Origin of the sequence: Pseudomonas syringae CC1557 (assembly GCF_000452705.1) — a bacterium.
Taxonomy (GTDB): domain Bacteria; phylum Pseudomonadota; class Gammaproteobacteria; order Pseudomonadales; family Pseudomonadaceae; genus Aquipseudomonas; species Aquipseudomonas syringae_F.
Genome location: NZ_CP007014.1, coordinates 227,652 through 285,322 on the forward strand (window position 1 = coordinate 227,652; position 57,671 = coordinate 285,322).

The following is a 57,671-nucleotide window of genomic DNA, read 5'->3' on the forward strand; positions in this document are numbered from 1 at the left end:
CGGCGCTTTTTGCCGGACACCTCGGCACCTGTGAACGTTGAGTGGGGCGAAGAAAATCGTACCGTTGGCCTGCGCGTGCCGGATGCCGGGCCGCAGAACCGGCGTGTGGAGAACCGCCTGCCGGGTGCCGATGCCAACCCGTATCTGGCCATTGCCGCCAGCCTGCTGTGTGGCTTCATCGGCATGGTCGAAGGCATCAACCCGAGTGCACCGGTGGTGGGGCGCGGTTATGAGCGTCGTAACCTGCGCCTGCCGCTGACCATCGAAGATGCGCTGGAACGCATGGAAAACAGCAAGACCATCGAGAAGTACCTGGGCAAGAAATTCATCATCGGTTACGTCGCGGTCAAGCGCGCCGAGCATGAGAACTTCAAGCGCGTGATCAGCTCGTGGGAGCGGGAATTCCTGCTCTTTGCTGTCTGATCCCGCAGAGCGCCGCGCCGGTTGATGCGCGGCGCTCTGATAACTGACCTGATCATAGGAGGTGCTGCATGAGTGCCAATAACAACCCGCAAACCCTCGAATGGCAGGCCCTGAGCAGCGAGCATCACCTGGCACCGTTCAGCGACTACAAACAATTGAAAGAAAAAGGCCCGCGCATCATCACTCGCGCCGAGGGCGTTTATCTGTGGGACAGCGAGGGCCACAAAATCCTCGATGGCATGTCCGGTCTGTGGTGTGTGGCGATTGGTTATGGCCGCGAAGAACTGGCCGATGCGGCCAGCAAACAGATGCGCGAACTGCCGTATTACAACCTGTTCTTCCAGACCGCCCACCCGCCGGTGCTGGAGCTGGCCAAAGCCATTTCCGAGATATCTCCCGAGGGCATGAACCACGTGTTCTTTACCGGTTCGGGCTCGGAAGGCAATGACACCATGCTGCGCATGGTGCGTCATTATTGGGCCCTGAAAGGCCAGCCGAACAAGAAAACCATCATCAGCCGCGTCAACGGCTATCACGGCTCCACTGTCGCCGGTGCCAGCCTGGGCGGCATGACGTATATGCACGAACAGGGCGACCTGCCGATTCCGGGCATTGTGCATATTGCGCAGCCCTACTGGTTCGGTGAAGGCGGCGACATGACGCCGGACGAATTCGGTGTTTGGGCTGCCGGGCAACTGGAAAAGAAAATTCTCGAACTGGGCGTCGAGAACGTCGGCGCATTTATCGCCGAGCCGATCCAGGGCGCAGGTGGCGTAATCATCCCACCGGATTCCTACTGGCCGAAGATCAAGGAGATCCTGTCGCGCTACGACATCCTGTTCGTTGCCGATGAGGTGATCTGTGGTTTCGGGCGCACCAGTGAGTGGTTCGGTAGCGATTTCTACGGCCTAAAACCGCACATGATGACCATCGCCAAGGGGCTCACTTCCGGTTATGTACCGATGGGCGGCCTGCTGGTGCGTGATGAAATCGTCGCGGTGCTTAATGAGGGTGGCGATTTCAACCATGGATTCACCTATTCGGGGCATCCGGTGGCAGCAGCGGTTGCGCTTGAGAATATTCGTATCCTGCGCGAAGAAAAGATCGTCGAACGGGTCAAGTCGGAAACGGCACCGTATTTGCAGAAGCGTTTGCGTGAACTGAACGATCATCCGCTGGTGGGTGAAATACGTGGCGTCGGGTTGCTGGGGGCCATCGAGCTGGTGAAAGACAAAGTCTCCCGCGAGCGCTACACCGACAAGGGCGCGGGCATGATCTGTCGAACCTTCTGCTTCGACAATGGCCTGATCATGCGGGCCGTTGGCGATACGATGATCATTGCGCCGCCACTGGTGATCAGTTTTGCGGAAATCGATGAGTTGGTGGAGAAGGCGCGCAAGTGCCTGGACCTGACTCTGGCTGCATTGCAGGGCTGAACCTGCTCGAAAGTGCGGGGATGTGCGTTGTTTAACAAGGGGCAGCTTGAAAGCCTGCCCTGGAACTTGCCAGACTAATGGCTACAAGCCGCTAACCGACGGTCAGTGATAAAAATACAGTGGAGCTACGCATGAAAAAATTTGGCAAGACCCTTCTCGCGCTGTCCCTGATGGGCGTTGTGGCTACCGCTGCGCAGGCCGATGACAAAGTGCTGCACGTCTACAACTGGTCCGATTACATCGCACCGGACACCGTTGCCAAATTCGAGAAGGAATCGGGCATCAAGGTGGTCTACGACGTTTTTGACAGCAACGAGACACTGGAAGCCAAATTGCTGGCCGGCAAGTCCGGCTATGACATCGTCGTGCCGTCCAACAACTTTCTCGCCAAGCAGATCAAGGCCGGTGTCTACCAGGAGTTGGACAAGTCCAAACTGCCGAACTGGAAGAATCTGAATGAATCGCTGCTCAAGGCCGTGTCGGTCAGCGACCCGGAGAACAAGCACGCCTTCCCGTACATGTGGGGCTCCATCGGTATCGGCATCAATCCGGACAAGGTCAAGGCCGCGCTGGGTGCTGATGCGCCGGTCAACTCGTGGGATTTGCTGTTCAAGCCCGAGAACGCGGCCAAGCTGAAGTCGTGCGGCATCAGCTTCCTCGATTCGCCGACTGAAATGCTGCCGATTGCGCTGCATTACCTCGGCTATCCGACCGACTCGCAGGACAAGAAGCAGCTCGCCGAAGCTGAAGCGCTGTTCATGAAGATTCGTCCGTCAATTGGCTACTTCCACTCGTCCAAGTACATCTCGGACCTGGCCAACGGCAACATCTGTGTAGCGGTTGGCTACTCGGGTGACATCTACCAGGCCAAGTCGCGCGCCGCAGAAGCCGGTGGCAAGGTCAAGGTGGCTTACAACATTCCGAAAGAAGGTGCCGGCAGCTTCTATGACATGGTCGCCATTCCCAAGGATGCCGAAAACGTCGAGGGTGCCTACAAGTTCATGACCTTCCTGATGAAGCCGGAAATCATGGCTGAAATCACCAACGCCGTGCGTTTCCCGAACGGTAACGCGGCGGCTACGGCGCTGGTCGACAAGGAAATCACCGGTGACCCTGGCGTTTATCCGCCTGCCGACGTCCAGGCCAAACTGTATGCCATCGCGGACTTGCCAGCGGCTACCCAGCGAATCATGACCCGCAGCTGGACCAAGATAAAGTCAGGTAAATAAGCCTGTCATGAAACCTGTGGATGCTGCGTAACCTTCGGGCGCGCAGCATCCAGCAGACAGGAATATTGCCTAAAACTTTGCTGGTTGGGCTCATAGGCGGTAAGTTGCGCGCCGGTCTGGTTTTCCGGACGCCCTCTGGCGCTCAGGCCCCTCTGTTAAAAGGACTCATTCTTTGTCTATTTCTATTTTTTCCAAAGCCTTGCTGGCGGCCGCCGGACTGACACTGACTCTCAGTGCTCAGGCTGAATCCACCGTGCATATTTATAACTGGTCCGATTACATCGGCAAGACCACCCTGGCAGACTTCGAAGCCAGTACCGGCATCAAGCCGATGTACGACGTGTTCGATTCCAATGAAACCCTGGAAGCCAAGTTGCTGGCCGGGCGTACTGGCTACGACGTTGTGGTGCCGTCCAACCACTTCCTCGGCAAGCAGATCAAGGCTGGCGCCTTCCAGAAGCTCGACAAGTCGTTGCTGCCCAACTACAAGAACCTCGACCCGGCGCTGCTCAAGCGTCTGGAGAAGAACGACCCTGGCAACCAGTACGCCGTGCCGTATCTGTGGGGCACCAACGGCATCGGTTATAACGTCGACAAGGTCAAAGCTGTGCTGGGCGTCGACAAGATCGACTCCTGGGCCGTCCTGTTCGAGCCTGAGAACATCAAGAAGCTGTCCAGTTGCGGCGTAGCGTTTCTGGATTCCGCTGATGAAATGCTGCCGGCGATGCTCAATTACCTCGGGCTGGACCCAAACAGCACCAAGGAAGCCGATTACAAAAAGGCCGAAGCCAAGCTGATGGCGATTCGTCCTTACGTGACCTATTTCCACTCATCCAAATACATCACCGACCTGGCCAATGGCGACATCTGCGTTGCCGCCGGTTTCTCGGGTGATGTGTTCCAGGCCCGCTCCCGTGCCGAAGAAGCAGGCAAGGGCGTGAAGCTTGCTTACAGCATCCCGAAAGAGGGCGGCAACCTGTGGTTCGACATGCTGGCAATTCCGGCGGATTCGAAAAATGTGAAGGCCGCCAGCGCCTTCATCAACTACATGCTTGACCCCAAGGTCATTGCCCAGGTCAGCGATGAAGTCGGCTATGCCAACCCCAATCCCGCCTCCGGCGAGTTCATGGACCAGAAAATCCGCACTGACGCAGCGGTCTACCCGCCTCAGGAAGTGCTGGATCGCCTGTTCGTGAACAGCGAGTTGCCACCCAAGGTGCAACGCCTCATGACCCGCAGCTGGACCAAGGTCAAGTCGGGCAAATAACTATTCAGCACCCGGTCGTTTTGGCCGGGTAGCCTACCTGTTGGGAGTTTCACCCATGGCAGTTGCCTCCGGCGCCTACAAAAAAGCCATCGAAGGCGGTCAGCAACCCAAAGAGGTGCTGGTCCGGATCGATCGGGTCACCAAGAAGTTCGACGAGACGATTGCGGTGGACGACGTGTCCCTGCAGATCAACAAGGGTGAAATCTTCGCGCTGCTCGGCGGCTCGGGCTCCGGCAAATCGACGCTGTTACGCATGCTTGCGGGTTTTGAGCGTCCGACTGAGGGACGTATCTTCCTCGACGGCGTCGACATCACCGACATGCCGCCCTACGAACGTCCGATCAACATGATGTTCCAGTCCTATGCGCTGTTCCCGCACATGACCGTAGCCGATAACATCGCTTTCGGCCTCAAGCAGGACAAACTGGGCAAGTCGGAAATCGATGCGCGCGTGGCCGAGATGCTCAAGCTGGTGCAGATGACCCAGTACGCCAAGCGCAAGCCGCATCAGCTTTCTGGTGGACAGCGTCAGCGCGTGGCCCTGGCCCGTTCGCTGGCCAAAAAGCCCAAGCTGTTGCTGCTCGACGAGCCGATGGGCGCGCTGGACAAGAAACTGCGTTCGCAGATGCAGCTGGAACTGGTGGAAATCATCGAACGTGTTGGTGTGACCTGCGTGATGGTGACCCACGATCAGGAAGAGGCCATGACCATGGCCGAGCGTATCGCGATCATGCACCTGGGCTGGATCGCGCAGATCGGCAGCCCGATCGACATCTATGAAACCCCGACCAGTCGTCTGGTCTGCGAATTCATCGGCAGCGTCAATCTGTTCGAAGGTGAAGTGATCGAGGACATGGAAGGCCATGCACTGATCAGCAGTCCTGAGCTGGAGCGCAATATTTATGTCGGCCACGGCGTCAGTACTTCGGTGGAAGACAAGCACATCACTTACGCACTGCGCCCGGAAAAGCTGCTGATCACGACAGAACAGCCGGGTTTCGAATACAACTGGTCACGCGGCAAGGTCCACGATATCGCCTATCTGGGCGGCCACTCGGTGTTCTACGTCGAGCTGCCGGGCGGCAAGCTGGTACAGTCGTTCGTTGCCAACGCCGAGCGTCAGGGTGCGCGGCCTACCTGGGGCGATGAAGTCTACGTCTGGTGGGAAGACGACAGCGGCGTGGTACTGCGCTCATGAAAATACGCAAGATCAAGCGCGCTTTCGAGCGCATAACGCCCAACGGGCGGCAGATGGTCATCGGCGTGCCGTTCCTCTGGCTGTTCCTGTTCTTCGCCTTGCCGTTTTTGATTGTGCTCAAGATCAGCTTTGCCGAAGCCGACGTCGCGATCCCGCCGTATACCGAGATTTTCAGCTACGCCGATGAAAAGCTGCAGATGGCCCTCAATTTCGCCAACTACACCTTGCTCAGTGGCGATGACCTGTACGTTTCGGCGTACCTGGGCTCGCTGAAAATGGCCTTCATCAGCACCTTGCTGTGCCTGCTGATTGGCTATCCGATGGCCTACGCCATCGCCAGCGCCCGCAAGGACCTGCAAACCGTCCTGTTGCTGCTGATCATGATGCCGACCTGGACAGCGATCCTGATCCGCGTTTACGCGTGGATGGGCATTCTCAGCAACAACGGACTGCTCAATGCCTTCCTCATGTGGCTGGGCCTGATCGACTCGCCGTTGCAGATCCTCAACACCAACCTGGCGGTGTACATCGGCGTGGTCTATTCCTACCTGCCGTTCATGATCCTGCCCCTGTACGCCAACCTTGTGAAGCATGACACCAGCCTGCTGGAGGCCGCGTCCGATCTGGGTTCAAGTACCTTCAACAGTTTCTGGAAAATCACCGTACCGCTGTCCAAGAACGGTGTGATAGCCGGCTGCATGCTGGTGTTCATTCCGGTGGTCGGCGAGTTCGTCATTCCAGAACTGCTCGGTGGCCCGGAAACCCTGATGATCGGCCGCGTGCTGTGGCAGGAATTCTTCAATAACCGTGACTGGCCCGTGGCTTCCGCGCTGGCGGTCATCATGCTGCTGGTGCTGATCGTGCCTATCATCCTGTTCAACCGCAGTCAGGCCAAAGAACTGGAGGGCAAGGCATGAACCGCTTTCGATTCTCGAACCTGATGCTGGTTTTCGGCCTGCTGTTCATCTACGCGCCGATGGTGATTCTGGTCATCTACTCGTTCAACGCCTCGCAACTCGTTACCGTCTGGGGCGGCTGGTCGGTGAAATGGTACGTCGGCCTGCTGGACAACTCGCAACTGATGGGCTCGGTGATGCGCTCGCTGGAAATCGCCTGCTATACGGCGATTGCGGCGGTGGCATTAGGCACCATGGCTGCGTTCGTCCTGACCCGCATCAGCCGCTTCAAGGGCCGTACGTTCTTTGGCGGGCTGGTCACGGCTCCGTTGGTAATGCCGGAAGTAATCACCGGCCTGTCGCTATTGCTGCTGTTCGTGGCCATGGCGCAATTGATCGGCTGGCCGCAGGAACGCGGCATCATGACCATCTGGATCGCGCACACGACGTTCTGCGCGGCCTACGTGGCGGTGGTGGTATCGGCGCGCTTGCGGGAGCTGGACTTGTCGATCGAAGAAGCCGCGATGGACTTGGGCGCACGTCCGTGGAAGGTGTTCTTGCTGATCACCATCCCGATGATCGCGCCGTCGCTGGCTGCCGGGGGCATGATGTCGTTTGCGCTGTCGCTCGACGACCTGGTACTCGCCAGCTTCGTCTCCGGGCCGGGCTCGACGACCCTGCCGATGGAAGTGTTCTCCGCCGTGCGACTGGGCGTGAAGCCTGAAATCAACGCCGTTGCGAGCCTGATCCTGCTGGCGGTTTCACTGGCGACCTTCCTGGTCTGGTTCTTCACCCGCCGCGCGGAAAACAACCGCAAACGCGCGATTCAGCAAGCCATCGAGGAAAGCGCCGCAGACGCCTGGAAGCAGCCCGATCCGAGGCGTGCGCCGACGGCCTGACAGCCACGGCAGGACGCAAGGCGTCCAGAACTGCATGCCTAAGCAGGGCGCAGGCACGATGGCCGGGCAACTGGTCATCACTCCCACGCTCTGGCGTGGGCGCGCAGCTCTGGGCGCTCTGCGTCCGATCTTGAGTGGGCGGTGCTACGCAGGCGGGTGACGCGGAGCGTCACGAAAGGCATACCAACTTCAGAGCATTGGCACGATAGCCAGTGCGCGGTTCGGCTCAGATCGCTACGCCCCCGGCACCAACCGCAATACCCCTTCCGTATGCTCCGCCACGTCCTTCTCGCTAAAGCGCTGCGGCATGTATTCGCCACTCACAAACGCCTTGGTCTGATCCGAGTAATGCTTGTCGAACGGTATGCCGCTCTGGCCGACCGGGTTGATCCCCAGGCTGTGTGCCGGGTCGGCGAAGTCGATCAGGCGGCGGGTCGAGGGGCCGTAGCCGACGGGCCATGGGGCAGGGCGGATGCTGGATGACAGGTTGTTCGGCACTTCATGGGTGCCCGGCGCTGCATACGGGCCGACGTTGAAGATCATGTCCAGCGGCTTTTGCGAGCCCAGCGGATGGCCTTGAGTCAGGGTGTGCGCCTTGCCCCAGACCCATTCGTCCGGGTTGGTGCCATATAACGATCTCAAGTGCGAAACACTGGCCCGCCAGGCGACCTTGACGGTGTTGGCGCGGCTTTCTTCGTGAGGTGAATTACGATTGTTCCACCACGGCGAATCGGCATCAGCGGCCAGGCGTGGCAGTGCGGAGTCCAGAACGCGCGATGACAGCAAGATTTCGAAGAAAGCATCGCCCAGCTCGTCGTGAAAGGTCTCTTCAGTCAAGTCGAACAGGAACTGGTTAAACAGCGTGGCGCCGACAGAATCGACCGGGTAGTCGCCTTTCCAGTTAGCCAGCCGCTCTACAAGGGCGAGTTCGTCCGGGTCGCTGACGACACTGCGCAATACGGGTATCAACGGTTTGAGAATGCTCGGCGCGTAATCGGTTTGGGTACCCAGCTGCAAGGCCTTGTTGGCGTTGAGGTCCCACTTCACCGTCGAGTCGTTCAACTGCCGGTTCAACTGCTGGCCTCGCTCGGCAGGGTTGTAATAACCCGGAATCGGCATACCGGTCGGCGATAGCGGCTGGAAGTTGGCGGACACGATATAACCCCGCGCCGGGTTTTCTTCGTGCGGGTTGGCGCTGAACGGATAGAAGCCAAGCTTATCGGCTTGCGCTGTGCTGCCATCCAGAATGAACGCAGGGTTGACGCCTTGCGGGCGGACCGGCAGTTGCGCCGCTGCCCACCAGCCGATATCGCCCTTGGCATTGGCCCAGACAATATTGAGGCCCGGCGACTGAATCTTCTCGGCAGCGCTGCGCATCTTGTCCAGTGTGTCGGCGCGGTTGGCCTCGTAGAAGCCGTCAAGCACCGGGTTGGCGGACACCAGGAATGACCACCACATCGCGATAGGTGCCTGACCGGCGTTCTTGCCCATCACATTGTTGACGATCGGACCGTGCGGCGACTCCAGCAGCGTCAGGTTGACGGGCTGCTGGCCTTTGACCGCGATCTGTTGCTCGGTACGGCTCATGTCCACCCATTGGCCGTGGTACCAGACCTGATTCGGGTTCTCGGGGTTGGTCTTTTCGGCGATCAGGTCCACGTCGTCGTTCTGGAACATGGTCAGGCTCCAGCCGAAGTCCATGTTATGACCCAGAAGCGCGAACGGGTTGAGCGCCGGAAAGTGCCCGTACAGCTCGAAACCCGGTGCCGACAACTGCGCTTCGTACCACACCGAAGGCACCGAGAAGCGAATGTGTGGATCACCCGCGAGGATCGGCTTGCCGCTTTGCGTGCGGCTGCCGGAAATCACCCAGGCATTGCTGCCTTCGAACTGCGGCAGGCCTGCGTCTTCGAGCGCCTTGTGGCTTAACTGCGCCAGCTGATTCAGGCCTTTCCAGTCGGCGCTGACCAGTGCCGGTTTCGAGGCGAGCATGCCGTCCGGGTGCCAGTCCAGATCGAACACGTTCAGGTACTGCGGCCCCAGTTGATCACGCACGTAGGTAAGCAGCGGCTCGGTCCTGAACGCTGCAGCAAAGCTGTACGCCAGATAGCCACCGACGCTGACTGTGTCTTCCGTGGTGAAGCGTCGCTTGGGGATGCCCAGCACGTCGAACTCCATCGGCTTTGCGTGAGTGTCCTGATATTGGTTGATACCGTCGATATAGGCTTCCAGCGCCTTCCAGGTCGGTGTGTTCTTGTCCTGATGGGCGACATAGGCGTCGGCGTGCTCACGAATGCGCAAGCTGCGAAACAGTTTGTCGGTCTCGACCAGGTTCGGCCCCAGGATTTCGGCCAGCTCGCCACGTGCCAGGCGACGCAGCATTTCCATCTGGAACAGCCGATCCTGCGCGTGGGCGTAACCCAGTGCACGGTACAGATCCGCTTCGTTTTCAGCCCGTATGTGCGGAACGCCGCGCTCGTCATAACGCAGGGTGACAGGCGCCTGAAGACGGCTCATTGCGATCTCGCCATCACGGACCGGCTGCTTACTGTTTATGTACCAGCCAGCGCCGCCAGCGAGAATGGCAATGATGACGGCAAGAATGACGAGGCTGCGTTTCATGCGGTTTCTCTGTAATGGCATAGTGAATGGCGCGAGGCATGGGTGCAGGCTATGGTTGTGCAATACGGCAACAGACTGAAACGCAGTTCGGGCGAACGCTGCTCAAAAGCCTACCGTGATCGCGTACAAAGCAAACATGAATAACCGTGTCAGTTGTCCTGCTGGCGCGTGGCGACAGACTGATTCCTGACTGACGCTTACGATTACAGCGCCGCAGCTTGCCATGCCTGTCCATACAGAAGAATATCGTTACACAATTTTACCCACCGTTTGCCGGAATCTGGAAGTCACATGTCCGCCACGTTTGCCCCCGATAAACTGCGCGCCAGTCTGCTGCCGCTGAATATCATCGATCCGCTGTCCATGGACGGGCTGGCCTATCAGCGCTTCTACGGTCTTGCCGGGCTGGGTGGCGAAAACGTCATACGCAGTTGGCTGGGGCGTCTCGACGTGGCGGGATACGAAATTGTCGGGCAGGTATGGTTGCCCGACAGCCCGGTTGCCACGCTGTTTCTGTTTCACGGCTTCTACGATCACATGGGGCTGTACCGGCATGTCATCGAGTGGGCGCTGGATCAACGAATTGCAGTGATTGCCTGCGACTTGCCGGGGCATGGGCTGTCCAGTGGCCGTCGCGCCAGCATCAACGACTTCGCCGAGTACCAGCTTGTGTTGCAACGTCTGCTGCTCGAAGCCGAAGGCCTTGGGTTGCCGCACCCCTGGCACCTGTGCGGACAGAGCATGGGCGGTGCTGTTGTGATGGATCACCTGCTTCATCAAGGTACGGACACGCCTGCGCAAGGCGAAGTGATTCTGCTGGCGCCATTGGTAAGGCCAAGAGCCTGGGGCTGGTCGCGTTTCAGTTATCACCTGCTCAAACCGTTCGTGACCGGTATCGCCCGGCGTTTCACGGAAAACTCGAATGCTCCGGCGTTCCTGCCTTTTCTATTGGCCGACCCGTTGCAACCGAATCGCCTGCCGACCGCCTGGGTCGGTGCGCTGGAAAAGTGGGTAAAGCGTATTGAAAGTGCGCCACGCAGCCAGCGCAGCCCTATCATCATTCAGGGCGAGGCAGACATGACGGTCGACTGGCTGCATAACCTGGCAGTCTTGAAAGACAAGTTCAGCCAGCCGCAAATCCTTATGCTGAGCCACGCCCGCCATCACTTGGCCAATGAGGCGCCGGAGATGCGCGAGCGGTATTTCGACTACCTTTCCACGCGAATGCTTTAAACCCTGTCGGCCTTGCCAGCCTGCAACGCCTTCACCTGGCGGCGCAGGCGAACGTTGTCGACGAACAGTACGATGACCATCAGCGCGCCGAGAACAGCAAACGCATCCTGCCCCAGAGAACTCCAGAACAGCCAGGCTAAAAACGCCATGACAACAGCGGTGGCGAGCAGGGCGATAGAGTCTTTCATACGGTTGCGTCCATTCCTTTGACATCAGGCGCTTGATGGCCTGAAAGATTTTACTGCCCAGGATTCAGACTCGATGCACTTTGCCCGACCGCCAGCCCCGCCCGAATCGCGGCCAGTGCGGCTTGATAATAGGCTTTACCTTCCGGCGACTCGGCGAAGGTCGAGAACTCTTCAAGCTCCGGGTCGGACAGGTCACGGTAGACGTACAACAGTGTGTTGTTCAGGTCGGCGCTGATCTGCGCCATCAGGCGTTCGCGCTGGCCTTCGAGCATGCCCTGCGCCTGACCGCCGCCCAGCAGGCCGGGGATCATCTGGCTCAGGCTGTCGGCCGCAACGCCAGCAATTGCAAGGCTGACTTCGGCGCCGGCTTCTTTGGCTGGGAGCGCCTGGGCAAGATGGCCGATCAGCAACTGACGGGTTGCGTCTGCTTCGATGTGCGGCAGCCCTTGCGCATGTTTGGCCAGTTGATCGGAGCGGGTGGCGGTCAGCTCGGCGTTGACGATTCTACGGCCGAGCGGTGACTGGAAGAATTGCAGCGCAGGGGCAGGGTCCTTGAGGCTTTCGCGAAGACGCTTTGCGGCGCGCTGATCCATGGCCTGGGGGGCGAAGCGCTGATTGCTGTTACTGACCAGCGCCTGATAAACCGCAGGCGGCAGGTTGCTGCTGTAGCGTTGCTGGGCAGCCTTGAGGGCATCGTTGAAATGCGCGCGTTGTTCCGGCCAGCCTGCAGCCTTGTATAACTGATCGTAGCCGTCTGCCCAGGCAGGCATGGTGCAGAGCATCAACAACAAAACAAACAAACGACGCATTGGGGACTCCTGTCGGCAGGCGGCTATTCTCCCGGTGTTAACGTGGATTTGTCGAGTTATGACTGCCCTTGGCGAATGAAATCTCGTGCTCATGACGCCTTCCATACACGCTGCTGTCGGATTTCAGGGCTAATGGATACTATGCTCGCCATGCGCATACCCTCTGACCACCCCTTGCTGCTGCGAATCGTCGACGACCTGGCCGCCAATGGCTGGTCACAGCAGAATATTTTCCTGCCCGAAGCTCTGACCCTGGAGCTGGAGCAGGAGTGCCGCAAACGTGCTGCCGAGGGCGAACTTGAGCCTGCCGGTGTAGGCAAAGGGCCGGCACTGGAGGTGCGCGAAGGTATTCGGGGTGATCGCATCCAGTGGCTTGAGGCGGGTCAGGTACAGTGCTGCGACAGCTATCTGGAGTTGATGGAAAGCTTGCGCGAGGCGCTTAATCGCGGCCTGTTTCTGGGGCTCGATGATTACGAAAGCCATTTCGCGCTCTACCCGCCAGGTGCGTTCTATCTAAGGCACGTCGACCGCTTTCGCGATGACGACAAACGCATGGTGTCAGCGGTGCTCTACCTTAATAACGCCTGGTTGCCGGAGCACGGCGGTCAGTTGCGCATGTACCTGAAGGATGATCTGGCGTATGACGTCCAGCCCACAGGCGGATGTCTGGTGGTCTTTCTTTCCGGCGACATCCCTCACGAAGTCATGCCCGCGACCCGTGACCGGCTTTCTTTGACTGGCTGGTTCAGGCGTAGAGGCAACGAGCTGTTTCAGTGATATTCATGTCTGGCTCATGAAAACTGTTTCATGAACGAAGTCAGCCAGCGGGCTATCGTGAGAATCCCTGAACCGGGAGTTCTGGTGCAGGTCGGACTTACGTCAATTGAATCTGGATCGGGAGCAATCATGAAATCCTTATTTTCTGGAACGGCAGTGGCGGGCCTGTTGCTGGGCGCATCCATGCTGGTCAGCGCCGCCGACATGCCGCACACGGCATCACCCGAAGGTGCCGAGGTGTACATCATCTCGCCCAAGGATGGCGAAACCGTGACGTCGCCGTTTACCGTGCAGTTTGGTCTGCGGGGCATGGGCGTCGCGCCTGCGGGTGTGGATGTTCCTGACACCGGTCACCATCACTTGCTGATCGATGTCAAAAACCAGCCAGCCATGGATGCGCCGTTGCCGGTCAGCGACAACATCCGCCACTTCGGCAAGGGGCAGACCGAAACCGAACTCAACCTGCCGCCAGGCCAGCACACTCTGCAATTGCTGATGGGCGACAAAGGCCACATGCCGCTCAACCCTTCGGTCGAATCGAAGAAGATCACGATCAATGTGAAGTAGGGGGATCAGCGCTTGTGTGACGCAGAGCGTCAAGAGCGGCATAGCCACGCTGGAGAGTGAGGAACGATCATTTCAACTATCGTGCGACGCTCTGCGTCGGCATGCCGTTCTGGACGCTCTGCGTCCGGTCTTGAGCGGAAGGCGTGCCCATGCAGAGCATGAGCACGCTGATCAGAGCAAACGGATCAGAACAACACGCGGCTGCGGATGGTGCCTTTGATGTGTTGCAGCTTGGCCTGGGCGAGGTCCGAGTATTCGGCGTCGACGTCGATGACCACGTAGCCAACCTTCTCGTTGGTCTGCAGGAACTGACCGGAGATGTTGATACCGTTCTCGGCGAAGACCTTGTTGATCTCGCTGAGCACGCCCGGAATGTTCTCGTGGATGTGCAGCAGACGGTGCTTGCCGGGGTGAGCAGGCAAGGCCACTTCGGGGAAGTTGACCGAGGACACCGACGTACCGTTATCGCTGTACTTGACCAGCTTTTCCGCGACTTCCAGACCGATGTTGGCCTGCGCCTCGGCGGTAGAACCACCGATGTGCGGGGTCAGGATCACGTTGTCCAGGCCACGCAGCGGGCTTTCGAAGATGTCGTCGTTCGAGCGAGGCTCGACCGGGAACACGTCGATGGCGGCGCCGATCAGGTGCTTGTCCTTGATCGCGTCAGCCAGAGCGTCCAGCTCGACGACCGTGCCGCGCGCGGCGTTGATCAGGATGCTGCCCTTTTTCATCGCGCGGATTTCTTTTTCGCCGATCATCCACTGGGTTTCGGTGGTTTCCGGAACGTGCAGGGTGACGATGTCAGACATGCCCAGCAGCTCGTTCAGGCTGGAAACCTGAGTGGCGTTGCCCAGCGGCAGCTTGGTCAGCGTGTCGTAGAAGTACACCTGCATGCCCAGGCCTTCAGCCAGCACCGACAATTGAGTACCAATCGAGCCATAGCCGACGATGCCCAGCTTCTTGCCACGGATCTCGAAGGAGTTGGCGGCGCTCTTGATCCAGCCGCCACGGTGGCAGGAAGCGTTCTTCTCCGGGATGCCGCGCAGCAGCAGGATCGCTTCGGCCAGCACCAGCTCGGCGACCGAACGAGTGTTGGAATACGGTGCGTTGAACACCGCGATACCGCGCTCGCGCGCCGCGTTCAGATCCACCTGATTGGTGCCGATGCAGAAGCAGCCGACCGCGACCAGCTTTTTGGCGTTATCGAACAGCTCTTCGGTCAACTGGGTGCGGGAACGGATGCCGATGAAATGAGCGTCGGCGATCTTTTCCTTCAGTTCGGCTTCCGGCAGAGACTTGGTGTGGTACTCGATGCTGGTATAGCCGGCTGCCTTGAGGACGTCGACAGCGGATTGATGAACGCCTTCGAGAAGAAGGAACTTGATCTTGCTCTTGTCGAGGGAAGTCTTGCTCATCTGCTTAAACCTGTGTCCCGGAGAAAATGGCAGGGGGTGGCCGGATCGGTGCTGGGCACGATTCACGGGGGGCGTATGCTAGCATATGAGCCCCGCGAAACCCCATTCCAGAACGTGAACCGTTCTCAGGATGCCCATGAATTGTCCGAGAGTTGAGTCGATGACCAATCCCGCTTTGATTGATGAGCTCAAGACCCTGATTGACCCCGGCAAAGTGCTGACTGACAGCGGTTCTCTGGAGACCTACGGCAAGGACTGGACCAAGCAGTTCACGCCTGCGCCGCTGGCCATCGCATTTCCCAAGACCACCGAACAGGTCCAGGCCATCGTGCGTTGGGCCAATGAGCGACGCGTAGCGCTGGTGCCGTCTGGCGGGCGAACCGGGCTTTCAGCCGCAGCGGTGGCCGCCAATGGCGAAGTGGTTGTGTCATTCGATTACATGAACCAGGTGCTGGATCTGAACCTCACCGACCGCACGGCGGTCTGCCAGCCGGGCGTCATCACGCGTCAGTTGCAGACGCTCGCCGAAGACAATGGCCTGTATTACCCGGTCGATTTCGCTTCTTCGGGCTCCAGCCAGATCGGCGGCAACATTGGCACCAACGCAGGCGGGATCAAGGTCATTCGCTATGGCATGACCCGCAATTGGGTGGCGGGCCTCAAGGTCGTCACCGGCAAGGGTGACTTGCTGGAGCTGAACAAGGACTTGATCAAGAACGCTACCGGTTACGACCTGCGACAGTTGTTCATCGGCGCCGAGGGCACGCTGGGTTTCGTGGTCGAGGCCACGATGCGTCTGGACCGTGCGCCGAAAAACCTCACCGCGATGGTGCTCGGCACTATCGACTTCAACTCGATCATGCCGGTGCTGCATGCCTTCCACGGCAAGCTTGATCTGACCGCCTTTGAGTTCTTCTCGGACAAATCCTTCGCCCGGGTCATGGCGCGGGGTGATGTGCCGTCGCCCTTCGATACGCCGTGCCCGTTCTATGTGCTGCTGGAGTTCGAAGCGACCACCCAGGACCTGGCCGATCAGGCACTGGCGACCTTCGAGCATTGCGTCGAACAAGGCTGGGTGCTCGACGGCGTGATGAGTCAGAGCGAGCAGCAGTTGCGCAACCTCTGGAAGCTGCGCGAGTACATCTCCGAAACCATCTCGCACTTCACGCCCTACAAGAACGATATTTCGGTCACTGTCTCTAAAGTGCCACAATTTCTAGCTGAGATAGATGCGATCGTCGCCGAACATTACCCGGACTTCGAAGTGCTCTGGTACGGCCACATCGGCGACGGCAACCTGCACCTGAACATCCTCAAGCCCGAGAGCCTCGACAAGGATGCTTTCTTCGTCAAATGCGCGCGGGTCAACAAGTGGGTGTTCGAGATCGTAGAGAAGTACAACGGCTCGATTTCCGCCGAGCACGGGGTCGGGATGACCAAGCGTGACTATTTGACCTACAGTCGCTCGCCAGTCGAAATCGAATACATGAAGGCGTTGAAAGCGGTGTTCGACCCCAACGGGATCATGAATCCCGGAAAAATCTTCGCCGTTTGATCCGTCGCAACAACAAGCAGGCCACATCTATCAGCCTCAGGAGGCGTCATGAGCTACCAGCACAAATATGTCGATGGCACGAGCATCCACTTTCCGCTGGGCAAAGTGGTGTGTATTGGCCGTAACTATGCCGAACATGCCAAGGAACTGGGCAATCCGGTGCCTGCCGAACCGCTGTTGTTCATGAAGCCTGGCAGCGCAGTGGTTGAACTGGAGGGTGGTTTCACTATTCCGGCAGACCGCGGTTCGGTGCATTACGAAGCCGAAATCGTGGTGCTGATCGGCAAGCCGCTGAGCAAGAATCCTTCTCGTGAAGAAGTGCTCGATGCGATCAGTGGTTTTGCACCCGGTCTGGACCTGACCCTGCGCGATGTCCAGTCCCGGTTACGTAAGGATGGATTGCCATGGGAACTGGCGAAGTGCTTCGACGGCGCAGCGGTGATCCCGCCGTTCGTTCCGGCCAGCACCTTCCCTGACCTGACCGACATCGGCATTCGCCTGACCATCAACGGCAAAGTGGTGCAGGACGGCAACAGCAACCTTATGCTCAACCCGATCGTACCGATGATCCAGCACATGGCCGCCAACTTCTCGTTGCAGGCCGGTGACCTGATCATGACCGGCACGCCTGCCGGGGTAGGTCCGTTCGAAGCGGGCGACGAAATCGTTCTGGAACTGACCGGTCAGGCACCTTTCAGCAGCGTCGTTCGCTGATCGAATAGCCGCTGCACGCAATACCCCAAGCCACGCGGGATTACTCCCGGGTGGCTTTTGTTTGGGGGTTGGTTAATAGTTCTGGCAACTTCGCGTTTTTTTCACACCTGTTCTGGATAATCCTGCCGGCCCCTTAAGGGCACCCAGTCGTCATGAAGTCTCACTTGCTCAGGAACACTTGAATGGCCAGTCCTGCCTCAACGCCACCTCGTGCCAACAAACGCTTCGCCTTCATACGCAATATGCGCTGGTATTCGTGGCTGCTGCTGGTTCTCGTGCTGGGCTACGGCCTGTCTCACATCATGCACTGGGATGATCGTGCGCTGCTCTGGTTCAAGGAAAGATTCGAGAGCAATGAAGAGCGCAGCGCAAGTATCTGGTTGCCGGATTATCACGTGGAGATCGATGCCAAGCCGTTGCCGGGCATGGAAAAAGACGAGGCTTCGGACCTTTCTTACAACCCGATCAGCAAAACGCTGTTTGCGGTCATGGGCAAGAATGCGTTTCTGGTGGAACTGACGCTGAAGGGCGATGTGCTGCGCAAGATTCCACTGGTGGGCTGGAGCAATCCGGAAGGTGTGGCCGTCATGAATGACGGGATGATTGCTATTACCGACGAACGTCAACATCAGTTGACCATCGTCAAAGTGACTGCCGATACGACCACCCTGAACATTGCGGATTTCCCCAAATACGAGTTGGGCACGTCGGCCAATAAGAACAAGGGTTTCGAGGGCGTTGCCTGGGACCCGCGCCGTCAGCAACTGCTGCTGGGCGAAGAGCGTCCTCCAGCGTTGTACACCTGGAAGAGTGACGGCAGCGATGTGTTGAAGGGCGACAAGCAAACGCTCTCGGGTCGCTCTCTGGACATGCGCAACCTGTCGTCATTGAGCATCGATCCGCGCACAGGCCATACGTTGGCGCTGTCGGCCGACTCGCACCTGCTGCTGGAAGTGGACGAACAGGGCGAACAAGTGAGTTTCATGACCCTGCTGGGCGGCATGAATGGCTTGAAGGACACGATTCCGCGTGCAGAAGGGGTTGCTCTGGATGAGGCCGGGACGCTGTACATGGTCAGCGAGCCGAACCTGTTCTATTCGTTTCGCAAGCACTGAGCCAGGACGGCAGCTCTATAACTGTTAATCAAATAGCACTACGCCATTAAGCTTGCTTTCAGAATGACGTGGTATCAATGCCGCTCGCTCAACCTGCCCGAGTCACTCCAATGCGTCGCTCTACCCGCTCTTTACTCCTGCTCATCACCCTTGTTCCATTGGCTGGGCTGTTCATGCTCGCCAATGAGCGTTTCCGCTACGTGGAACGCGTGCTGTTCGACTGGCAAGTGTTCTGGCAGTCCGACTCGCTTCAGGCCATAGGCCTTGATCAGTATCGTGCTGTGACAGAAGGGCAGGTTATCGACGGCCTTGAGGATGATGTGTCAGGCCTGAGTTACGATCCGGACCGCAAAAGCCTGTTCACCGTGACCAATCAGAATCCCGAGCTGGTCGAGCTGAGCCTGGACGGTCGCGTGTTGCGCCGTATTCCGCTGGTGGGATTCGGTGATGCAGAGGCCGTCGAGTACATCGGCCCCGGCGTGTACGTCATCAGTGACGAGCGCCAGTTAAGGCTGATTCAGATCCATGTTGATGACACTACAAAAAGTCTGAACGCCGCCGATGCCGAACAACTGACTCTGGGTCTGACGGCAAGTGGCAACAAGGGCTATGAAGGGCTGGCCTATGACTCACGCGGCAAGCGCCTGTTTGTCGCCAGGGAGCGCGATCCGGTGCAGATCATCGAGGTGCGTGGGTTTCCCAGGCTGAATGCCGATGCACCGGGCAATCTCCAAGTCATCACGGATGGCAAGCGCGATGGCAAGCTCTCGGTGCGTGATCTCTCCAGCTTGCAATTCGATGAGGCGAGCGGCCACCTGCTGGCGCTGTCCGATGAGTCGAAGCGGATTCTGGAACTCGACACTACCGGTCGACCGATTGGCAGTGGCTCGCTGAAAAAAGGTGATATGGGCCTGAGCAAGAGCGTGCCACAGGCCGAGGGCATGGCCATGGACGACGAAGGGACATTGTATCTAGTGAGCGAGCCAAACCTGTTCTACGTGTTCCGCAAGCCGTGATGCGTTGAGGCGCATGCCCACGCCTGGTGGGCATGGCTGGTTTTATCAGCGGGTCAGGGTTTTCACACCTTCATCCGTGCCCAGCAGCAACAGGTCTGCAGGACGTGCGGCGAACAGGCCATTGGTGACCACACCGACGATGGCATTGATGTTTGCTTCCAGCTCCACCGGGTTGGTGATGCTCATGTTGTGCACATCGATGATGATATTGCCGTTGTCGGTCAGCACGCCTTCGCGATAGACCGGGTCGCCGCCCAGCTTGACCAGTTGCCGCGCGACATGGCTGCGCGCCATCGGAATGACCTCGACCGGCAGCGGGAACGCGCCCAGCACCGGTACCAGCTTGCTGCCGTCGGCGATGCAGATAAAGGTCTTGGCCACCGCCGCGACGATTTTTTCGCGCGTCAGCGCCGCGCCGCCACCCTTGATGAGGTTCAGGTGCTCATCGCTTTCGTCTGCTCCATCGACGTAGAACTCCAGATCGCTGACTGTGTTCAGCTCATAGACCGGGATGCCATGGCCCTTGAGGCGTGCAGCGGTGGCTTCCGAGCTGGCGACCGCGCCGTCGAATGCACCTTTGTGTCTGGCCAACGCATCAATGAAGCAATTGGCCGTGGAGCCGGTGCCGATGCCGACAATGCTCTTGTCATCGAGCTTCGGAAGGATGAAATCGACAGCGGCTTGGGCGACTGCCTGTTTGAGTTGATCCTGGGTCATGCGGGCTCCACGGTGCCTGAAGTGTGTAAATGAGGGTGTCTGGAAAGGGGGGAAGCAAAAAGCCCCGCATTATAGCGGTGACTGCGCCGCAAAGCCCTGTCATTCGTGTGGTCGTCCTTGGGTACGCAGGGTAGACTTCCCGACCTTGCCCGCTTCGTCAGTGATGCCGCCCCGATGCTTGAACAGTACGTCAAGAAAATCCTCACCTCCCGCGTCTACGACGTCGCTATCGAAACGCCGCTGCAAGGCGCTCGTCAGCTCTCCGAACGGCTGGGCAATAAGGTGTTGCTCAAGCGCGAAGACTTGCAGCCGGTGTTCTCGTTCAAGATTCGCGGCGCCTACAACAAGCTCGCGCAACTGAGCGCAGAAGAAGCCGCACGCGGTGTTGTGACGGCGTCGGCGGGTAACCATGCTCAAGGGCTGGCGCTGGCAGCGCGTGAGCTGGGCATTCTGGCGACCATCGTCATGCCGCGCACCACGCCGGAGATCAAGGTCGAAGGCGTCCGCTCGCGTGGCGCCACGGTGGTGCTGCATGGCGATTCGTTCCCCGAAGCGCTGGCCTACTCGCTGAAACTGGTCGATGAGCACGGCTTCGTCTATATCCACCCGTACGACGACCCGGACACCATTGCCGGGCAGGGCACCGTGGCGATGGAAATCCTTCGTCAGCAGCCGGGGCAACTGGACGCGATTTTCGTACCGGTCGGTGGCGGCGGGTTGATTGCGGGTATTGCGGCATATGTGAAATACCTGCGCCCGGAGATCAAGGTGATCGGCGTCGAGCCGGATGACTCCAATTGCCTGCAAGCGGCGATGGCGGCGGGTGAGCGCGTGGTGCTGAGCCAGGTCGGGCTGTTCGCGGATGGCGTGGCAGTTGCGCAGATCGGTTATCACACCTTTGAAGTGTGCCGCCATTACGTCGATGAAGTGATCACCGTCAGCACCGATGAGATCTGTGCGGCGATCAAAGACATCTACGACGACACTCGCTCGATCACCGAACCGTCGGGTGCTCTGGGCGTCGCGGGGATCAAGAAGTATGTCGAGCAGCGTGGCGTGAGTGGCCAGACGCTGGTGGCGATTGATTCCGGGGCCAACGTCAACTTTGATCGCTTGCGTCACGTGGCCGAGCGCGCCGAACTGGGTGAAGGGCGCGAGGCGATCATCGCCGTGACCATTCCTGAGCAGCCGGGCAGCTTCAAGGCGTTCTGCGAGGCCATCGGCAAGCGCCAGATCACTGAGTTCAACTACCGCTACCACACCGACCGTGAAGCGCACATCTTCGTCGGCGTGCAGACTCATCCTGAAAACGATCCGCGCAGCGCACTGATTGCCAGCCTGACCGCGCAAGGCTTTCCGGTGCTGGACCTGACCGATAACGAACTGGCCAAACTGCACATCCGCCACATGGTCGGCGGGCACGCCGAGCGGGTCGATGATGAAGTGGTGCTGCGCTTTGAGTTTCCGGAGCGGCCGGGCGCGCTGTTCAACTTCCTTAACCGCCTGGGCGGCCGCTGGACCATCTCGATGTTCCACTACCGCAACCACGGCGCAGCAGATGGTCGGGTGGTTGCCGGGCTGGTGGTACCTGAGGAAGAGCGGCATCTGGTGGGAGCAGCGCTGGACGAAATCGGTTATCGGTATTGGGATGAGAGCGACAACCCGGCGTACCGCTTGTTTCTGGGCTGACACCGTGGATATCTGAAGCTACGCGCGCGAATGCAGTTCACGCGGAGCATGGGCACGATAGATGTCCGCGCTGCTAAACTCACCCAAGCCCGACTCAAGAGGAACAACGCGTCATGGAACCCATCACCGTCCTTGGCACCCTGCACATCGCCGCCATCACATTGCTGCTGATCAGCGTCCTGGTATTGGCCAGCGGGGTCATCAAGGTTCGTCTGGAAGGTGACGCGACCATCCAGAACCGTCTGCTCAAGCGGCCGTTGGTGTTTTTCTGGGTGCTCATGGCAGCGTGCCTGGCGACATTGCCGTTCAGCGGCTGGTGGCTGGTGCATCTAAAAGGGTTATCGCTGGGACAGCCCTGGGTGCTGGGCAGCAGCGTGCTTTACACCCTGGGCCTGTGCAGTTGGGTCTGGCTGGTCGTCAGGCTCAATCGGCTGCGTCTCGGCGTCACCAGGAACAAGCGAGGCTTCACCGTGGCGCTGAGTGTGATCAGTGTCATGTGTTTTGTCGTGATGGCCGGTCTGATGAGCTTCAAACCGGCCTGAGCCTTGCCAATGCTCAGTGGCGCAAGGTGATCACCGGCCAGCCGCGCTGCTCGGCTTCGGCGCGTAATTTGTCGTCCGGGTCTACTGCAACCGGGTTGGCGACTTGTTCCAGCAGTGGCAGGTCGTTCATCGAATCACTGTAGAAATAGCTGTCCTCCAGGCTGAACGCGTTGTCTTCCAGCCATTGCTTGAGGCGCGTCACCTTGCCCTCACGGAAGCACGGCACGCCTGTGGTGCGGCCAGTATAGCGGCCGTCAGCCATCTCGCATTCGGTCGCCAGCAGCGTATCGATCCCCAGACGCGCCACAATCGGAGCGGTAACGAAGCGATTGGTCGCAGTGATCACCACCAGCTTGTCGCCCGCATCGCGATGTTTGCCAATCAGCTCAAGCGCCTTGGGCAGGATCATCGGTTCGATGCAATCGCGCATGAACTCACGGTGCCATTCCTCAAGCTGATCCATGTGGGTATTGCCCAGAATCTCCAGAGTGAAATTCAGGTATTCGGTCATGTTCAGCGTGCCGGCCAGGTAATCCTGATAAAACTCATCGTTGCGGGTCTTGTGAGTGGCGGCATCAAGAATCCCGCGCTGGCACAGGTAATCGCCCCAGGCGTGATCGCTGTCGCCGCCCAGAAGGGTGTTGTCGAGGTCAAATAAAGCCAGGCGCATAGGGTTACCCGCTGAAATAGTTGAAAAAAGAGCCCCAGAATACGAGGTTTTCACAAGTCTTCACATAAGGTGATAAGCCTCGTTGCTGGTTTGATCGCCTTTGTGGAACAATGCGGCGACATGCGTTTGCGAGGTTGTTGCCGTGATCGACCCCGATGGTTTCCGTCCTAATGTCGGGATTATTCTGACAAACGATGCTGGTCAGGTCCTATGGGCTCGGCGTATTAACCAAGATGCCTGGCAGTTTCCTCAGGGTGGTATAAACCCTCAGGAGACGCCGGAAGACGCTCTTTATCGTGAATTGAACGAAGAAGTCGGGCTTGAACGACACGATGTGCAAATACTTGCCTGCACCCGGGGCTGGTTGCGCTATCGTCTGCCGCAAAGATTGGTCCGTACGCACAGCCAGCCGCTGTGTATCGGCCAGAAGCAAAAATGGTTTCTCCTGCGCCTGATCTCCAACGAGCAACGGGTGCGGATGGATTTGACCGGTAAACCGGAGTTCGATGGCTGGCGCTGGGTCAGTTATTGGTACCCGTTGGGTCAGGTGGTGACATTCAAGCGCGAGGTGTATCGACGCGCACTCAAAGAGCTTGCCCCGCGCCTTTTATCGCGCGACTGACACGGAGTTCGACCCCGAGCCATGCTCAATACGCTGCGCAAGATCGTCCAGGAAGTTAACTCCGCCAAGGATCTCAAGGCGGCGTTGGGCATTATTGTGTTGCGCGTAAAGGAGGCCATGGGCAGCCAGGTCTGCTCGGTCTACCTGCTTGATGCCGAAGTGAATCGTTTTGTACTGATGGCCTCCGAAGGCCTCAACAAGCGTTCCATTGGCAAAGTCAGCATGGCTCCGAACGAAGGCCTCGTCGGCCTGGTGGGCACGCGCGAAGAACCGCTGAACCTCGAAAACGCCGCGGATCACCCTCGTTATCGCTACTTCGCCGAGACGGGCGAAGAACGCTACGCGTCGTTTCTGGGCGCGCCGATCATCCACCACCGTCGTGTGGTCGGCGTACTGGTCATCCAGCAAAAGGAACGCCGTCAGTTCGACGAGGGCGAAGAAGCCTTCCTTGTCACCATGAGTGCGCAACTGGCGGGCGTTATTGCTCACGCCGAAGCCACTGGCTCGATCCGTGGTCTGGGTCGTCAGGGCAAGGGCATTCAGGAAGCCAAATTCGTGGGTGTGGCCGGTTCTCCGGGCGCAGCGGTCGGTGTTGCCGTGGTCATGCTGCCGCCTGCTGATCTGGAAGTGGTCCCCGACAAGACCGTCACTGACATCGCTGCCGAGCTGGCGCTGTTCCAGAACGCGCTGGAAGGCGTGCGCGGTGACATGCGCACCTTGTCAGCCAAGCTCGCCACCCAGTTGCGTCCTGAAGAGCGTGCGCTGTTCGATGTCTACCTGATGATGCTCGACGACGCCTCGCTGGGCAGCGAGGTGACCGACGTCATCAAGACCGGTCAGTGGGCGCAAGGCGCTTTGCGCTCGGTGGTCAGCGAACACGTAAAACGCTTCGAGCTGATGGACGACGCCTACCTGCGCGAGCGGGCGTCGGACGTCAAGGACCTGGGTCGCCGTCTACTGGCTTACCTGCAGGAAGCGCGGCAGCAGGCGCTGGTTTACCCTGACAACACGATTCTGGTCAGCGAAGAATTGACCCCGGCCATGTTGGGCGAGGTGCCTGAAGGCAAGCTGGTCGGCCTTGTATCGGTTCAGGGCTCCGGCAACTCCCACGTCGCGATTCTGGCCCGTGCCATGGGCATTCCGACGGTCATGGGGCTGGTGGACTTCCCGTACTCCAAAGTCGATGGCATCAGCCTGGTTGTGGATGGCTATCACGGCGAAGTCTTCACCAACCCCAGCGAAATCATGCGCAAGCAGTTCGGCAAGGTGGTGGAAGAGGAGCGTCAGCTCTCCCAAGGCCTGGACGCACTCCGCGAACTGCCATGCGTTACCCTCGACGGGCATCGCATGCCGTTGTGGGTCAACACCGGCCTGCTGGCCGATGTGGCTCGCGCACAGCAGCGTGGCGCTGAAGGTGTTGGCCTGTACCGCACCGAAGTGCCATTCATGATCAACCAGCGTTTTCCGAGTGAAAAGGAACAACTGGCGATCTACCGTGAGCAGCTGGCTGCCTTCCATCCGCTGCCGGTGACCATGCGCAGCCTGGACATCGGCGGCGACAAGTCGCTGTCCTACTTCCCGATCAAGGAAGACAACCCTTTTCTCGGCTGGCGCGGTATTCGCGTCACCCTCGACCACCCGGAAATCTTCCTGGTCCAGACCCGCGCGATGCTCAAGGCCAGTGAGGGCTTGAACAACCTGCGCATCCTGTTGCCGATGATCTCCAGCACCCACGAAGTGGAAGAGGCGCTGCACCTGATCCACCGTGCGTGGGGCGAAGTGCGCGACGAAGGCACCGACGTGCCGATGCCGCCGGTGGGCGTAATGATCGAAGTGCCGGCTGCGGTCTATCAGACTCGCGACCTGGCTCGTCAGGTAGACTTCCTTTCGGTGGGGTCGAACGACCTGACCCAATACCTGCTGGCGGTCGACCGTAACAACCCGCGTGTGGCCGATCTCTACGATTACCTGCACCCGGCGGTGCTTCAGGCGCTGCAAAGCGTCGTACGCGATGCCCACGCCGAGGGCAAGCCGGTCAGCATCTGCGGCGAAATGGCGGGCGACCCGGCTGCGGCGGTGCTGTTGATGGCGATGGGCTTTGACAGCCTGTCGATGAACGCCACCAACCTGCCGAAAGTGAAGTGGATGTTGCGCCAGATCAACCTCAGCAAGGCCAAGGAACTGCTGGCGCAACTGATGACCAACGACAACCCGCAAGTCATCAGCAGCTCCCTGCAACTGGCACTGAAAAACCTCGGCCTGTCGCGAATGATCAACCCGAGTTCCGTCAAAGGGCACTAGCCTGCGCCTGTAAGGTGGGACGCAGAGCGTCCGGAACGGTGCTACCACGCGTAGCGTGGGAGAAATAACCGTGCTGCTGAAAACCTCTCGTTCCTCACGCTCCAGCGTAGGAATGCCTTGCGTGACGCTACGCGTCACAAAAATCTGCGTCGCACCGCACACTCAAGACCGGACGCAGAGCGTCCAGAACTGCATGCCGACGCGGAGCGTCGCACGATAGTCGAGATTATCAGGTGCGTCTTTTTCACTTCGTTCAGGTAGCTTCCTTCTGTCGCCGCTAGAGCATCTGGCCGGGCTCCGGTAACATGCGCGCCTGATTCAGTCGCTCGCAAGGGCGTTCCAATTGAGGATTCGCAATGCTGCCTTATCCGCAGATTGACCCGGTAGCCGTCGCTATCGGCCCGCTGCAAATTCACTGGTACGGTTTGATGTACCTGGTCGGCATTGGCGGCGCCTGGCTGCTGGCGTCACGTCGTCTAAACTCGTTCGACCCGACCTGGACCAAGGAAAAACTATCGGATCTGATTTTCTGGCTGGCCATGGGCGTAATCGTTGGCGGGCGGCTGGGCTATGTATTGTTCTATGACCTGTCAGCCTACATCGCCAATCCACTGCTGATTTTCGAAGTCTGGAAGGGTGGAATGGCGTTCCACGGCGGCTTTGTAGGCGTCATGATCGCGGCCTGGTGGTTCGGTAAGCGTAATGGCAAAAGCTTTTTCCAGTTGATGGACTTCGTCGCCCCGCTGGTGCCCATCGGCCTGGGTGCCGGACGCATCGGCAACTTTATCAATGCCGAGCTGTGGGGTAAGCCGACCGACGTGCCGTGGGCCATGGTCTTCCCGCCATTCAGCGATCCTGCGCAACTGGCGCGTCACCCGTCGCAGCTGTATCAATTCGCCCTGGAAGGCGTCGCCCTGTTCATCATCCTCAATCTGTACGCTCGCAAGCCGCGCCCGACCATGGCTGTTTCCGGCATGTTCGCGCTGTTCTACGGCATCTTCCGCTTTTTGGTCGAGTTCGTCCGCGTTCCTGATGCCCAGTTGGGTTATCTGGCATGGGGCTGGGTCACCATGGGTCAGGTCCTCAGCCTGCCGATGATCATCGCTGGTCTGTTTCTGATCTGGCTGGCCTACAAGCGCGACCCGGCTGCCAGCAAGGCTGCGCCTTAACACCGAAACGCCGGGCCACCATACCCGGCGCGTTCAACAATGCAGGTGATTTATGAAGCAATATCTGGAACTGGTCGCGCATGTGATTAAGCACGGCACCTTGCAGGCTAATCGTACCGGCGTGAACACCATCAGCTTTCCGGGGGCGATGCTGCGTTACGACCTGCAGGAAGGTTTCCCGGCGATCACCACGCGGCGTATGGCGTTCAAATCTGCTATCGGCGAGATGGTTGGTTTTCTACGTGGCGTAAACAACGCCGCCGAATTCCGCGAACTGGGCTGCAAGGTCTGGGATCAGAATGCCAACGAAAATGCCCAGTGGCTGAACAACCCGTTCCGTAAGGGCGAGGACGATCTGGGCGAGATCTACGGCGTGCAATGGCGCAAATGGCCAGCCTACAAGCGCATCGACGCTGGCAATGTTGCAGCCATCGAACTGGCGCTTGGCCAGGGTTATCGTCAGATCGCCGAATCCGAAGAGGACGGCCAATCATTCGTGGTGCTGTACAAGGCCATCGACCAGATCCGCCAGTGCGTCGATACCATCATCAATGACCCAGGCAGCCGCCGCATCCTGTTCCATGGCTGGAATTGCGCCCAGCTCGATGAAATGGCCCTGCCGCCGTGTCACCTGCTGTATCAGCTGCACCCTAACCCGCAGACCCGCGAGATCTCGCTGACGCTGTACATCCGTTCCAACGATCTGGGCTTGGGCACGCCGTTCAATTTGACCGAAGGCGCCGCGCTGCTGAGCCTGATCGGCCGCCTGACCGGCTACACGCCGCGCTGGTTCACCTATTTCATCGGCGATGCCCATGTGTACGAGAACCATCTGGACATGCTCAACGAGCAGATGACCCGCGAGCCGTACCCGATGCCCAAACTGGTCATCTCCGAGCGCGTGCCGGAGTTCGCCAAGACCGGTGTGTACCAGCCTGAATGGCTGGAGCTCATCGAACCTTCGGACTTCTCACTGGAAGGCTATCAGCACCACCCGGCGATGACGGCGCCGATGGCGGTTTGAGCGCTTGAACAGCTTGGAAGGCCACTCGGGGCGTGCTGTGCCTGCTTGGGCACATTGCGGAGTGCGCCTTCCTTCAAGGTTCACAATCAGATTGCTCACGTCTTGAAACGCTTAACAGCCAAGGTCTGAAAGGCCGTAAGAAAGCGAATTGAACGTGTGTGCTATAGTTTTGACGCATCCCCGCCCCTGATCCTGTTCAATGGAATCGACTATGTTTTTCAATCGGATTGGATATCGTAGTGATACAAAGAAGGCTGAAGACGAAGCCTTCATGCAGGCAATCAAGAGCATCGACTCTCTCGTGGTGAGGGGCGGTCGCATGTCCATGGACGCCAAAGAAATTGAAGGCTTGGTTCGGTCCTCCCGTGATAAGGCTAAAAAACTGGTCACTTCACAAGCAGAATCCTGATAAATGGCTTTTTTACTTCTGCTGCCACTACTCGCCAGTGGCTTTTTGGTGTGCCTGAAGGATCCCACCGTTTACTGCAGGCTGCATCGCTACGAAGCATTATCGAGCTAGCTCGCTATGGCGATTTGCCGGCGGGCTAGTTGAGGCAGAGGGTAAGGATGAAGGACTTATTTTCAAGGCGTCACGGTTTCTCGCAGGTCGATGAAGCCGAAATCACCGTCCGGGAAGACGCACCACAAGCACTGCGGGAGTACCTGATTCAATTGAGCTACGAATGTGGTCTTAAGCCCTCAGACCTTCGCCAAATCATCTGTCAGACCTTGAAAGTTTTGCCCGATAAGTAGAACTGGACTGAGAGACCCAATATCCATGAGGAAAACGTTGAGCGGCTTGAGCAGTGCAAGTGGTTCAAGGTATATGACGTCATTGAGCGGCTCGATGACTACCTCGGCAACCGTAACTATGATTCTGGCGTGTACGAGCACTTCACTACTGATTTGAACGAGTTCTTCATCGAGCACGGTATAGGGTGGAAGCTGCTTGATGGTCGAATCGAAATCCGTGGTTCTGAATCCTTTGAGCAGGCTTTGACCTCGGCAAAAGACACAGAGCATCAACACGGGCACGTCACGGCCAGCAAAGAATTGCACAAGGCGATCGCCGACCGTCTCCAGACCCTACGGGAGCCATTCAGCACGCCATGGCCTCGCTGGAGTGCGTCGCTCGGCAGGTCACCGGGGATCAACAAGCGACACTCGGGAAAATTATGAATGATTGCAGGACGCTGATCCCGGCGCCGTTGGATCAGGCGGTCATCAAAACCTGGGCGTATGCGTCGGAGTTCGGGCGGCACATCCAGGAAGTGCGTGAACCTTCTTTCGAGGATGCTGAGCTCGTTGTTGGCCTGTGCGCCTCGGTCAGTAGCTATCTGATCAAAAAATCGAAGTGATTCCAACCGGTGGCCTTTCCATAGCAGATATCCATAGCAGATCGGGAATGACCTGCTGATGCCTGCATTGGTTTAAGGCGCCTGGTCACGCTCATCCGTTGCGACGTAAGCATAACGGACTCAAACTGCTGGAGAAGCAAGCCCGAGCTCAATCAGCGCTGGGACTCGCCAGGCAATTCGAGCGTCAACTGGGGTGGTTTTTGTCACTGTTTTGGTGGCTTATGCTTCATCTGAAATAACCAATCCTCACTTCCCATCATGGGATTTCACCTTGTGTAACGCAGGTCGTGACGCTATAGTGGGTGTGCGGGAAATAAGAGCAGGGCTCCGAGATCATCAGGCGAAATTGGATCTGGAGTGTGGATTGCACGGAGACGCCATCCGTGTGGTAGCGGCATCAGGCTTCGGTCTGTTGGCATGTGACCCAACCCCTAGGGGTTAGCTAAGCAAGCGCTGCGACTACCATCCCGCATATCTTCTTCAGTCAAGGGCGCCAAATCTGGCGCCTTTGGCGTTTCTGGGATTTGAAAACCCTCAATCATCCCGACAGCTTTCCCGTTCGGCGTACGGTTGCGATAAGCCGTCACCACGCTGTAATAGAGCTGGTCATCGCCGATAGGCCAAGCTGCTAATACTGCACACCCTTTGCGACCCCGGAGCACGATCAGTCGCTCGTTCCCCTTCATCGAGTCAAACTCACAAACGATGTTTGTGCCATGCACGATGATGTCGGACACAAAACGCGGTACGTCGTAGACCGTTGGGTAGCCCCACTTTACCAGGTCATGCCCACGCTCTTGCCAGATGTGGCGTACACCGAAGCCTTTGTGGGGCCCGATGTGCTTGCCCGCCCTGAGGTAGATATCCCCGCCAGGCTGTTGTAGCAACTGGCTAGTAACCTTCACCAATCCCCAGGATTCGAGGCCTGTGGTGGGGTGAGCAATATTGAAATCTTCGTGATGGTCGAACTCGACCGGTATCGCCTGAGGCGGCGGCGCCTTGAAACGTGACATGCCAGCAATCCTTAACTACCTGATGGCTCCATTCTCACGTCACGACTGGCCGTGTCAGAACCGCACTTTCCCATTTTACAGAATTTAGCGATGCCGATGGTCATTGGGTGTCTGCGGCGAGGGCTATGGATGGACAAGCTGAACCGGGGGATCCTTAAAATCGTGCAGTGGCTCGACGACTTAAGACGCTGGGTACCTCAGTCACCGCCGAGCACTGCTAACCCGATAGCCATTAAGACTCAGGTACTTTGCGGGTTGATTCACAGGCCTCCATTGTCGAGTCGAGCATGAATTGGCGTGGAGATTTGTTCAGCATGTTGGCCGCTTTATTGACCTTGTCGGTCTGGTTGACCCCAAAGGTAACCAAAATGGGTTTGCCAGCGACGGCGGGTGGAGGGGATTTGCGGCTCATTCATTTTTCCCCTGTTCCAAAACCTGCTCTGCTTTCTGCAAAGTTGCCTGCTTAATGAGCTTGTTCACAGAAATACGTTTGCCGGTGCATCGCTCTATCAAATCAACTTGGCGGTTTACCGAATCTGCTTCCTCCTGGGTGCAGTCGCTTTGGTGGTATTTTTTTGCGGGCGCTTCAAGCGTGCTCTGCGAGTGCCTTGGTGCTTGCTCAGCGCATTACTCGTAGTGCAGCTCACCAAATAAACCGATCATGAGATCGCCATCCAGGATCTCGAAAGGAAGGGTGACGTATTGGTCAGGGTGGCGTGGCAGCGCTTTTCCGTCGTGTGCTGAGTTCTTTGTATGACCCTGGACTTGCTCGCCGTTTTCCTTGAGGTAGGGAAGCACCACGATGCGACCATGATTCTTTGACAGAATTGTGCCTTCATTCCAAAGGGTGGTGCCTTCGCCGCTGGATTCGCTACCCGTACTCTTCACAACCCATTGAGGCACGCCATCCTCTTCATACCAGAAGACGAAGCCTCCAATCACAAGCACGCTTTGTCCTTGGCTCCTCGTCTCGGCCAGTAGTTGTCTGACGCTGGCCAGTTGAAGCAGCTTGTTTGCCCGAGGAAGCAATTGTTCGCGAATCAGTGCTTTGGTTTTTCCCCAATGATCGAACCCCGAATAACCGTAGCCCCTGGCAATCGACTTGCGAAAACAGGCCTGCGACAGCTTTGTGTTTAGAGCGCCAAGGTATTCCCACTTCATGTCGCCGGTACAGTGCAGGCAGGCTTTGAATTCTGGAAAAGCTGCGAGCTGAACATACGGGGCAACCTCAAGCAGCTCTGATAGAGGCTCACGTAGGCGTTCGATGCCCTTAGCCAATTCAAGACTATGACTGGCCGGACGGGGCAAATTGGCATTTCGCTTGACGGCCTCACGCTCCATCAGCTCTTCTTCGTCTCGAATTCGACGCCCAGATGTCAGGGTTTTTTCGACTTTCAGGATGGTGGGAGTTTGGAGCTGCGGGTCGTCCAGAGCCTGTCTGATCCGGTCATGAATGCCTTGGTTGAAGTCATCTGCAGCAGTCATGGCCTCTGCGTAGGTTGTGAACACTGCTGCTCTGGCATGTCCGTTGCCGTTATCAAAAAAGTATCGCCTCCACGCGAGGTGGGAATCGGGAAATAGTTTCAGAGCGCGCAGGTTCCATGATCAGCTGATATGGAATTGCCGGAACGGTAGTACCGCCAGGGTGGACGCGGAGTGGTAAGGCATCTGATCGAGTCGCATGGTTTCCTCCTTGAATGACATTCCCAAGGCTATCATTTTGCTACTAGAGTCGGGTGTGCAGGCAGCTGAGACAAAGCTCATCTTTGGGTCGATGGAGGGGTACATATAGGGCAACAAATTGATCTCTATCCGCCTGATTTTCTTGCAGTAAAAGCTTGATAGCAGACTGTGCAAAAGCTATGACGCACATATAGCAAATCGCTTGGAAGGCGTCGTAACAGAGCGTAATGTGCATAAAATTGGGGGCAGGAAGTGCCTCGGCACGCCGTTCAACCTGACCGAAGGTGCCGCGCTGCTGAGCCTCATCGGCCGCCTGACCGGCTACACGCCGCGCTGGTTCACCTATTTCATCGGCGATGCCCATGTGTACGAGAACCATCTGGACATGCTCAACGAGCAGATGACCCGCGAGCTGTACCCGATGCCGAAACTGGTGATCTCCGACCGCGTGCCCGAGTTTGCCATGGACATGCTCAACGAGCAGATGACCCGCGAGCTGTACCCGATGCCGAAACTGGTGATCTCCGACCGCGTGCCCGAGTTTGCCAAGACTGGCGTGTACCAGCCTGAATGGCTGGAGCTGATCGAGCCTTCGGACTTCTCACTGGAAGGCTATCAGCATCACCCGGCGATGACGGCGCCGATGGCGGTTTAAAAAGGCTGCCCGCTATGACCTTCTCGTTCCCGCATGAGGAACGAGAGGTGTCAAACCCGTCTCAATGCCCATGACTCCTCCCCACATGTGAAGGCTCGCCCTCTGGCGCCGCCACAGCTCCCGTCACTTCCAGTCTCTCCAGTATTGCGCAATGTTCTGTTGTGCCATCGCTGCAGCGGCGGCGCAGGTCGAGCAGTTGTTCCTGGAGCGCTTGCAGGGTCGCAACGCGGGCGTTGACATGTTCGATGTGTTCGTCGATCAGCGCGTTGACGTTTTCGCATTGGTCCTGCGGGCTGTCGCGCAGGTTCAGCAGGTTGCGGATTTCTTCGAGGGTCATGTCCAGGCTGCGGCAATTGCGGATGAACGACAGGCGTTCCATGTGCGCCCGGGTGTACAGCCGGTAGTTGCCATCAGTACGGGCGGGGGCGGGCAGCAGGCCTTCGCGCTCGTAATAACGGATGGTCTCGACCTGGGTGTCGGTCAGTTTTGCCAGTTCGCCGATCTTCATTTTGACTCATCTCTTTTGAGTGCTTGACCCTATAGTAGCTACAGGGTGTTCACTTGGCAACAAGCAGAATCCTGGAGCGCAACGAATGGGCACGACAATCAAGAATCCCCCCGCACATGACCACGATCATGACCATGCTCACGGGGAGCACGCGCACGAGCACAAGCCCGTAGAGCCTGCGCACTCGTGCTGCTCCAGCAACGCACAGCCTGCGGTGGTTACGTTCGATGAGGCTCCGGCAGCTGGCGGTCGCCTGAGCAGTTTTCGTATCGAAGCCATGGATTGCCCTACCGAGCAGACGTTGATCCAGAACAAACTGGGCAAGCTGGCGGGTGTGCAAAAGCTGGAGTTCAACCTGATCAATCGCATGCTGGGTGTCTGGCATGATCTGCCGTCCACTGACCCGATTCGCGAGGCCATCAGCTCGCTGGGTATGCAGGCTGAGCCGGTCGAAGAAGGCGCGGCGTCTGCTGAACCCGCTCCGGTCGTGAAAAAACACTGGTGGCCATTGGCGTTGTCCGGCGTTGCGGCATTGGCGGCGGAGCTGGTCCATTTTGCTTCGCTTGGTCCGACCTGGGTCGTCGCGCTGCTAGCGCTGGTGTCGATCTTCAGTTGCGGACTGACGACTTACAAGAAGGGCTGGATCGCACTCAAGAACTTCAACCTGAACATCAATGCCCTGATGAGCATTGCGGTGACTGGCGCGATTCTGATCGGTCAGTGGCCGGAAGCGGCGATGGTGATGTTCCTGTTCACCATCGCCGAATTGATCGAAGCCAAGTCGCTGGATCGGGCCCGCCATGCAATCAGCGGATTAATGCAGCTGACGCCGGAGCTCGCCACCGTTAAACAGGCAGACGGCAGCTGGCAGGAAATTGAAGCCAAAAACGTCGAACTGGAAGCTATTGTCCGAATCAAGCCAGGCGAGCGTGTCGGTCTTGATGGCGAGGTGGTGTCTGGTAATTCGACAATCGATCAGGCGTCGATCACCGGTGAAAGCCTGCCGGTCGAGAAGACGGTCGGCGATAAGGTCTTCGCAGGTACCATCAATCAGGCGGGATCGCTTGAGTATCGTGTTACCGCAGCGGCCAACAATTCGACGCTGGCGCGGATTATTCATGCGGTAGAAGCGGCGCAGGGATCGCGAGCGCCGACCCAGCGCTTTGTCGACAGCTTCTCGCGCATTTACACGCCGGTGGTGTTCGTCGTCGCCTTGGCACTGGCTTTGATTGCGCCGTTGTTCTTCGGCGGCGAATGGTTCGACTGGATCTACCGGGCACTGGTATTGCTGGTGGTGGCGTGCCCGTGTGCTCTGGTGATCTCTACGCCGGTGACCATTGTCAGCGGTCTGGCCGCCGCAGCACGCAAGGGTATTCTGATCAAGGGCGGCGTCTATCTGGAGATGGGCGAGAAGCTCGACTACCTGGCCCTCGACAAGACCGGCACGCTCACACACGGCAAGCCGGTGCAGACCGACTATGTACCGCTGAACCCTGCCGTTGCCGACAGCGCGCCTGCCATCGCCGCGAGCCTTGCGGGGCGTTCCGATCACCCGGTTTCCCAAGCGATTGCCAAGGCCGCCGACGGCAGCCTGACGCGCCATGAGGTCACTGCATTCGAAGCCTTGGGCGGGCGCGGGGTGAAGGGCGAAGTCAACGGTCAGATGTACCACTTGGGCAACCATCGTCTGGTCGAAGAGCTGGGGTTGTGCTCGCCAGAACTGGAAGCCAGGCTCGATGCGCTGGAAACACAGGGCAAGACCGTGGTGCTGTTGCTGGATGCGTCAGGGCCGATTGCGCTGTTTGCGGTGGCCGATACCGTTAAGGAAACCAGCCGTGAAGCCATTGCTCAGTTGCACGAGCTGGGCATCAAGACGGTCATGCTGACCGGCGACAACCCACACACGGCCAAGGCGATTGCCGATCAGGTCGGGATTGATGAAGCTCAGGGCAATCTGTTGCCTGCCGACAAGCTGGGTGCCATCGAGGCGCTCTACGCTCGTAACCATCGCGTGGGCATGGTCGGTGATGGCATCAACGATGCACCGGCACTGGCAAGGTCCGAAATTGGTTTTGCGATGGCGGCCGCGGGTACGGATACAGCAATTGAGACGGCAGATGTCGCCCTGATGGACGATGATCTGCGCAAAATACCGACGTTCATTCGCCTGTCGCGTCGGACTTCAGCGGTGCTCAAACAGAATATCGTTCTGGCAATCGTCACCAAGGTGCTGTTCATCGGCATCACCTTTGCCGGCCTGGCGACCATGTGGATGGCCGTGTTCGCCGACATGGGCGTGAGCCTGCTGGTAGTGTTCAACGGCTTGCGATTGCTCAAGAAGTGATCAAACGGCATCGTTGAAGAGCGAACGCGGAGCGTCCAGAGCGGCATACCCACGCGGTTTTGCGCAAACGTGCAGTCAGCCAAACCGCTCTCGCCCCCATGCAATGAAGGTTTCCAGCAGTGGCTTGAGCACGGCGCGTGTCGGTTCGGCGAGGTCCGGGCGGTAGTGAAAGGGCACGAATTCGTCCATGTAAGTGCTTTGCGCCAGTTCCAGTTGCACAGCATGGATGTTGTTGGCCGGGTCGCCATAGTGGCGGGTGATGTGGCCGCCCTTGAAGCGTCCGTTCAGCACATGGCTGTAATCCTTGGCCGCCGCGCAGACCTGCTCCATCCTGCTGGCCAGCTCCGGATCACAGCTCGCACCATTGAAGGTGCCCAGGTTGAAGTCGGGTAGACGGCCATCGAACAGGTGCGGAATATGTCCGCGAATCGAGTGGGCGTCGAACAGCAGCGCATAGCCGAATTCATCGCGCATTCGCTGCAGTTCCTGCTCCAGTGTCTGGTGGTAGGGCGTCCAGATCTGCTCCAGATACCGCGCTCGTTCCTCGGCACTTGGCGTCTGACCGTCCTTGAACAGTGGCACGCCATCGAACAGGATCGACGGGAACAGGCCAGTGGTCGCGCCGACGTACATCGGCTTGTCGTCGGAGGGGCGATTGAGGTCGATGACAAAACGCGAATACTCGGCGGCCAGGGTGCTGGCGCCCAGTTCGGCGGCAAAGTCATACAGGCGCGGGATGTGCCAGTCGGTGTCCGGCAGGCTCAGCGCTTCGTCCACCAAAGCCGCTTCAACCACCGGTGTCAGTTGCAGGCCGGCATGCGGCATGCTGATCAGCAGCGGCACGCGGCCACGCTTGAATGTCAGAACGTTATCCACAGGGCACACTCCTTCAGATCGATGATTCGACGCCATGGCGCACGATGCGTTTGTCCAGATCGCCGCCCAGCCAGTACGCCAGATCAGCCGGTCGTTCGATGTTCCAGGCCACAAAATCCGCCACCTTGCCGACCTCCAGCGAGCCATGGGTCGCGCTCATGCCCAACGCCTTGGCGGCATTGAACGTCACCCCCGCCAGTGCTTCTTCAGGCGTCATGCGAAACAGCGTGCAGGCCATGTTGAGCATCAGGCGCAATGACAGGCCGGGCGAAGTGCCAGGGTTCAGGTCAGTAGCAATGGCAATCGGCACGCCGTGCTTGCGTAGCGCATCCATCGGCGGCAGTTGTGTTTCACGCAGGAAGTAAAACGCTCCCGGCAGCAGTACCGCAACGGTTCCGGCAGCGGCCATGGCGATAGCATCGTCTTCGCTCATGAACTCCAGGTGATCCGCTGACAGCGCCTTGTAACGCGCTGCCAGACTCGATCCGCCCAGTGAAGAAAGCTGCTCGGCGTGCAGTTTCACCGGCAGCGCCAACTGCCCGGCGGTGATGAACACCTGCTCGACCTGTGCAGGTGAGAACGCCAGGTACTCACAGAACGCATCCACCGCATCCACCAGCCCTTCGGCCGACAGCGCCGGAAGCATCTCGTTGCAGATGTGCTGAATGTAGTCGTCGGCGCGGTCGGCGTATTCCGGTGGAAGCGCATGAGCGGCCAGGCAGGTGGCGCGCACGGTGACGGGCTGGGTGTTACCCAGACGCCGGATCACACGCAGGATCTTGCGCTCGTTCTCCAGGTCCAGCCCGTAACCCGACTTCATTTCCACCGTGGTAACGCCGTCTTTCAGCAGATGCCGCAGGCGACGCTCGGCACTGGCGTACAGCTCATCTTCACTGGCAGCGCGGGTCGCTCTTACCGTGCTGGCGATGCCGCCGCCCGCAGCGGCGATATCGGCGTAGCTCACACCTTGCAGGCGCTGCTCGAACTCGCCGCTGCGGTTACCGCCGAAGACGGTATGTGTGTGGCAGTCGATCAGGCCGGGCGTGACCCATGCCCCGCCCAGATCGATGCAGTTGTCATGTTCCGACTCAGTCAGTTCAGCCAGAGGCCCGATCCACTCGATGAGCGCTCCGGAGGTCACGATGGCGGCATCCTCGATGATCGAGTATTTGCCGTGCGCCATGCTTGCGATGTGACAGTTCTTCCAGAGCATTTTCATTCCGGGCCTCGTTGATCAATGAGTGGTGTTGAGCGCCTTGGGCTTGACCCAGCCATAAGCAATGAGCAGCAGACCGATCCAGATTGCGCCGACGATCAAGGCTGCACGGTTGTCCGGGAAGTAACCCAGTATGCCGAAGATGAACAGCATGAAAACGATGGCCGCGGCAGGCCCGTAAGGCCAGAGCGGCACTGCGAATTTCAGCTGTGCGGCTTCTTCGCGGCTCATCGAGCGGCGCATCGCCACCTGGGTCATCAGGATCATCAGCCAGACCCAGACGGTGGCGAACGTTGCCAGCGAAGCGATCAGCAGGAACACGTCTTTCGGGATCAGGTAATTGAGCAGCACGCCGCCCAGCAGCGCGATGCCCATCACCAGCACGGTCATCCACGGCACTCCGTGACGTGACAGGCGCGCGAAACTTGCCGGAGCCTGACCTTCACGCGCCAGGCCGTACATCATCCGGCCTGCGCCGAAGATGTCGCTGTTGATCGCCGACACCGCCGCCGAGATCACCACGATGTTGAGAATGGTCGCCGCCGAGGCGATGCCCAGGTTGTCGAAGATCTGCACGAACGGGCTGCCTTGGGTGCCGATCTGCGGCCACGGGTAGATGCACATCAGTACGAACAGCGTCAGCACGTAGAACAGCAGAATGCGCAATGGCACCGCATTGATCGCCTGCGGCAGGCTGCGCTGCGGGTCCTTTGCCTCACCGGCAGTGATACCGATGATCTCGATGCCGCCAAAAGCAAACATCACCACCGCAAACGAGGCAATCAGACCGGTCACGCCGTTGGGCATGAAGCCGCCGTGTGCCCACAGATTACTGATGCCTATTTCGGTGCCACTGGTCGAGGTGCCGATGCCGAAGATCATGATGCCAAAACCGGCAACGATCATGGCCACGATGGCACTCACCTTGAGGATCGACAGCCAGAACTCGGTTTCACCGAAGACTTTCACGTTGCACAGGTTGAGTGCGCCGATCAGGAACACGATGCCCAGCACCCAGATCCAGCGCGGCACTTCCGGAAACCAGAAGCCCATGTAGATGCCGAATGCGGTCACGTCAGCCAGGCAGACGATGATCATCTCGAACGCGTAGGTCCAGCCCAGTACAAAACCGGCCAGCGGGCCCATGTAGCGCGTCGCGTAATGGCTGAACGAACCGGACACCGGGTCGTGAACGGCCATCTCGCCGAGTGCGCGCATCACCATGTACACCGCCGCGCCGCCGATCAGGTACGCCAGCAGTACGGCGGGACCGGCCTGTTGAATCGCCGAGGCCGAGCCGTAGAACAACCCTGTGCCGATGGCAGAGCCCAGGGCCATGAAGCGGATGTGGCGGGCGGATAACCCGCGTTTCAAACCATCTTGTGACGTCATTTCAGGTCCATTTCATTACTGGTATGGCAAAAGCCGCGAGAACGCCTGCATCCGGCCTCCCGCAGCGATGACCAAAGCGAGCCCTGCCAGGCTCGCGGTGCATCACAGACTCGGTAGCAGACGTGCAGGAACCAGCGGGTTCAGGCAAGTGGAGGACAACAGCTGACTGGCAGCTTCGATGTCCGGTGCAAAAAAACGGTCCTTTTCATAGAACGGGACCTTGCTGCGCAACAGGCTACGGGCTTGCTCCAGCTTCGCAGAGGTTTTCAGCCCCTCACGCAAGTCCAGACCCTGGCAGGCAGCCAACCATTCTACGGCAAGAATCCCGCGAACGTTTTCTGCCATTTCCCATAACCGCTTGCCGGCAGCCGGGGCCATCGACACATGGTCTTCCTGATTGGCGGACGTCGGCAGGCTGTCGACGCTGTGTGGATGGGCCAATGCCTTGTTTTCACTGGCCAGCGCGGCGGCCGTGACCTGGGCGATCATGAAGCCGGAATTGACGCCGCCGTTGGCCACCAGGAACGGCGGCAGCTGCGACATGTGCTTGTCCATCATCAGCGAAATGCGGCGTTCGCTCAGCGAGCCGATCTCGGCGATAGCCAGTGCGAGATTATCTGCCGCCATGGCGACCGGCTCGGCGTGAAAGTTGCCCCCGGATATGACGTCGTTCTCGGCGGCGAACACCAGCGGGTTGTCGGAAACCGCGTTGGATTCGACTTCCAGCACTTCGGCTGCCTGACGCAACTGGGTCAGGCACGCGCCCATGACTTGCGGCTGGCAGCGCAGCGAGTAGGGGTCCTGAACCTTGTCGCAATTGCGGTGCGATTCCGACACACCACTGCTTTCGCCCAGCAGGTCGCGGTAGCAGGCTGCCGCATCGATCTGCCCGCGCTGACCGCGTGCCGCATGAATCCGTGCATCGAACGGCGAACGTGAGCCAAGCACCGCTTCGACTGTCAGCGAGCCGCAGGTCAGCGCGGCGGCGAACAGGTCTTCGCCTTCGAACAGGCCGCGCAGCGCATAGGCCGTGGAGACTTGGGTACCGTTGAGCAGCGCCAGCCCTTCCTTGGCCGCCAGGGTCAGCGGTTGCAGCCCCGCGACAGCCAGCGCATCGACGGCATTCAGCCACTCGCCTTTGTGACGCGCCTTGCCTTCGCCCAGCAGCACCAGCGACATGTGCGCCAGCGGCGCCAGGTCGCCGGAGGCACCGACCGAACCCTTGAGCGGGATATGTGGATAGACCTCGGCATTGATCAGCGCGATCAACGCATCGATCACCACGCGACGAATACCCGAGAAGCCGCGGCTCAGGCTGTTGACCTTGAGCACCATGATCAGGCGCACCAGATCATCGCTGATCGGCTGGCCGACACCGGCTGCATGTGACAGCACCAGTGAACGTTGCAGGTTTTCCAGGTCTTCGCTGGCAATACGGGTCGAGGCCAGCAAACCGAAACCGGTGTTGATGCCGTAAGCGGTGCGATTCTCGGCGAGAATGCGCTCGACGCAGGCGACGCTGTCGTCGATCTGCTGATTCGCGCTGCTGTCCAGTGTCAGCCTGACCGGCTGCTGATGGATGGCGCGCAATTGTGCCAGGGTCAACTGGCCGGGGATCAGGTTCAGCGTCTTGGCAGATAAAGTGGTCACGATGCAGCTACTCCTTGATTGATATCAGCGACGGCTTCTGGCCGTTCGCCGTTTTTATGGGGTTTTCGCGTGATCGCGGCGGTGCTGGAAAATCCTTTCCAGCGATGTCTGGTCTTTGAGCAGCGCCACGCTGCTGGCGATATCAGGGGCCAGCCAGCGGTCTTCGTCGTAGGCCGGAACCTGCTCGCGCAGCAGCCGCCAAGCCATCTCCGTACCGACACCGAAGCGCTGCGCCTTGAGAAATTCGAACGCCTGGGCCGCCAGCAGATACTCGATGGCCAGAATCTGTGTGGCATTGCCCAGCACCTTGTGCAGCTTGAGCGCTGCGCTGGTGCCCAGGCTCAGGTGGTCTTCCTGCAGGCCGGAGGTGACGTAGTTGTCGACCACTGCCGGTTGCGCCAACTGACGGTTTTCTGCGCACAACGAAGCGGCAACGTACTGGACGATCATCATTCCCGAGTTGACGCCCGGCTGGCTGACCAGAAACGCCGGCAGGCCACTGACCATCGGGTTGATCAGACGATCCAGCCGCCGTTCGGCGATGGAGCCCAATTCAGCGATTGCCATGCACAGCAAATCGGCCGCCATCGCCACTGACTGGCCATGCGGATTGGCCTGAGACACCACGCGCCAGGCTTGGGGCGTGCCAAGCAGCATCGGGTTATCGGTGACTGAGTTCAGCTCGGTCTCGATCTGGCGAATAGCGTGGGCCAACTGGTCGCGTGTTGCACCGTGTACTTGTGGAATCGAGCGAATGCTCAGCGCATCCTGCGTGCGAATACCCTGGCTGCTGGCCAGCACTTCACTGCCTGCCAACAGGCTGCGCAGGTTTCTGCCCACCTGTTGCATGCCCGGATGCGGCTTGAGGGCGAGAATGCTCTCATCAAACGCGTCGAGTTGGCCGCGCAGGGCTTCGAAGGTCATTGCACCTGTCACGTCGGCCCACTGGCTCAGGCGCTCGGCATCGGCGATCGCCAGACAGCTCAGGCCAGTCATGCATGGCGTGCCGTTGACCAGGCACAGGCCGTCCTTGGCACCGAGTATGACCGGCCTCAGCTGTTCTTCATGCAACGCCTGCTCCGCCGTGACGATGTGCCCGCGATAACTGACCTGACCAACGCCCAGCAAGGCAATGCCGACGTGCGCCATGTGAGTCAGATAACCCACCGAGCCCTGCGACGGCACTTGCGGGGTAATGCCCCGGTTAAGCAGGGCCAGCAATGCTTCGACCACTTGTCGATGAATGCCGGACTTGCCCTGGCTGTAGTTGAGAATCGCGGCGCAAATGATCGCGCGGGTCTGTTCATCGGTCAGCGGCGCACCCACGCCGCAGGCGTGGCTGAGCAGGGTATTGCGCGACAGACGACTGAGCTGTTCGCCTTCCAGCGAGACGTTGCACAGCGCGCCGAGCCCGGTGTTCACGCCATAGGCGCGCTCGCCGCTGACGACGATCTGCTGCACGATGGCCTGCGCGTTATCGATCCGCGCCCAGGCGGCGTCAGACAGGCGCAATTGCGCGCCATGCCGGGCCACGGCCACGACATCCTGCCAGCCCAATGGCGCTTCACCGATGACGATCTGTGCTGCTCGCGACATCTGCAACGGTCCTTAAAGGGTGGCTACGCGGCGCTGAACGAAACGGTCTACGTAATCGTCGGCGGGCGAATGAAGAATTTCCTTCGGCGTACCGACCTGAATCAATCGCCCGTCCTTGAGAATCGCGATGCGATTGCCGATGCGCACGGCTTCGTCCAGATCGTGGGTGATGAACACGATGGTCTTGTGCAGGCTGGCTTGCAGTTCCAGCAACTGGTCTTGCATCTCGGCGCGAATCAGCGGATCAAGCGCGCTGAATGCCTCGTCCATCAGGATGATGTCGGTATCCGCTGCCAGCGCTCGTGCCAGGCCGACACGCTGGCGCATGCCACCGGAAAGCTGGTGCGGGTATTTGTTCTCGTAGCCTTGCAGACCCACCGTGGTGACCCAGTGTTGAGCGCGCTCCTGACACAGCGTCTTGCTTTCGCCGCGCACTTTAAGGCCGTAGGCAACGTTGGCCAGTACGGTCTTGTGCGGCAGCAGGCCGAAGCTCTGAAACACCATGCTGATCTTGTGCCGGCGGAATTGGCGCAGGGCCTCCATGTCGTAGCGCAGAATGTCTTCGCCATCGACCAGAATCTCGCCACTGGTAGGATCGATCAGCCGGTTGAAATGGCGCACCAGCGTCGATTTTCCTGAGCCGGACAGGCCCATGATGACAAAGATTTCGCCACTGCCGATCGACAGCGACAGGTCGTTGACCCCGACCACACAGCCAGTCTGGGCCAGCACTTGATCCTTGCTCTGGTTTTGTCTGATCAGTTCCAGCGCTTCCTTCGAGCGGTTGCCGAAGATCTTGAACACGTTTTTGACGACGATTTTGTTCGGTTCCACGCTGCTCATTTGTGCGCCTCATGCCGTGGACGGCCATAGGCCTGCGTGATGCGATCAATGACGACCGCCAGAATGACAATGGCCAGACCCGCTTCCAGTCCGCGTCCGACGTTGAGGGTCTGAATGCCCACCAGTACGTCTTCGCCGAGCCCGCGCGCGCCGATCATCGACGCAATGACCACCATCGACAGCGCCATCATGGTGGTCTGGTTGATCCCGGCCATGATGCTCGGCATGGCCAGCGGCAGTTGCACGCCGAACAGTTGCTGCCAGCGATTGGCGCCGAATGCATTGATGGCTTCCATCACTTCGCCGTCAACCTGACGAATGCCCAGGTCGGTCAGACGAATCAGGGGCGGCGCGGCATAGATCACGGTGGCAAAAATCGCCGGGACTTTACCCAGACCGAACAGCATCAGCACCGGGATCAGGTAAACGAAGCTGGGCATGGTCTGCATGATGTCCAGCAGTGGCATCAACACCGAGCGCAGGCGATTACTGCGCGCCGAGAGAATGCCCAGCGGAATGCCGATCAGCACCGCAATGACCGTGGCGACCAGCATCAGTGCCAAGGTCTGCATCAGCTTGTCCCACAAGCCGACCGCGCCGACCAGAAACAGCAGGCCGACCATCACCAGGCTGGTAACGATCTTGCGCGTCGCGTGCCAGGTGATAGCGCCGACGATGATCAGCATAAGCCACCACGGCGCCATGCGTAGCAGGCCTTCCAGGTTGACGATGGCCCACAGCAGGGTCTCGGAAATGTGCCGGAACACATCGCCGTACTGAGTCACCAGCGAGTCGACTCCGTCGTTGACCCAATTGGCAATCGAGAAAGTGAAGCTTTCAGGAAACATAAGCGGCTCTCAAATGAGGTGTGTCGGGTCAACGATCGGGGCAGACGGCTCGTCAGGCAGGCTGCCCCGGCGTTTACAGCGAGGCGTCCACCTTCTTCGCGGCGTCTTCACTGACCCACTTGTGCCAGACTTCCGGGTGCTCTTTCAGGAAAATCTTCGCCAGTTTTGGCGATTCGATGCGTTCCTTGGCCATGCGCCCCAGGTTCTGGTTGAGCAGGTCAATCGGCAGATTGACCTTTTCCAGCACAGCGACCAGCTCAGGTGCCTGGTCGTGGAACACTTTGGACACGCCGACCTTGATATCGATCGTCTTGTTGACCCCGGCCTTTTCTTCCAGTCGAACCAGATCCACCTGGCCCATCAACGGCGTCGGAGACCAGTAATAGGTCAGGATCGGCTCGCCACGCTTGTAGCTGGAGAGAATAGCCGCATCCAGCGCCGGGCCGGTGCCCGGACGGAAGTTGGTGTATTTGCTTTCCAGGCCGTAGCTCTTGAGCATTTCGCTGTTTTCCAGCTCGCAGGTCCAGCCAGCCGGACAGTTGTAGAAACGGCCTTTTCCGGGCTCCTCCTGATCCTTGAACACCGCAGAATACTGGGCCAGATCGCTGATGGATTTCAGGTTCGGTGCCTTGGCTTCCAGCTTGCGCTTGGCATCGCCTTCGATCACGTAGCGCGGTACGTACCAGCCTTCGACAGCACCGACAATTGGGGCACCGACACCGACCACTTTTCCGGCTGCGGCGGCTTTGTTCCAGACTTCACTGCGGCCAACCCACTCTTCAGCGAAAATCTGGATGTCATTGGTGCTCAGGGCGTTTTCCATGGCGATGGAGTTGCCGGGCAGGGCGTCGACGGCGCAGCCGTAACCCTTGTCCAATACGACCTGCAGAATGTCGGTCAGCAGCATCGCGCTTTCCCAGTTCAGGCCGGCGAACTTCACCGGTTTGCCTGATTCACACCAGCCGGCGGCCTGACTTGCGCCTGCGCTGGCGAGCAGGCCAGCGGATACCAATGTGGTCAACAAAGCCTTTTTCATGTTCATTGTGGATGCTCCCAAGCGTGAAATGGATGACGGCAGCTTCAATCAGGCATCCGGCCCATGGGCATGTACATGCCCGCTCCCCGAGTCTGTCGGTTTGATAACCGACAAAGCCCCTAACGTCCGATCATCGGCAGGTTCAAGCCCTGCTCTTTGGCACACTCGATAGCAATGTCGTAACCGGCATCGGCATGACGCATGACACCGGTGGCCGGATCGTTGTGCAGTACGCGGGCGATACGCTCGGCGGCTTCGTCCGTGCCGTCACAGACGATCACCATTCCGGAGTGCTGGGAAAAGCCCATGCCGACGCCGCCGCCGTGGTGCAACGACACCCAGGTCGCGCCACTGGCGGTGTTAAGCAAAGCGTTGAGCAGCGGCCAGTCGGAGACGGCGTCTGAGCCGTCACGCATGGATTCGGTTTCGCGGTTGGGGCTGGCGACCGAGCCGGAGTCCAGGTGGTCACGACCGATCACCACCGGGGCCGACAGCTCGCCGCTGCGGACCATTTCGTTGAAGGCCAGCCCTAGCTTGGCGCGCTGCCCCAGACCGACCCAGCAGATACGGGCGGGCAAGCCCTGAAAGCTGATGCGCTCGCGGGCCATGTCCAGCCAGTTGTGCAGGTGCTCGTCGTCCGGGATCAGTTCCTTGACCCTGGCGTCGGTCTTGTAGATGTCTTGCGGATCGCCTGACAGCGCAGCCCAGCGAAACGGCCCGATGCCGCGGCAGAACAGCGGGCGAATGTAGGCCGGGACAAAACCGGGGAAATCGAAGGCATTGGCCACGCCGACTTCCTTGGCCATCTGACGGATGTTGTTGCCGTAGTCGAAGGTCGGAATGCCGGCCTTCTGGAATGCGAGCATGGCTTCAACGTGCTCGGCCATCGACTGCTTGGCGGCCTTGACCACATTCCCCGGTTCGCTGACCGAGCGGGCGCGGTACTCGTCCCAGGTCCAGCCTTTGGGCAAATAGCCGTTGAGCGGATCATGGGCGCTGGTCTGGTCAGTGACCATGTCGGGTCGAACGCCGCGACGGACCATTTCCGGCAGGAGGTCTGCCGCGTTGCCGCACAGGGCGATGGAAATGGCTTTGCCTTCGGCGGTGTATTTGGCGATGCGCGCCAGTGCGTCATCGAGATCAGCCGCCTGTTCGTCGACGTAGCGGGTCTTGATGCGGAAATCGATACGGCTTTGCTGGCATTCGATGTTCAGCGAGCAGGCCCCGGCCAGAGTCGCCGCCAACGGTTGTGCGCCGCCCATGCCGCCCAGGCCCGCCGTCAGCACCCAGCGACCCTTGAGGTTGCCGTCGTAGTGCTGACGACCGGCTTCGACGAAGGTTTCGTAAGTGCCCTGAACGATGCCCTGGCTGCCGATGTAGATCCAGCTGCCAGCGGTCATCTGGCCATACATCGCCAGGCCCTTGGCATCCAGCTCGTTGAAATGCTCCCAACTGGCCCAGTGCGGCACCAGGTTGGAGTTGGCGATCAGTACACGTGGCGCGTTGCTGTGGGTCTTGAACACGCCGACCGGCTTGCCGGACTGCACCAGCAGAGTTTCGTCATCATTGAGCTGTGTGAGGCTTTCGACGATCTTGTCGTAGCATTCCCAGTTGCGCGCCGCACGGCCGATGCCACCGTAAACCACCAGTTCATTGGGGTTTTCGGCAACTTCCGGGTCGAGGTTATTCATCAACATGCGCAGCGGCGCTTCGGTCATCCAGCTCTTGGCTGTCAATTGGGTGCCGCGGGCAGCCCGTACGATGCCTTCTCGGTGGCGGGTCCAGTCCTGCTTAAGGTCTTGATTATTCTCGGTCACAAAAAAATCCTCAGCGATCAATCCAGATCAGCCCGATGAAGGGCGGGCAGCGCCTGGCGAAGCAGGCCGATTCAGTTGGGTAAAACACAGGATGTACAGCCTGTCTCTACTTGTACATACAAGCATATGCAATCAAAAGACCAACTTCGCATAGCGCTGTTGTTTTGATCGTCAAAAATGCTGTGAAGCCCCTGTGTTCAGGGCTTAAGGAGGGTGTTGTGATTCAGCCAGGATGACTTCAGGCAAGGCTTGTGATGTTACCTGATACAGGTTTTGCGCTGTTTTGAGGCGGCGGGTAACAGATTGGTGCAGAGAATGTGCACAGGGTTGTGAGACTCATGAATAGCGCGGTCGCTGCTGCTCGATTGCATCGCTCTGGCATGGGAACGATCACGCGCTGCCTCACGTCATACCGTGGCCTGAGCCAGCGTTTACCGGCCTGCGATTAGTCTTCGCGGGTGTTTTCATGTTTAAATTGAACGCTCGTTCAAGTTAAACCGGTGGTTCGCTGCCCGCTCACATCTGGAGGCTTACCCTTGCCGTATCCGTTTTTTGCAGTTTGTTTTATGAGTCTGGAGGACTGTGCTTTATGAGTTCTCCAAGTGCAACTCCCAGCGGAACGGTCCGCATGAACGCTCCAGTGTTTTACTTCGCTGCGAGCTTCATCCTGATCTTCGGCATCGTCGTCATTGCCTTCCCGCAAGCCAGCGGCGCCTGGTTGCTGGCCGCACAAAACTGGGCGGCCAATACGGTCGGCTGGTACTACATGATGGTCATGAGCCTGTACCTGGTCTTCGTGGTGGTCACCGCCTTGTCGGGCTTTGGCAAGATCAAGCTCGGTGCCGACCACGACGAACCAGAGTTCAGTTACCTCTCGTGGGCCGGCATGCTGTTCGCTGCCGGGATCAGCATCACGCTGTTCTTCTTCTGCGTCTCTGAGCCGCTGACGCATTTGCTGCAACCGCCGCAAGGCGAGGGCGGCACTACCGAGGCTGCGCGCCAGGGCATGCAGTTGCTGTTTCTGCACTGGGGCCTGCATGGCTGGGGTGTGTTTGCCTTTGTCGGCATGGCGCTGGCCTACTTCGCCTATCGACACAACCTGCCGCTGGCCTTGCGTTCGGCGCTGTACCCGCTGATCGGCAAGCGCATCAACGGCCCTATCGGTTATGCCGTCGATGGCTTCGGCATCATCGCGACCATCTTCGGGCTGGGCGCAGACATGGGTTTCGGCGTACTGCACCTGAACTCCGGTCTTGATTATCTGTTTGGCGTTCCGCACACCCAATGGATTCAGGTCGGCCTGATCACCCTGATGATGGGGGCGGCGATTCTGGTGGCCATCGCCGGTGTCGACAAGGGCGTTCGCGTCATGTCCGACATCAACATGCTGCTGGCCTGTGCGCTGCTGCTGTTCGTGCTGTTTGCCGGTCCGACCCAGCATTTGCTCAATACGCTGGTGCAGAACATCGGTGACTACCTGGGCGCCCTGCCGAGCAAGAGTTTCGATGTCTACGCCTACGATAAGCCAAGTGACTGGCTGGGCGGCTGGACGGTGTTCTATTGGGCCTGGTGGATTGCCTGGGCGCCATTCGTGGGCCTGTTTATTGCGCGTATTTCCCGTGGCCGGACCATTCGTGAATTCGTGTTCGGTGTATTGCTGATTCCGCTGGGCTTTACCCTGGCCTGGATGTCGATCTTCGGCAACAGCGCCATCGACCAGGTGCTCAACCACGGCATGACCGCGCTCGGCCAGTCGGCCATCGATGATCCGTCGATGACCCTGTACCTGTTGCTGGAAACCTATCCGTGGAGCAAGACCGTTATCGCGGTCACGGTGTTCATCAGCTTCGTGTTCTTCGTCACCTCGGCCGATTCGGGCACGGTGGTGCTGTCGACGCTCTCGGCAAAAGGCGGCAACCCCGACGAAGACGGTCCGAAATGGCTGCGCGTATTCTGGGGGGTAGCCACGGCGCTGATCACCAGCGGCTTGCTGTTCTCCGGCAGTATCGATGCGCTGAAATCAGCGGTGGTACTGACTTCGTTGCCGTTCTCGCTGATCCTGCTGCTGATGATGTGGGGCCTGCACAAGGCGTTCGTCATGGAGTCCCAGCGCCAGATCGCGCAGCTGTACTCACTGGCGCCAGTGTCCGGTTCACGACGTGGTGGTTGGCGTCAGCGTCTGAGCCAGGCAGTGCATTATCCGTCGCGAGACGAGGTGTATCGCTTCCTCGACCAGACCGTGCGTCCTGCCATTGATGAGGTGACGGCGGTGTTTGTCGAGAAGGGCTTGAGCGTCGTCAACGTACCTGATCCGTCCAACGACTCGGTGACTCTGGAAATCGGCCACGGCGAAGAGCGTCCGTTCATCTATCAGGTGCAGATGAAAGGCTTCTTCACCCCTTCGTTCGCCCGAGGTGGCATGGGCTCCAAACAGTTGAACAATCGCCGCTATTACCGCGCCGAGGTTCACCTGAGCGAAGGCAGTCAGGACTACGACCTGGTGGGCTACACCAAGGAACAGGTCATCAACGACGTGCTCGACCAGTACGAGCGGCACATGCAGTTTCTGCATTTGGTGCGTTGATCGGCGCTTGAGGGCACCTATCGTTCCTCACGCATGGGCACGATAGGTGTTTGTCCGGATACCTATCGTTGCTCATGCTCCAGCGCGGGCATGAGATTGCGTCTGCAAACTCAAGTACTCTCCCGCTCCACCAAGCTGCAATCCAGCAGGTTCAGCCGCTGTATGCCACCCTCTACCGGCAGCACCCCCAGGCTTTCGAGCACCCTCGTTGCGGCCAATACGCCGATCTCCAGTGCCGGTGGTTTGATGGTGGTCAGGCTGGGCAGCATCATTTCTGCGAAGGCGTAATCGCCAAAACCCATCACGGCGCAATCCTGCGGTATGTGCAGGCCTGCACGCTGGCTGGCGAGCAGGGCGCCGGCTGCCAGATTGTCGTTGGCGAAGAAGATGGCATCGGGGCGCGGTTCCTGGCTCATCAAGGTTTCCATCGCCTGTTTGCCTGCCTCGAATGGCGCGCGTCCGGCGTCCGGGACGAATACCCATGGCTTGATGCCAAGCCCTTCCAGGGTTGCTACATAACCGTCGCGTCGCTCCAGTGCGCTGAAGTCCCCGGCGACGCTGTTCTGCACGAACGCAATGCGGCGATAGCCCTTGCCATACAGATAGCGGGCGGCAGTTACGCCAACGCCGTAGTGAGAAAAGCCAATCTGGATCGGGCTGCGTTCAGGCTGATGGTCCCAGGTTTCGATCACCGGGATATCGGTCTGCTCGATCATCTTTTCCGTCGCCGGGCTGTGGAATCGGCTGGTCAGTACCAGTGCTGCCGGGGACCAGCCCAGAAACGCCCGCACGGCGCTCTCTTCCTGCTCGGCGGAGAAGTAGCTGGACGCCAGCAGCAATTGGAAACCCTGCTGGCTCAACGTGTCGCTGAAGCCCTGAATGGTGTTGGCGAAGATCGGCCCCGAGATATTGGGAATGACCATCGCCACTACCTTGCTGCGCGCCGACGCCAGCCCACCGGCCACCCGATTGGGCACGTAGCCCAGCGCGCTGACGACCGCCGCGATACGTTCGCGCAACTCTGGCGACACGTGTGCCGGCTGATTGAAATAGCGCGATACGGTTATGGCTGACACACCTGCCTGTCGCGCCACCGTGTCTATCGTCACACGGCCAGCACCTCGGCGTTTACGTGTTGCGGGTTTGTCGTCGGCCATGCTCAATCACTTCGTATAAAAGTAAAAAGAATATAAAACTAATTTTTCAGTATTGGACGATCTATCGGTCGTTTCCCGATACTTGCGATGTTAGCGCTAACAACGATGGTTGTCTGCTACTCGCCACCGCGAATGCCTAGACCCGGTTTAGCCAGCAAGAACACGCGCCAGTGCGCATTGCACTGTCGGATCAGGGCATATTTCAGGTAGGCACGCAGATGCACACAACCCATGGGGATGGCGTCAAACACACACTTCTGGCACAGGCCATCGATCAGGCGCACACGGCGCGGGGGCGTCGTTATGGCTGGTTGCTGATGGGGCTGACAGCCTTGCAGTGCATTCCGGCGATGGCGGACACCGATACTGCGCAGACCCCTGAGACGGTAGCGCTGGAGTCCGTCACAGTGACCGCCACGCGCCGCGAAGAATCACTGCAAAAAGTGCCGGTCGCGGTGTCGGTGATTCAGGGCGAACAGCTGGAGCGGGATAACCGCAACGGCGTGGCCAGTATCGTGCAGCAGGTGCCGTCGCTGAATTTCCGTACCGGCGCCTCCAACAAGGACACCTCGCTGTTCATTCGCGGGGTCGGCACCATTTCCACCTCACCGGGCGTCGAGCCGACGGTGGCAACCGTGATTGACGGCGTGGTGTATGCGCGTCCAGGGCAGGCCACGCTGGACCTGCTCGACCTGGAACGCATCGAAGTGCTGCGCGGCCCGCAAGGCACGCTGTTCGGCAAGAATGCGTCGGCCGGTGTACTCAACGTCACCACTAAAGCGCCGACCGAAGAGACCCACGGCTATATCGATCAGTCGTATTACAGTGGCAACGAAAGCCGTACCCGTTTCGGCATCGGCGGCAGTCTGATTCCGCAGACCCTCAAGGGCTCGATCACCACGCTGTTCGGCAGCTACGACGGCAATGTCGACAACACGCTCAACGGTCAGGAAGTCAACGGATACAACCGCAAGGGTGCACGTGGCAAGCTGGAATTCACGCCCAACGATGACATCACGTTTACCCTCGCGGCGGATTACATGCAGTCCCATGACGACGCGCCCAACGGCGTAGTGACCAAGGCGCTGACCCCGGCATTTGCCAGTGCCCTGTCGCCAGTGCGTGCGGACAGCGACAACCGCAATGTGCTCAGCGATTACCGCAGCCATGTCGAAGACGTCAACAAAGGCCTGTCCGGCCAGCTCGACTGGCAACTGGGCGATTACACCCTGACGTCCATCACCGCCTGGCGCGGCTGGGATAACACTCAGTATCAGGATGGCGACCGTCTTGGCACCGTCACGGCTGCTTTCCCCGCTACTGAAGACAAAGGTGATCTGGCGTTTAACCAGTACTCTCAGGAGCTGCGCCTGGCATCGCCGAAAGGCCAGTTTGTCGAATACGTCGGCGGGCTGTTCTACATGCACGGCAAGAGCGACGAGACCTATCAGCGCACGTTGATCACGCCGACGACTCAGGATCGCGGCATCGCTGACTACAGCACGACCACCGACAGCTATTCGGTGTTCGGCGAAACCACGTTCAACTTCACACCGGACTTCCGTGCGATTGCCGGGGCACGCTGGACCCACGATGATCTGGAATACGATCACCGCCGCGTCTCGACGTCGGCCACTACGGTGAGCGGCATTCAGCCGGCGACCAGCAGTTCCGGTTCGGTGGACGAGGACGGCAAGTCCGGGCGTCTGGGGCTGCAATACGACCTGAGTGACAGCGTGATGACTTACATCACCTACTCGCGCGGCTACAAAGGCCCAGCCTATAACGTGTTCTTCAACATGCAGCCGCGCGACACCGAGGCGCTCAAACCGGAAACCTCGAACACTTGGGAAGTCGGCCTCAAGGCCACCACCTGGAACAACCGTCTGACCACCAACCTGGCGGTGTTCCACAGCGATTACGACAACTATCAGGCGAACTTCTTCGACAGCGTGGCCGGGCAGGTCGTCACGCGCTTGATCAACGCAGGCAGCGTCAGCACCGAAGGTGTCGAACTGGACTACGCGTTGCAGGCCACCCGCAATCTGAAGTTCTCCGGCGCGCTGTCCTACACTCGTGCGCGGATTGACACGTTTGCCTGCCCGGCCGGTGCAGCAGCCTCGTGCAACGTCGATGGCAAAACCCTGCCCTACAGCCCGGACTGGAAAAGCTACGTGCGCGCCGATTACAGCATCCCGCTGGACAACGGTCTGGATATCGAACTGGGCACTGATTACAGCTGGCAGAGCGAGGTGCAGTACGACATCAGCCAGAACCCGGACACCAGGCAGGGTGCTTATGGCATCTGGAACGCCAGCGTTGCCCTGGCCGATTACAACAGTGGCTGGCGCGTGGCGCTGCTCGGCAAGAACCTCGCCGACAAGTCCTATTCGCCGATGCTGGCGACCGGCGGCAACTACGTTTACCGATCCGTGCCGCGCGATGACGAACGTTATTTCGGCGTGCAACTGCGCAAGGATTTTTGAGTCGTTGCCCGCAGTAATACAGTAAGGAGTTTGCAATGAGCACGACTGCTCGACAGATGAAACTCGGCGCTTTTCTGATGGCCACCGGGCACCACATTGCGGCTTGGCGCCATGCGGATGTGCCCGCCGATGCGGGGCTGGATTTCAAGCACTATCGGCATGTGGCCAGGGTAGCGGAAGCTGCGAAATTCGATGCGCTGTTTGTGGCGGACAGCGTTGCTGCGGCGACCGGTGATATCGCCAGCCGCATGGCGCGCTCCGATCATTTCGAACCGCTGACGCTGCTCTCGGCGCTGAGCGCGGTGACTGACTACATCGGTCTGATTGCAACCGCGACGACGACCTACAACGAGCCGTATCACGTGGCCCGCAAGTTCGCCTCGCTGGATCATCTGTCCGGCGGTCGGGCAGGCTGGAATCTGGTGACGTCGGATGCCGCCGCCGAGGCGCAGAACTTCGGTCGTGCCGAACATGTAGGGCATGCCGAGCGCTATAGCCGCGCACGAGAGTTTCATCAGGTGGTGACCGGCCTGTGGGACAGCTGGGCAGACGATGCTTTCATCCGTGACAAAGCCAGCGGTGAGTATTACGACCCGGCCAGACTGCACGTGCTCGACCACGTGGGCGAGCACTTCAGCGTCAAAGGGCCACTGAACGTGGCGCGCTCGCCGCAGGGGCAGCCCGTAGTAGTGCAGGCAGGTTCGTCTGAAGCAGGGCGTGATCTGGCGGCGCAGACGGCAGAGGTCGTATTCACCGCACAGACATCGCTGGCCAGTGCTCAGGCTTTTTACGCAGACATCAAGGGACGTCTGAGCGCATACGGACGTGACGCAGAGTCGCTGAAAGTCATGCCCGGCGTGTTCATCGTCGTGGCAGAAACCGAGGCGCTGGCGAAAGCGAAATTCGAGTCGTTTCAGAACCTGGTCGAGCCGCAGGTGGGTGTCGCCCTGTTAGGACGCATGCTGGGCAACTTCGACCTGTCGGGTTATCCGCTGGATGGTCCTTTGCCGGAACTGCCGTTGACCGACAGCGGCCAGCGCAGTCGGCAAACGTTGCTGACCGAACTCGCCGATCAGGAAAACCTGACTCTGGCGCAATTGGGGCGGCGAATTGCCGGTGGGCGAGGGCACTACAGCTTGATCGGCACACCTGCGCAGATCGCCGATGAACTGCAAACCTGGTTTGAACAGGGCGCGGCGGACGGCTTCAACGTGCTGGTGCCGCATCTGCCGGGCGGGCTTGAAGATGTCGCGCAGTTGCTGGTACCCGAGTTGCAGCGGCGCGGGCTGTTTCGTATCGAATACGAAGGCAAGACGTTGCGCGACAACCTGGGCTTGCAGCGGCCTGCTTATAGATTTTGATCGCTCCGGCGTTTGCTGCCGCGCAAGGCTGCAGAAAGGTGACGCGGAGCGTTACGACCTGCATGCCACCGCGGAGCATGGGCACGAGCGTCAACCGGGATAATTTTCGCCGAAAGGATTACCGATGAAACCATTCACTTTTATCGCCGCCATGCTGGCCTTCTGCGGTCTGCTCAACAGCGCCTCCGCCGACGAACCCGACAGCCTGCGCATCGGCTATCAGAAAGGTTCGATCACGCTAGTGCTGGCCAAGGAGCACGCGCTGCTGGAGAAACGTTTTCCTGATACAAAAATCCAATGGATCGAGTTCCCGGCCGGGCCGCAGATGCTTGAGGCGTTGAACATCGGCAGTCTGGATATTGCTTCAACCGGCGACATTCCGCCGATCTTTGCTCAGGTCGCAGGTGCCGATCTGGTCTACATCGGCGCGGAGCCAGCCAAGCCGCAGGCAGAAACCTTGCTGGTGCGCAACGAAAGCCCGCTGCGCAGCGTCGCCGACCTGAAGGGCCACAAGGTTGCACTTCAGAAAGGCTCCAGCTCCCACAACGTGGTGCTGCGCGTGCTGAATAAGGCAGGTCTGACCTTCAAGGATATCCAGCCGATTTACCTGACTCCGGCCGATGCCCGCGCCGCTTTCGAAAACGGCAGCGTCGATGCCTGGGCAATCTGGGACCCGTACTACTCCATCGCCATGAGCGAAGGCCACAGCCGCCTGCTGGCCAATGGCGAAGGGCTTGGACTGTCGGGACCTTTCTATACCGCACGCCGGGAATTTGCCGAGAAGAATGGCGCGTTCGTGCAGCAGATCCTCGATGAACTGACTGTTGCTGACGGGCTATCCCGCACGCAGCGTGCCGAGAGCATTCAGATTCTGGCGCGTAGCATGGGCTTGTCTGAAGCGGTCATCACTCAGTATCTTGACCATCGGCCTGCATCACCCAGCCTGCCGATCACACCCGATATCGTGCGTGCGCAGCAGGCGACCGCTGATCTGTTTTACGACAACCACTTGATACCCAAGCGGGTCGACATTCAGCAGGTTGTCTGGCAAAAGCCATGATTGCGGGGTTGCGAACACGTGTTGCCTGTTCGCACACGCAATCAAGACGCCTCGAATATCCCCCAGACAAGAGAGGACTCAATGACCTACATCGCTGCCGAAAATCGTTACGAAGACATGCCTTATCGCCGTACCGGCCGCAGCGGGCTGGTGCTTCCGGCACTGTCTTTGGGCTTGTGGCACAACTTCGGTGACAGCACGCCGATCGACACCCAGCGCGCCATGCTGCGCACGGCGTTCGATCTGGGCATCAACCACTTTGACCTGGCCAACAACTATGGCCCGCCGTATGGCAGCGCCGAGATCAACTTCGGTCGTTTGCTGAGCGAAGATTTCCAGCAGTACCGCGATGAACTGATCATCTCCAGCAAAGCTGGCTGGGACATGTGGCCAGGGCCTTACGGGCAGGGCGGTGGTTCACGCAAATACGTGCTTGCCAGCCTTGATCAGAGCCTGCAACGCATGGGGCTCGATTACGTCGACATTTTCTACTCGCACCGCTTCGATCCGGACACCCCGCTGGAAGAGACCGCCAGCGCGCTCGCCACTGCTGTGCAGCAGGGCAAGGCGCTGTACATCGGTATCTCGTCGTATTCCGGGGCCAAGACTCGCGAAATCGCCGCGCTGCTCAAAGAGTGGAAAGTGCCGTTACTGATTCACCAGCCGGCATACAACCTGCTCAATCGCTGGGTCGAGAAGGACCTGCTGGACGCTACCGAAGAGCTGGGTGCTGGTGTGATCGCCTTTACCGCACTGGCGCAGGGGCTGCTGTCGGACAAATACCTGAACGGCGTGCCCAAGGATGCGCGGGTCAATCGTCCGGGCGGTGGTTCGCTGCAGGCTTCGCATTTGTCCGAACAGAACATCGCCCACGTGCGTGCACTCAACGACATTGCCCAGCGTCGTGGCCAGAGTCTGGCGCAGATGGCATTGGCCTGGACGCTGCGTGATCCACGTGTGACGTCAGCGCTGATCGGTGCGAGCCGCCCGGAGCAAATCATCGAAAACGTCGGTGCGCTGAAGAACCTGGCGTTCAGCAGCGAAGAACTGGCCGAGATCGACAGCTTCGCGGTGGAAGGTGGAATCAACCTGTGGGAGAAGCCGTCGCTGGCGGAGTAAGCACAGCCATGGCCGGGTAATAGGCCAGGCTCTGCGCAGGCCGCCATTGGACATTGAAAAATGCATCTGGCGGCCTGCTAGCCTGCGCAGGTAGCAGTGCCGGGGTATTAAGGGGGCGCCACTCAATGACGAAGAAAAATCCCGGGGTCATGATGTTTTTCTCCTGCCATCGGCAATGACCAGCGGATCCGCTGAGTACTGCGAAGGTATTTCGTCCAGTGTCCAGAGATGAAACGCCACAGGTGAGGCGAAGTCCGGGTCTGGTGGGGCCTTGGTGTGATACTCGGGATAATGGGTCTGAAAGTCGATGGCGGCCTGCACCAGCAAAAGCTCGCTGAAGCGCCTTCCCCAAAAGGCCGCAGTAATGGGCAATTGCTGTGGGATGCCGGTCGCGCCATGGCCGATGGGCAGCGTCAGCATGGGCCATGCCAGCGCATTGGGCTGAGCGAAGTACATGCGTTGCACCGGAAGCGACTTTGCCACCGTGCCTGCCCGTTCGCCGACATGGGCACCAAGCGGCAGCACCATCATGAAGTCAATCTGATAGTCATTCAGTGCCTTTTCAAAATGCCCCTGTTCCTGGCGGCGTCTGTTCTCTGCTTCAAGTCTGATGCCCACTGGAATGAGTGAGGCAACCTGATCTTAGAACTCCGGGTATCTTCGGAGCAGGTATTCCCTGTCGTCTTCATTCTCCAGCGAGCCTGCAAAATCACGCACGGCCGACCAGTGCCGGGTTTCCAGTTGATTGGCGTAACTGGTAACGGCCTGGGCGTTGACACTCATCAGAATGCTGCCATCACTGTTCAGCACGTCATGAATGGGTTCGGGCGCGGTGTAAGGAGTGTTTTCAGGAGCTCCGGCATCCAGCCATGGGAAGTCGACGACCTTTGCGCCCAGCGCTGCAAGCTGGTCCTTGAACCTGACGAAGGCTGCGCTGTAGTCCTCGTCGTAAGATTGCGCGGGAGGGTGACCGGGT

The 57,671-nt window shown here is 59.2% G+C and carries 51 protein-coding genes and 1 pseudogene (2 of these 52 cut by a window edge); 30 read left to right on the forward strand and 22 right to left on the reverse strand.

Going from position 1 to position 57,671, the window contains the following annotated elements:
- From N018_RS01105 to N018_RS01135, 7 genes are all read left to right on the forward strand, one after another.
- Positions 1-423 carry the 3' portion of a glutamine synthetase family protein gene (locus tag N018_RS01105; RefSeq protein ID WP_024647215.1) on the forward strand. Its footprint begins 936 nt before the window's first position, so the window shows 423 of its 1,359 coding nt (coding positions 937-1,359); its start codon lies beyond the left edge, outside the window; its stop codon occupies positions 421-423.
- A 68-nt stretch (positions 424-491) separates the two neighbouring features.
- On the forward strand, positions 492-1,859 hold the full coding sequence (locus N018_RS01110) for an aspartate aminotransferase family protein (protein WP_025388635.1): 1,368 nt from the start codon (positions 492-494) through the stop codon (positions 1,857-1,859).
- Between the two features lie 131 nt (positions 1,860-1,990).
- A complete protein-coding gene (locus N018_RS01115; protein WP_024647213.1) occupies positions 1,991-3,088 on the forward strand; it encodes a polyamine ABC transporter substrate-binding protein in 1,098 nt (365 codons plus the stop codon).
- A gap of 172 nt (positions 3,089-3,260) precedes the next feature.
- A complete protein-coding gene (locus tag N018_RS01120; protein ID WP_025388636.1) occupies positions 3,261-4,355 on the forward strand; it encodes a polyamine ABC transporter substrate-binding protein in 1,095 nt (364 codons plus the stop codon).
- Between the two features lie 55 nt (positions 4,356-4,410).
- Positions 4,411-5,553, forward strand: coding sequence for a polyamine ABC transporter ATP-binding protein (potA, locus tag N018_RS01125; RefSeq protein WP_024647211.1), 1,143 nt, complete (start codon positions 4,411-4,413; stop codon positions 5,551-5,553).
- Complete coding sequence (locus N018_RS01130) at positions 5,550-6,470, forward strand: ABC transporter permease subunit (RefSeq protein ID WP_024647210.1); 921 nt, start codon at positions 5,550-5,552, stop codon at positions 6,468-6,470. The genes potA and N018_RS01130 overlap by 4 nt, the downstream gene beginning before the upstream one ends.
- Complete coding sequence (locus N018_RS01135) at positions 6,467-7,348, forward strand: ABC transporter permease subunit (RefSeq protein ID WP_024647209.1); 882 nt, start codon at positions 6,467-6,469, stop codon at positions 7,346-7,348. The genes N018_RS01130 and N018_RS01135 overlap by 4 nt, the downstream gene beginning before the upstream one ends.
- 234 nt (positions 7,349-7,582) lie before the next feature.
- Here the strand turns inward: N018_RS01135 and N018_RS01140 are convergent, their stop codons facing one another.
- Positions 7,583-9,970 (reverse strand): penicillin acylase family protein, encoded by a 2,388-nt coding sequence (locus tag N018_RS01140; protein ID WP_025388637.1) that lies wholly within the window; start codon positions 9,968-9,970, stop codon positions 7,583-7,585.
- Positions 9,971-10,261: 291 nt separating this feature from the next.
- On the opposite strand from N018_RS01140, the gene N018_RS01145 reads away from it, so the two are divergent.
- Positions 10,262-11,203: an alpha/beta hydrolase gene (locus tag N018_RS01145; protein WP_024647207.1), complete on the forward strand. Its 942-nt coding sequence runs from the start codon at positions 10,262-10,264 to the stop codon at positions 11,201-11,203.
- Here the strand turns inward: N018_RS01145 and N018_RS01150 are convergent.
- Both N018_RS01150 and N018_RS01155 read right to left on the reverse strand, forming a co-directional pair.
- Positions 11,200-11,391: a hypothetical protein gene (locus tag N018_RS01150; RefSeq protein WP_025388638.1), complete on the reverse strand. Its 192-nt coding sequence runs from the start codon at positions 11,389-11,391 to the stop codon at positions 11,200-11,202. The genes N018_RS01145 and N018_RS01150 overlap by 4 nt on opposite strands.
- A 50-nt stretch (positions 11,392-11,441) precedes the next feature.
- A complete protein-coding gene (locus tag N018_RS01155; RefSeq protein WP_025388639.1) occupies positions 11,442-12,200 on the reverse strand; it encodes a DUF2059 domain-containing protein in 759 nt (252 codons plus the stop codon).
- Between the two features lie 141 nt (positions 12,201-12,341).
- Here N018_RS01155 and N018_RS01160 point away from each other — a divergent pair, with 141 nt between their 5' ends.
- Together N018_RS01160 and N018_RS01165 are read left to right on the forward strand one after the other, a co-directional pair.
- Positions 12,342-12,977 carry a 2OG-Fe(II) oxygenase gene (locus N018_RS01160; RefSeq protein ID WP_024647204.1) on the forward strand — a complete coding sequence of 212 codons (636 nt, stop codon included), beginning with the start codon at positions 12,342-12,344 and terminating at the stop codon, positions 12,975-12,977.
- A gap of 129 nt (positions 12,978-13,106) precedes the next feature.
- Complete coding sequence (locus N018_RS01165; RefSeq protein WP_024647203.1) at positions 13,107-13,544, forward strand: DUF4399 domain-containing protein; 438 nt, start codon at positions 13,107-13,109, stop codon at positions 13,542-13,544.
- A 185-nt stretch (positions 13,545-13,729) separates the two neighbouring features.
- Here the strand turns inward: N018_RS01165 and serA are convergent, their stop codons facing one another.
- The gene (gene serA / locus N018_RS01170; RefSeq protein WP_024643623.1) at positions 13,730-14,959 is read right to left on the reverse strand and encodes a phosphoglycerate dehydrogenase; all 1,230 of its coding nucleotides are present in this window, start codon (positions 14,957-14,959) and stop codon (positions 13,730-13,732) included.
- Between the two features lie 160 nt (positions 14,960-15,119).
- Between serA and N018_RS01175 the strand changes: the two genes are divergently transcribed.
- From N018_RS01175 to N018_RS01190, 4 genes are all read left to right on the forward strand, one after another.
- Positions 15,120-16,514 carry an FAD-binding oxidoreductase gene (locus N018_RS01175; protein ID WP_025388640.1) on the forward strand — a complete coding sequence of 465 codons (1,395 nt, stop codon included), beginning with the start codon at positions 15,120-15,122 and terminating at the stop codon, positions 16,512-16,514.
- Between the two features lie 48 nt (positions 16,515-16,562).
- The gene (locus N018_RS01180; protein WP_024643621.1) at positions 16,563-17,228 is read left to right on the forward strand and encodes a fumarylacetoacetate hydrolase family protein; all 666 of its coding nucleotides are present in this window, start codon (positions 16,563-16,565) and stop codon (positions 17,226-17,228) included.
- Between the two features lie 182 nt (positions 17,229-17,410).
- Entirely contained in the window at positions 17,411-18,343 is a 933-nt protein-coding gene (locus N018_RS01185) for an SdiA-regulated domain-containing protein (protein WP_025388641.1), read from the forward strand.
- Between the two features lie 110 nt (positions 18,344-18,453).
- Complete coding sequence (locus N018_RS01190) at positions 18,454-19,359, forward strand: SdiA-regulated domain-containing protein (protein WP_025388642.1); 906 nt, start codon at positions 18,454-18,456, stop codon at positions 19,357-19,359.
- 45 nt (positions 19,360-19,404) lie between these two features.
- On the opposite strand, the gene rpiA is transcribed toward N018_RS01190, so the two are convergent.
- Entirely contained in the window at positions 19,405-20,076 is a 672-nt protein-coding gene (gene rpiA / locus N018_RS01195; RefSeq protein WP_024643618.1) for a ribose-5-phosphate isomerase RpiA, read from the reverse strand.
- Between the two features lie 174 nt (positions 20,077-20,250).
- Here rpiA and ilvA point away from each other — a divergent pair, with 174 nt between their 5' ends.
- Positions 20,251-21,765 carry a threonine ammonia-lyase, biosynthetic gene (ilvA, locus tag N018_RS01200; RefSeq protein ID WP_025388643.1) on the forward strand — a complete coding sequence of 505 codons (1,515 nt, stop codon included), beginning with the start codon at positions 20,251-20,253 and terminating at the stop codon, positions 21,763-21,765.
- A gap of 113 nt (positions 21,766-21,878) precedes the next feature.
- Positions 21,879-22,307, forward strand: coding sequence for a DUF2269 family protein (locus N018_RS01205; RefSeq protein WP_025388644.1), 429 nt, complete (start codon positions 21,879-21,881; stop codon positions 22,305-22,307).
- Positions 22,308-22,320: 13 nt separating this feature from the next.
- On the opposite strand, the gene N018_RS01210 is transcribed toward N018_RS01205, so the two are convergent.
- Positions 22,321-22,977 (reverse strand): HAD family hydrolase, encoded by a 657-nt coding sequence (locus N018_RS01210; RefSeq protein WP_025388645.1) that lies wholly within the window; start codon positions 22,975-22,977, stop codon positions 22,321-22,323.
- A 142-nt stretch (positions 22,978-23,119) separates the two neighbouring features.
- Here N018_RS01210 and N018_RS01215 point away from each other — a divergent pair, with 142 nt between their 5' ends.
- The 7 genes from N018_RS01215 (at position 23,120) to N018_RS27880 (ending at position 29,451) form a co-directional block, all read left to right on the forward strand.
- A complete protein-coding gene (locus tag N018_RS01215; RefSeq protein WP_002555745.1) occupies positions 23,120-23,599 on the forward strand; it encodes an RNA pyrophosphohydrolase in 480 nt (159 codons plus the stop codon).
- A gap of 21 nt (positions 23,600-23,620) precedes the next feature.
- Positions 23,621-25,900: a phosphoenolpyruvate--protein phosphotransferase gene (gene ptsP, locus N018_RS01220; protein ID WP_024647673.1), complete on the forward strand. Its 2,280-nt coding sequence runs from the start codon at positions 23,621-23,623 to the stop codon at positions 25,898-25,900.
- A gap of 356 nt (positions 25,901-26,256) precedes the next feature.
- Positions 26,257-27,069: a prolipoprotein diacylglyceryl transferase gene (lgt, locus tag N018_RS01225; RefSeq protein ID WP_025388646.1), complete on the forward strand. Its 813-nt coding sequence runs from the start codon at positions 26,257-26,259 to the stop codon at positions 27,067-27,069.
- A gap of 52 nt (positions 27,070-27,121) precedes the next feature.
- Positions 27,122-28,093 carry a thymidylate synthase gene (locus N018_RS01230; RefSeq protein ID WP_010434504.1) on the forward strand — a complete coding sequence of 324 codons (972 nt, stop codon included), beginning with the start codon at positions 27,122-27,124 and terminating at the stop codon, positions 28,091-28,093.
- A 211-nt stretch (positions 28,094-28,304) separates the two neighbouring features.
- Positions 28,305-28,502, forward strand: coding sequence for a hypothetical protein (locus N018_RS01235; protein WP_024647670.1), 198 nt, complete (start codon positions 28,305-28,307; stop codon positions 28,500-28,502).
- A 365-nt stretch (positions 28,503-28,867) separates the two neighbouring features.
- Positions 28,868-29,272 carry an AbiJ-NTD4 domain-containing protein gene (locus N018_RS27875; protein ID WP_324294028.1) on the forward strand — a complete coding sequence of 135 codons (405 nt, stop codon included), beginning with the start codon at positions 28,868-28,870 and terminating at the stop codon, positions 29,270-29,272.
- Positions 29,203-29,451 (forward strand): hypothetical protein, encoded by a 249-nt coding sequence (locus N018_RS27880; RefSeq protein WP_025388648.1) that lies wholly within the window; start codon positions 29,203-29,205, stop codon positions 29,449-29,451. Before N018_RS27875 ends, N018_RS27880 begins: the two co-directional genes overlap by 70 nt.
- Before the next feature lie 431 nt (positions 29,452-29,882).
- On the opposite strand, the gene N018_RS01245 is transcribed toward N018_RS27880, so the two are convergent.
- From N018_RS01245 to N018_RS01255, 3 genes are all read right to left on the reverse strand, one after another.
- Positions 29,883-30,464: a hypothetical protein gene (locus N018_RS01245; protein ID WP_024647667.1), complete on the reverse strand. Its 582-nt coding sequence runs from the start codon at positions 30,462-30,464 to the stop codon at positions 29,883-29,885.
- Between the two features lie 232 nt (positions 30,465-30,696).
- Positions 30,697-30,876 carry a hypothetical protein gene (locus tag N018_RS01250; protein ID WP_024647666.1) on the reverse strand — a complete coding sequence of 60 codons (180 nt, stop codon included), beginning with the start codon at positions 30,874-30,876 and terminating at the stop codon, positions 30,697-30,699.
- Between the two features lie 215 nt (positions 30,877-31,091).
- On the reverse strand, positions 31,092-31,949 hold the full coding sequence (locus N018_RS01255; RefSeq protein WP_229631243.1) for a hypothetical protein: 858 nt from the start codon (positions 31,947-31,949) through the stop codon (positions 31,092-31,094).
- A 454-nt stretch (positions 31,950-32,403) separates the two neighbouring features.
- Between N018_RS01255 and N018_RS01260 the strand changes: the two are divergent.
- Positions 32,404-32,802, forward strand: a pseudogene (locus N018_RS01260) (thymidylate synthase); the annotation flags it as partial.
- A 61-nt stretch (positions 32,803-32,863) separates the two neighbouring features.
- Here the strand turns inward: N018_RS01260 and cadR are convergent.
- Entirely contained in the window at positions 32,864-33,310 is a 447-nt protein-coding gene (gene cadR / locus N018_RS01265; RefSeq protein ID WP_025388650.1) for a Cd(II)/Pb(II)-responsive transcriptional regulator, read from the reverse strand.
- Positions 33,311-33,395: 85 nt separating this feature from the next.
- On the opposite strand from cadR, the gene N018_RS01270 reads away from it, so the two are divergent.
- A complete protein-coding gene (locus N018_RS01270; protein WP_025388651.1) occupies positions 33,396-35,654 on the forward strand; it encodes a heavy metal translocating P-type ATPase in 2,259 nt (752 codons plus the stop codon).
- A gap of 75 nt (positions 35,655-35,729) precedes the next feature.
- Here N018_RS01270 and hutG read toward each other — a convergent pair whose 3' ends face one another.
- From hutG to hutU, 9 genes are all read right to left on the reverse strand, one after another.
- Positions 35,730-36,530 (reverse strand): N-formylglutamate deformylase, encoded by an 801-nt coding sequence (gene hutG / locus N018_RS01275; RefSeq protein ID WP_025388652.1) that lies wholly within the window; start codon positions 36,528-36,530, stop codon positions 35,730-35,732.
- Between the two features lie 13 nt (positions 36,531-36,543).
- Positions 36,544-37,749, reverse strand: a complete 1,206-nt coding sequence (gene hutI, locus N018_RS01280) for an imidazolonepropionase (RefSeq protein WP_025388653.1) — start codon at positions 37,747-37,749, stop codon at positions 36,544-36,546.
- A gap of 15 nt (positions 37,750-37,764) precedes the next feature.
- On the reverse strand, positions 37,765-39,138 hold the full coding sequence (locus N018_RS01285) for an amino acid permease (RefSeq protein WP_024647384.1): 1,374 nt from the start codon (positions 39,136-39,138) through the stop codon (positions 37,765-37,767).
- Between the two features lie 102 nt (positions 39,139-39,240).
- On the reverse strand, positions 39,241-40,788 hold the full coding sequence (gene hutH, locus N018_RS01290; RefSeq protein WP_025388654.1) for a histidine ammonia-lyase: 1,548 nt from the start codon (positions 40,786-40,788) through the stop codon (positions 39,241-39,243).
- 54 nt (positions 40,789-40,842) lie between these two features.
- A complete protein-coding gene (locus tag N018_RS01295) occupies positions 40,843-42,384 on the reverse strand; it encodes an HAL/PAL/TAL family ammonia-lyase (RefSeq protein ID WP_025388655.1) in 1,542 nt (513 codons plus the stop codon).
- A gap of 12 nt (positions 42,385-42,396) precedes the next feature.
- Positions 42,397-43,227, reverse strand: a complete 831-nt coding sequence (locus N018_RS01300) for a quaternary amine ABC transporter ATP-binding protein (RefSeq protein WP_025388656.1) — start codon at positions 43,225-43,227, stop codon at positions 42,397-42,399.
- Complete coding sequence (locus N018_RS01305) at positions 43,224-44,075, reverse strand: ABC transporter permease (protein WP_024647382.1); 852 nt, start codon at positions 44,073-44,075, stop codon at positions 43,224-43,226. The genes N018_RS01300 and N018_RS01305 overlap by 4 nt, the downstream gene beginning before the upstream one ends.
- A gap of 73 nt (positions 44,076-44,148) precedes the next feature.
- A complete protein-coding gene (locus N018_RS01310; RefSeq protein ID WP_025388657.1) occupies positions 44,149-45,117 on the reverse strand; it encodes an ABC transporter substrate-binding protein in 969 nt (322 codons plus the stop codon).
- Positions 45,118-45,230: 113 nt separating this feature from the next.
- Complete coding sequence (hutU, locus tag N018_RS01315; RefSeq protein ID WP_024647380.1) at positions 45,231-46,928, reverse strand: urocanate hydratase; 1,698 nt, start codon at positions 46,926-46,928, stop codon at positions 45,231-45,233.
- Between the two features lie 628 nt (positions 46,929-47,556).
- Between hutU and betT the strand changes: the two genes are divergently transcribed.
- Complete coding sequence (betT, locus tag N018_RS01320) at positions 47,557-49,512, forward strand: choline transporter BetT (protein WP_195757163.1); 1,956 nt, start codon at positions 47,557-47,559, stop codon at positions 49,510-49,512.
- Positions 49,513-49,622: 110 nt separating this feature from the next.
- Here the strand turns inward: betT and N018_RS01325 are convergent, their stop codons facing one another.
- The gene (locus tag N018_RS01325) at positions 49,623-50,669 is read right to left on the reverse strand and encodes a LacI family DNA-binding transcriptional regulator (protein ID WP_024647378.1); all 1,047 of its coding nucleotides are present in this window, start codon (positions 50,667-50,669) and stop codon (positions 49,623-49,625) included.
- 170 nt (positions 50,670-50,839) lie between these two features.
- Between N018_RS01325 and N018_RS01330 the strand changes: the two genes are divergently transcribed.
- From N018_RS01330 to mgrA, 4 genes are all read left to right on the forward strand, one after another.
- The gene (locus N018_RS01330; RefSeq protein ID WP_025388658.1) at positions 50,840-53,155 is read left to right on the forward strand and encodes a TonB-dependent receptor; all 2,316 of its coding nucleotides are present in this window, start codon (positions 50,840-50,842) and stop codon (positions 53,153-53,155) included.
- 35 nt (positions 53,156-53,190) lie between these two features.
- Entirely contained in the window at positions 53,191-54,516 is a 1,326-nt protein-coding gene (locus N018_RS01335) for an LLM class flavin-dependent oxidoreductase (RefSeq protein WP_025388659.1), read from the forward strand.
- Positions 54,517-54,640: 124 nt separating this feature from the next.
- The gene (locus tag N018_RS01340) at positions 54,641-55,576 is read left to right on the forward strand and encodes a sulfonate ABC transporter substrate-binding protein (protein WP_025388660.1); all 936 of its coding nucleotides are present in this window, start codon (positions 54,641-54,643) and stop codon (positions 55,574-55,576) included.
- Positions 55,577-55,657: 81 nt separating this feature from the next.
- Positions 55,658-56,695, forward strand: a complete 1,038-nt coding sequence (gene mgrA, locus N018_RS01345) for an L-glyceraldehyde 3-phosphate reductase (RefSeq protein ID WP_025388661.1) — start codon at positions 55,658-55,660, stop codon at positions 56,693-56,695.
- 147 nt (positions 56,696-56,842) lie between these two features.
- On the opposite strand, the gene N018_RS27885 is transcribed toward mgrA, so the two are convergent.
- Both N018_RS27885 and N018_RS01350 read right to left on the reverse strand, forming a co-directional pair.
- The gene (locus N018_RS27885; protein WP_229631245.1) at positions 56,843-57,226 is read right to left on the reverse strand and encodes a hypothetical protein; all 384 of its coding nucleotides are present in this window, start codon (positions 57,224-57,226) and stop codon (positions 56,843-56,845) included.
- Positions 57,227-57,337: 111 nt separating this feature from the next.
- On the reverse strand, positions 57,338-57,671 hold the end of the coding sequence (locus N018_RS01350; RefSeq protein WP_229631247.1) for an amidase. It continues 965 nt past the right edge of the window; 334 of the gene's 1,299 nt are visible here — the last part of the coding sequence; its start codon lies off the right edge, out of view; the stop codon is at positions 57,338-57,340.

What these genes read in the sequence shown, in the direction of transcription:
- N018_RS01305 (WP_024647382.1), bottom strand. Translation starts at nt 44,075, where the DNA reads ATGTTTCCTGAAAGCTTCACTTTCTCGATTGCCAATTGGGTCAACGAC.
- mgrA (WP_025388661.1), top strand. Translation starts at nt 55,658, where the DNA reads ATGACCTACATCGCTGCCGAAAATCGTTACGAAGACATGCCTTATCGC.
- N018_RS01135 (WP_024647209.1), top strand. Translation starts at nt 6,467, where the DNA reads ATGAACCGCTTTCGATTCTCGAACCTGATGCTGGTTTTCGGCCTGCTG.
- N018_RS01255 (WP_229631243.1), bottom strand. Translation starts at nt 31,949, where the DNA reads ATGACTGCTGCAGATGACTTCAACCAAGGCATTCATGACCGGATCAGA.
- N018_RS01270 (WP_025388651.1), top strand. Translation starts at nt 33,396, where the DNA reads ATGGGCACGACAATCAAGAATCCCCCCGCACATGACCACGATCATGAC.
- N018_RS01325 (WP_024647378.1), bottom strand. Translation starts at nt 50,669, where the DNA reads ATGGCCGACGACAAACCCGCAACACGTAAACGCCGAGGTGCTGGCCGT.
- N018_RS01310 (WP_025388657.1), bottom strand. Translation starts at nt 45,117, where the DNA reads ATGAACATGAAAAAGGCTTTGTTGACCACATTGGTATCCGCTGGCCTG.
- N018_RS01130 (WP_024647210.1), top strand. Translation starts at nt 5,550, where the DNA reads ATGAAAATACGCAAGATCAAGCGCGCTTTCGAGCGCATAACGCCCAAC.
- N018_RS01185 (WP_025388641.1), top strand. Translation starts at nt 17,411, where the DNA reads ATGGCCAGTCCTGCCTCAACGCCACCTCGTGCCAACAAACGCTTCGCC.
- N018_RS01155 (WP_025388639.1), bottom strand. Translation starts at nt 12,200, where the DNA reads ATGCGTCGTTTGTTTGTTTTGTTGTTGATGCTCTGCACCATGCCTGCC.
- lgt (WP_025388646.1), top strand. Translation starts at nt 26,257, where the DNA reads ATGCTGCCTTATCCGCAGATTGACCCGGTAGCCGTCGCTATCGGCCCG.
- serA (WP_024643623.1), bottom strand. Translation starts at nt 14,959, where the DNA reads ATGAGCAAGACTTCCCTCGACAAGAGCAAGATCAAGTTCCTTCTTCTC.
- N018_RS01285 (WP_024647384.1), bottom strand. Translation starts at nt 39,138, where the DNA reads ATGACGTCACAAGATGGTTTGAAACGCGGGTTATCCGCCCGCCACATC.
- N018_RS01180 (WP_024643621.1), top strand. Translation starts at nt 16,563, where the DNA reads ATGAGCTACCAGCACAAATATGTCGATGGCACGAGCATCCACTTTCCG.
- N018_RS01295 (WP_025388655.1), bottom strand. Translation starts at nt 42,384, where the DNA reads ATGTCGCGAGCAGCACAGATCGTCATCGGTGAAGCGCCATTGGGCTGG.
- rpiA (WP_024643618.1), bottom strand. Translation starts at nt 20,076, where the DNA reads ATGACCCAGGATCAACTCAAACAGGCAGTCGCCCAAGCCGCTGTCGAT.
- betT (WP_195757163.1), top strand. Translation starts at nt 47,557, where the DNA reads ATGAACGCTCCAGTGTTTTACTTCGCTGCGAGCTTCATCCTGATCTTC.
- N018_RS01340 (WP_025388660.1), top strand. Translation starts at nt 54,641, where the DNA reads ATGAAACCATTCACTTTTATCGCCGCCATGCTGGCCTTCTGCGGTCTG.
- N018_RS01300 (WP_025388656.1), bottom strand. Translation starts at nt 43,227, where the DNA reads ATGAGCAGCGTGGAACCGAACAAAATCGTCGTCAAAAACGTGTTCAAG.
- N018_RS01335 (WP_025388659.1), top strand. Translation starts at nt 53,191, where the DNA reads ATGAGCACGACTGCTCGACAGATGAAACTCGGCGCTTTTCTGATGGCC.
- N018_RS01205 (WP_025388644.1), top strand. Translation starts at nt 21,879, where the DNA reads ATGGAACCCATCACCGTCCTTGGCACCCTGCACATCGCCGCCATCACA.
- N018_RS01230 (WP_010434504.1), top strand. Translation starts at nt 27,122, where the DNA reads ATGAAGCAATATCTGGAACTGGTCGCGCATGTGATTAAGCACGGCACC.
- N018_RS01165 (WP_024647203.1), top strand. Translation starts at nt 13,107, where the DNA reads ATGAAATCCTTATTTTCTGGAACGGCAGTGGCGGGCCTGTTGCTGGGC.
- N018_RS01110 (WP_025388635.1), top strand. Translation starts at nt 492, where the DNA reads ATGAGTGCCAATAACAACCCGCAAACCCTCGAATGGCAGGCCCTGAGC.
- N018_RS27880 (WP_025388648.1), top strand. Translation starts at nt 29,203, where the DNA reads ATGGCCTCGCTGGAGTGCGTCGCTCGGCAGGTCACCGGGGATCAACAA.
- N018_RS01245 (WP_024647667.1), bottom strand. Translation starts at nt 30,464, where the DNA reads ATGTCACGTTTCAAGGCGCCGCCGCCTCAGGCGATACCGGTCGAGTTC.
- N018_RS01115 (WP_024647213.1), top strand. Translation starts at nt 1,991, where the DNA reads ATGAAAAAATTTGGCAAGACCCTTCTCGCGCTGTCCCTGATGGGCGTT.
- N018_RS01235 (WP_024647670.1), top strand. Translation starts at nt 28,305, where the DNA reads ATGTTTTTCAATCGGATTGGATATCGTAGTGATACAAAGAAGGCTGAA.
- potA (WP_024647211.1), top strand. Translation starts at nt 4,411, where the DNA reads ATGGCAGTTGCCTCCGGCGCCTACAAAAAAGCCATCGAAGGCGGTCAG.
- N018_RS01150 (WP_025388638.1), bottom strand. Translation starts at nt 11,391, where the DNA reads ATGAAAGACTCTATCGCCCTGCTCGCCACCGCTGTTGTCATGGCGTTT.
- N018_RS01210 (WP_025388645.1), bottom strand. Translation starts at nt 22,977, where the DNA reads ATGCGCCTGGCTTTATTTGACCTCGACAACACCCTTCTGGGCGGCGAC.
- ilvA (WP_025388643.1), top strand. Translation starts at nt 20,251, where the DNA reads ATGCTTGAACAGTACGTCAAGAAAATCCTCACCTCCCGCGTCTACGAC.
- N018_RS01145 (WP_024647207.1), top strand. Translation starts at nt 10,262, where the DNA reads ATGTCCGCCACGTTTGCCCCCGATAAACTGCGCGCCAGTCTGCTGCCG.
- N018_RS01160 (WP_024647204.1), top strand. Translation starts at nt 12,342, where the DNA reads ATGCTCGCCATGCGCATACCCTCTGACCACCCCTTGCTGCTGCGAATC.
- N018_RS27885 (WP_229631245.1), bottom strand. Translation starts at nt 57,226, where the DNA reads ATGATGGTGCTGCCGCTTGGTGCCCATGTCGGCGAACGGGCAGGCACG.
- N018_RS01140 (WP_025388637.1), bottom strand. Translation starts at nt 9,970, where the DNA reads ATGAAACGCAGCCTCGTCATTCTTGCCGTCATCATTGCCATTCTCGCT.
- ptsP (WP_024647673.1), top strand. Translation starts at nt 23,621, where the DNA reads ATGCTCAATACGCTGCGCAAGATCGTCCAGGAAGTTAACTCCGCCAAG.
- N018_RS01250 (WP_024647666.1), bottom strand. Translation starts at nt 30,876, where the DNA reads ATGAGCCGCAAATCCCCTCCACCCGCCGTCGCTGGCAAACCCATTTTG.
- hutI (WP_025388653.1), bottom strand. Translation starts at nt 37,749, where the DNA reads ATGAAAATGCTCTGGAAGAACTGTCACATCGCAAGCATGGCGCACGGC.
- N018_RS01190 (WP_025388642.1), top strand. Translation starts at nt 18,454, where the DNA reads ATGCGTCGCTCTACCCGCTCTTTACTCCTGCTCATCACCCTTGTTCCA.
- cadR (WP_025388650.1), bottom strand. Translation starts at nt 33,310, where the DNA reads ATGAAGATCGGCGAACTGGCAAAACTGACCGACACCCAGGTCGAGACC.
- N018_RS01175 (WP_025388640.1), top strand. Translation starts at nt 15,120, where the DNA reads ATGACCAATCCCGCTTTGATTGATGAGCTCAAGACCCTGATTGACCCC.